This window comes from Levilactobacillus yonginensis (genome assembly GCF_964065165.1).
GTDB lineage: Bacteria > Bacillota > Bacilli > Lactobacillales > Lactobacillaceae > Levilactobacillus > Levilactobacillus yonginensis_A.
Map to the genome: position 1 here is coordinate 1844677 of NZ_OZ061549.1, position 57671 is coordinate 1902347.

General features: G+C 47.0%; 49 protein-coding genes (2 of these 49 only partly in view). 29 read left to right on the top strand and 20 right to left on the bottom strand.

Translation table 11 applies throughout. The features are described 5' to 3' along the window. From AB3Y94_RS08725 to AB3Y94_RS08735, 3 genes are all read right to left on the bottom strand, one after another. Positions 1 to 1795 carry the 5' portion of a heavy metal translocating P-type ATPase gene (locus tag AB3Y94_RS08725; RefSeq protein WP_367295876.1) on the bottom strand. Its footprint begins 107 nt before the window's first position, so the window shows 1795 of its 1902 coding nt (coding positions 1–1795); its start codon is at positions 1793 to 1795; its stop codon lies off the left edge, out of view. A gap of 471 nt (positions 1796 to 2266) precedes the next feature. Next, positions 2267 to 2821: a DNA starvation/stationary phase protection protein gene (locus AB3Y94_RS08730; protein WP_367295877.1), complete on the bottom strand. Its 555-nt coding sequence runs from the start codon at positions 2819 to 2821 to the stop codon at positions 2267 to 2269. A 30-nt stretch (positions 2822 to 2851) separates the two neighbouring features. Continuing rightward, a complete protein-coding gene (locus AB3Y94_RS08735; protein ID WP_125690977.1) occupies positions 2852 to 3079 on the bottom strand; it encodes a heavy-metal-associated domain-containing protein in 228 nt (75 codons plus the stop codon). A gap of 212 nt (positions 3080 to 3291) precedes the next feature. Between AB3Y94_RS08735 and AB3Y94_RS08740 the strand changes: the two genes are divergently transcribed. The 6 genes from AB3Y94_RS08740 (at position 3292) to AB3Y94_RS08765 (ending at position 11563) form a co-directional block, all read left to right on the top strand. Continuing rightward, positions 3292 to 4452 (top strand): MDR family MFS transporter, encoded by a 1161-nt coding sequence (locus tag AB3Y94_RS08740; protein ID WP_367295878.1) that lies wholly within the window; start codon positions 3292 to 3294, stop codon positions 4450 to 4452. A gap of 672 nt (positions 4453 to 5124) precedes the next feature. Beyond that, entirely contained in the window at positions 5125 to 6237 is a 1113-nt protein-coding gene (gene ald, locus AB3Y94_RS08745; protein WP_367295879.1) for an alanine dehydrogenase, read from the top strand. 71 nt (positions 6238 to 6308) lie between these two features. Beyond that, on the top strand, positions 6309 to 7346 hold the full coding sequence (gene tdcB / locus AB3Y94_RS08750) for a bifunctional threonine ammonia-lyase/L-serine ammonia-lyase TdcB (RefSeq protein ID WP_125682351.1): 1038 nt from the start codon (positions 6309 to 6311) through the stop codon (positions 7344 to 7346). 116 nt (positions 7347 to 7462) lie between these two features. Further along, positions 7463 to 8818 carry an amino acid permease gene (locus AB3Y94_RS08755; RefSeq protein ID WP_367295880.1) on the top strand — a complete coding sequence of 452 codons (1356 nt, stop codon included), beginning with the start codon at positions 7463 to 7465 and terminating at the stop codon, positions 8816 to 8818. Positions 8819 to 8820: 2 nt separating this feature from the next. Continuing rightward, positions 8821 to 10176, top strand: coding sequence for an APC family permease (locus AB3Y94_RS08760; protein WP_367295881.1), 1356 nt, complete (start codon positions 8821 to 8823; stop codon positions 10174 to 10176). Positions 10177 to 10399: 223 nt separating this feature from the next. Next, the gene (locus AB3Y94_RS08765) at positions 10400 to 11563 is read left to right on the top strand and encodes an ATP/GTP-binding protein (RefSeq protein ID WP_367295882.1); all 1164 of its coding nucleotides are present in this window, start codon (positions 10400 to 10402) and stop codon (positions 11561 to 11563) included. A gap of 194 nt (positions 11564 to 11757) precedes the next feature. On the opposite strand, the gene AB3Y94_RS08770 is transcribed toward AB3Y94_RS08765, so the two are convergent. Beyond that, on the bottom strand, positions 11758 to 12504 hold the full coding sequence (locus AB3Y94_RS08770) for a nitroreductase family protein (RefSeq protein WP_367295883.1): 747 nt from the start codon (positions 12502 to 12504) through the stop codon (positions 11758 to 11760). Further along, positions 12497 to 12970, bottom strand: a complete 474-nt coding sequence (nrdI, locus tag AB3Y94_RS08775) for a class Ib ribonucleoside-diphosphate reductase assembly flavoprotein NrdI (protein ID WP_367295884.1) — start codon at positions 12968 to 12970, stop codon at positions 12497 to 12499. Before nrdI ends, AB3Y94_RS08770 begins: the two co-directional genes overlap by 8 nt. Before the next feature lie 333 nt (positions 12971 to 13303). Between nrdI and AB3Y94_RS08780 the strand changes: the two genes are divergently transcribed. Together AB3Y94_RS08780 and AB3Y94_RS08785 are read left to right on the top strand one after the other, a co-directional pair. Further along, complete coding sequence (locus AB3Y94_RS08780) at positions 13304 to 14818, top strand: ABC-F family ATP-binding cassette domain-containing protein (RefSeq protein WP_367295885.1); 1515 nt, start codon at positions 13304 to 13306, stop codon at positions 14816 to 14818. Positions 14819 to 14950: 132 nt separating this feature from the next. Next, positions 14951 to 16390 (top strand): DHA2 family efflux MFS transporter permease subunit, encoded by a 1440-nt coding sequence (locus tag AB3Y94_RS08785; RefSeq protein ID WP_367295886.1) that lies wholly within the window; start codon positions 14951 to 14953, stop codon positions 16388 to 16390. A 50-nt stretch (positions 16391 to 16440) separates the two neighbouring features. On the opposite strand, the gene AB3Y94_RS08790 is transcribed toward AB3Y94_RS08785, so the two are convergent. Beyond that, complete coding sequence (locus tag AB3Y94_RS08790) at positions 16441 to 17370, bottom strand: AEC family transporter (protein ID WP_367295887.1); 930 nt, start codon at positions 17368 to 17370, stop codon at positions 16441 to 16443. A 183-nt stretch (positions 17371 to 17553) separates the two neighbouring features. Between AB3Y94_RS08790 and AB3Y94_RS08795 the strand changes: the two genes are divergently transcribed. After that, positions 17554 to 17757 carry a hypothetical protein gene (locus AB3Y94_RS08795; RefSeq protein ID WP_367295888.1) on the top strand — a complete coding sequence of 68 codons (204 nt, stop codon included), beginning with the start codon at positions 17554 to 17556 and terminating at the stop codon, positions 17755 to 17757. A 328-nt stretch (positions 17758 to 18085) separates the two neighbouring features. Here the strand turns inward: AB3Y94_RS08795 and AB3Y94_RS08800 are convergent, their stop codons facing one another. Beyond that, positions 18086 to 19453, bottom strand: a complete 1368-nt coding sequence (locus tag AB3Y94_RS08800; protein ID WP_367295889.1) for a hemolysin family protein — start codon at positions 19451 to 19453, stop codon at positions 18086 to 18088. A 208-nt stretch (positions 19454 to 19661) separates the two neighbouring features. On the opposite strand from AB3Y94_RS08800, the gene AB3Y94_RS08805 reads away from it, so the two are divergent. From AB3Y94_RS08805 to AB3Y94_RS08815, 3 genes are all read left to right on the top strand, one after another. Beyond that, entirely contained in the window at positions 19662 to 20027 is a 366-nt protein-coding gene (locus tag AB3Y94_RS08805) for a hypothetical protein (protein ID WP_367295890.1), read from the top strand. Positions 20028 to 20561: 534 nt separating this feature from the next. Continuing rightward, positions 20562 to 21227, top strand: a complete 666-nt coding sequence (locus AB3Y94_RS08810; protein WP_367295891.1) for a chitosanase — start codon at positions 20562 to 20564, stop codon at positions 21225 to 21227. A gap of 264 nt (positions 21228 to 21491) precedes the next feature. Further along, entirely contained in the window at positions 21492 to 21917 is a 426-nt protein-coding gene (locus AB3Y94_RS08815; RefSeq protein WP_367295892.1) for an Hsp20/alpha crystallin family protein, read from the top strand. A gap of 191 nt (positions 21918 to 22108) precedes the next feature. Here AB3Y94_RS08815 and AB3Y94_RS08820 read toward each other — a convergent pair whose 3' ends face one another. After that, on the bottom strand, positions 22109 to 22957 hold the full coding sequence (locus AB3Y94_RS08820) for an aldo/keto reductase (RefSeq protein ID WP_367295893.1): 849 nt from the start codon (positions 22955 to 22957) through the stop codon (positions 22109 to 22111). Positions 22958 to 23022: 65 nt separating this feature from the next. Then, positions 23023 to 23184 (bottom strand): hypothetical protein, encoded by a 162-nt coding sequence (locus AB3Y94_RS08825; protein WP_367295894.1) that lies wholly within the window; start codon positions 23182 to 23184, stop codon positions 23023 to 23025. Positions 23185 to 23348: 164 nt separating this feature from the next. Between AB3Y94_RS08825 and AB3Y94_RS08830 the strand changes: the two genes are divergently transcribed. Continuing rightward, positions 23349 to 25694, top strand: a complete 2346-nt coding sequence (locus tag AB3Y94_RS08830; RefSeq protein ID WP_367295895.1) for a cation-translocating P-type ATPase — start codon at positions 23349 to 23351, stop codon at positions 25692 to 25694. Between the two features lie 90 nt (positions 25695 to 25784). Continuing rightward, positions 25785 to 26309, top strand: a complete 525-nt coding sequence (locus AB3Y94_RS08835) for a DUF1836 domain-containing protein (RefSeq protein WP_125682386.1) — start codon at positions 25785 to 25787, stop codon at positions 26307 to 26309. 204 nt (positions 26310 to 26513) lie between these two features. Here the strand turns inward: AB3Y94_RS08835 and AB3Y94_RS08840 are convergent, their stop codons facing one another. Continuing rightward, positions 26514 to 28307, bottom strand: a complete 1794-nt coding sequence (locus AB3Y94_RS08840; protein WP_367295896.1) for a glycerophosphoryl diester phosphodiesterase membrane domain-containing protein — start codon at positions 28305 to 28307, stop codon at positions 26514 to 26516. A gap of 417 nt (positions 28308 to 28724) precedes the next feature. Between AB3Y94_RS08840 and adhE the strand changes: the two genes are divergently transcribed. The 4 genes from adhE to AB3Y94_RS08860 all read left to right on the top strand — a co-directional run bounded on the left by adhE (position 28725) and on the right by AB3Y94_RS08860 (position 34485). After that, a complete protein-coding gene (gene adhE / locus AB3Y94_RS08845) occupies positions 28725 to 31343 on the top strand; it encodes a bifunctional acetaldehyde-CoA/alcohol dehydrogenase (RefSeq protein ID WP_367295897.1) in 2619 nt (872 codons plus the stop codon). 531 nt (positions 31344 to 31874) lie between these two features. Further along, positions 31875 to 32480 carry a LysM peptidoglycan-binding domain-containing protein gene (locus tag AB3Y94_RS08850; protein WP_367295898.1) on the top strand — a complete coding sequence of 202 codons (606 nt, stop codon included), beginning with the start codon at positions 31875 to 31877 and terminating at the stop codon, positions 32478 to 32480. A gap of 782 nt (positions 32481 to 33262) precedes the next feature. Next, positions 33263 to 33901: a LysM peptidoglycan-binding domain-containing protein gene (locus tag AB3Y94_RS08855; protein WP_367295899.1), complete on the top strand. Its 639-nt coding sequence runs from the start codon at positions 33263 to 33265 to the stop codon at positions 33899 to 33901. Between the two features lie 233 nt (positions 33902 to 34134). Then, positions 34135 to 34485, top strand: a complete 351-nt coding sequence (locus AB3Y94_RS08860) for an aggregation promoting factor surface protein (RefSeq protein ID WP_367295900.1) — start codon at positions 34135 to 34137, stop codon at positions 34483 to 34485. Positions 34486 to 34566: 81 nt separating this feature from the next. Here AB3Y94_RS08860 and AB3Y94_RS08865 read toward each other — a convergent pair whose 3' ends face one another. After that, entirely contained in the window at positions 34567 to 35961 is a 1395-nt protein-coding gene (locus tag AB3Y94_RS08865; RefSeq protein WP_367295901.1) for a YhgE/Pip domain-containing protein, read from the bottom strand. 260 nt (positions 35962 to 36221) lie between these two features. Between AB3Y94_RS08865 and AB3Y94_RS08870 the strand changes: the two genes are divergently transcribed. The 6 genes from AB3Y94_RS08870 to AB3Y94_RS08895 all read left to right on the top strand — a co-directional run bounded on the left by AB3Y94_RS08870 (position 36222) and on the right by AB3Y94_RS08895 (position 41830). Next, the gene (locus AB3Y94_RS08870; RefSeq protein ID WP_125682401.1) at positions 36222 to 36782 is read left to right on the top strand and encodes a TetR/AcrR family transcriptional regulator; all 561 of its coding nucleotides are present in this window, start codon (positions 36222 to 36224) and stop codon (positions 36780 to 36782) included. 111 nt (positions 36783 to 36893) lie between these two features. Beyond that, positions 36894 to 38081, top strand: a complete 1188-nt coding sequence (locus tag AB3Y94_RS08875) for an acetate/propionate family kinase (protein ID WP_367295902.1) — start codon at positions 36894 to 36896, stop codon at positions 38079 to 38081. A 129-nt stretch (positions 38082 to 38210) separates the two neighbouring features. Further along, the gene (locus AB3Y94_RS08880; RefSeq protein ID WP_367295903.1) at positions 38211 to 38876 is read left to right on the top strand and encodes a helix-turn-helix domain-containing protein; all 666 of its coding nucleotides are present in this window, start codon (positions 38211 to 38213) and stop codon (positions 38874 to 38876) included. An 83-nt stretch (positions 38877 to 38959) separates the two neighbouring features. Continuing rightward, positions 38960 to 40012 (top strand): IS30 family transposase, encoded by a 1053-nt coding sequence (locus AB3Y94_RS08885; RefSeq protein ID WP_367294742.1) that lies wholly within the window; start codon positions 38960 to 38962, stop codon positions 40010 to 40012. A 118-nt stretch (positions 40013 to 40130) separates the two neighbouring features. Further along, positions 40131 to 41024 carry an IS3 family transposase gene (locus AB3Y94_RS08890; protein WP_367294846.1) on the top strand — a complete coding sequence of 298 codons (894 nt, stop codon included), beginning with the start codon at positions 40131 to 40133 and terminating at the stop codon, positions 41022 to 41024. Between the two features lie 314 nt (positions 41025 to 41338). Further along, the gene (locus AB3Y94_RS08895; RefSeq protein WP_367295904.1) at positions 41339 to 41830 is read left to right on the top strand and encodes a hypothetical protein; all 492 of its coding nucleotides are present in this window, start codon (positions 41339 to 41341) and stop codon (positions 41828 to 41830) included. Between the two features lie 737 nt (positions 41831 to 42567). On the opposite strand, the gene AB3Y94_RS08900 is transcribed toward AB3Y94_RS08895, so the two are convergent. The 3 genes from AB3Y94_RS08900 to AB3Y94_RS08910 all read right to left on the bottom strand — a co-directional run bounded on the left by AB3Y94_RS08900 (position 42568) and on the right by AB3Y94_RS08910 (position 46248). Then, complete coding sequence (locus AB3Y94_RS08900) at positions 42568 to 43308, bottom strand: hypothetical protein (RefSeq protein WP_367295905.1); 741 nt, start codon at positions 43306 to 43308, stop codon at positions 42568 to 42570. 412 nt (positions 43309 to 43720) lie between these two features. Next, positions 43721 to 45346: an ABC transporter permease gene (locus AB3Y94_RS08905; RefSeq protein WP_367295906.1), complete on the bottom strand. Its 1626-nt coding sequence runs from the start codon at positions 45344 to 45346 to the stop codon at positions 43721 to 43723. 5 nt (positions 45347 to 45351) lie between these two features. Further along, entirely contained in the window at positions 45352 to 46248 is an 897-nt protein-coding gene (locus AB3Y94_RS08910) for an ATP-binding cassette domain-containing protein (protein WP_367295907.1), read from the bottom strand. A gap of 173 nt (positions 46249 to 46421) precedes the next feature. Here AB3Y94_RS08910 and AB3Y94_RS08915 point away from each other — a divergent pair, with 173 nt between their 5' ends. The 3 genes from AB3Y94_RS08915 (at position 46422) to AB3Y94_RS08925 (ending at position 49226) form a co-directional block, all read left to right on the top strand. Beyond that, the gene (locus tag AB3Y94_RS08915; protein ID WP_367295908.1) at positions 46422 to 47042 is read left to right on the top strand and encodes a TetR/AcrR family transcriptional regulator; all 621 of its coding nucleotides are present in this window, start codon (positions 46422 to 46424) and stop codon (positions 47040 to 47042) included. Positions 47043 to 47053: 11 nt separating this feature from the next. Beyond that, on the top strand, positions 47054 to 47713 hold the full coding sequence (locus tag AB3Y94_RS08920) for an HD domain-containing protein (RefSeq protein ID WP_367295909.1): 660 nt from the start codon (positions 47054 to 47056) through the stop codon (positions 47711 to 47713). A 109-nt stretch (positions 47714 to 47822) separates the two neighbouring features. After that, entirely contained in the window at positions 47823 to 49226 is a 1404-nt protein-coding gene (locus AB3Y94_RS08925; RefSeq protein WP_367295910.1) for an MFS transporter, read from the top strand. Between the two features lie 316 nt (positions 49227 to 49542). On the opposite strand, the gene AB3Y94_RS08930 is transcribed toward AB3Y94_RS08925, so the two are convergent. The 3 genes from AB3Y94_RS08930 to AB3Y94_RS08940 all read right to left on the bottom strand — a co-directional run bounded on the left by AB3Y94_RS08930 (position 49543) and on the right by AB3Y94_RS08940 (position 51778). Further along, positions 49543 to 50070, bottom strand: a complete 528-nt coding sequence (locus tag AB3Y94_RS08930) for a DUF3278 domain-containing protein (RefSeq protein WP_367295911.1) — start codon at positions 50068 to 50070, stop codon at positions 49543 to 49545. A gap of 396 nt (positions 50071 to 50466) precedes the next feature. Next, complete coding sequence (locus tag AB3Y94_RS08935; protein ID WP_367295912.1) at positions 50467 to 51270, bottom strand: hypothetical protein; 804 nt, start codon at positions 51268 to 51270, stop codon at positions 50467 to 50469. Between the two features lie 4 nt (positions 51271 to 51274). Further along, positions 51275 to 51778 carry an aminoacyl-tRNA deacylase gene (locus tag AB3Y94_RS08940; protein WP_367295913.1) on the bottom strand — a complete coding sequence of 168 codons (504 nt, stop codon included), beginning with the start codon at positions 51776 to 51778 and terminating at the stop codon, positions 51275 to 51277. A gap of 153 nt (positions 51779 to 51931) precedes the next feature. Here AB3Y94_RS08940 and AB3Y94_RS08945 point away from each other — a divergent pair, with 153 nt between their 5' ends. Continuing rightward, the gene (locus tag AB3Y94_RS08945) at positions 51932 to 52657 is read left to right on the top strand and encodes a GntR family transcriptional regulator (RefSeq protein WP_125682425.1); all 726 of its coding nucleotides are present in this window, start codon (positions 51932 to 51934) and stop codon (positions 52655 to 52657) included. Between the two features lie 312 nt (positions 52658 to 52969). Beyond that, positions 52970 to 55354 (top strand): phosphoketolase, encoded by a 2385-nt coding sequence (locus AB3Y94_RS08950; protein ID WP_367295914.1) that lies wholly within the window; start codon positions 52970 to 52972, stop codon positions 55352 to 55354. Between the two features lie 742 nt (positions 55355 to 56096). On the opposite strand, the gene AB3Y94_RS08955 is transcribed toward AB3Y94_RS08950, so the two are convergent. The 3 genes in view from AB3Y94_RS08955 to AB3Y94_RS08965 are tightly spaced (at most 2 nt apart) and all read right to left on the bottom strand, a layout consistent with a single transcriptional unit that may run on beyond the window. Then, a complete protein-coding gene (locus AB3Y94_RS08955; RefSeq protein ID WP_367295915.1) occupies positions 56097 to 56720 on the bottom strand; it encodes a CBS domain-containing protein in 624 nt (207 codons plus the stop codon). Positions 56721 to 56722: 2 nt separating this feature from the next. Continuing rightward, a complete protein-coding gene (locus AB3Y94_RS08960; protein WP_367295916.1) occupies positions 56723 to 57427 on the bottom strand; it encodes an ABC transporter ATP-binding protein in 705 nt (234 codons plus the stop codon). Further along, a protein-coding gene (locus tag AB3Y94_RS08965) for an ABC transporter ATP-binding protein (protein WP_367295917.1) crosses the window boundary here: on the bottom strand, positions 57427 to 57671 show its end. It continues 538 nt past the right edge of the window; the window shows 245 of its 783 coding nt (coding positions 539–783); the start codon falls outside the window, past its right edge; its stop codon occupies positions 57427 to 57429. Before AB3Y94_RS08965 ends, AB3Y94_RS08960 begins: the two co-directional genes overlap by 1 nt.

The following is a 57671-nucleotide window of genomic DNA, read 5'->3' on the forward strand; positions in this document are numbered from 1 at the left end:
CGTGGACGAACATTCCACTGGCCATGTAGATGTAGCCGTAGACCAAGCCAATCAGCAGGAAGGCAACTGTTAAGATGGCAATCGTAATGTTTTCTTTGGTGTTGGCAGAAGTCTTTTTAGCTAAGCCAACAGCGTGGTTCAAAGCAGTGAAGCTTGATTGCATCAAGACGACGTCGGCCGTTTCGATAGCCACGTCAGTCCCACCGCCCATCGCGATACCCACACTAGCAGTGGCAAGGGAAGGACTATCGTTGATGCCATCACCAACGAAGGCAACGTTACGTCCCATATCTTGGAACTTCTTGACGAAGGTGACCTTGTCAGCTGGGAGTAAATCAGCGTGAACTTCGTCGATACTCAGAGATTCAGCAACGGCTTGAGCGGTGGCCTGGTTGTCACCAGTTAGCATTACCAGGTGCTTGATTCCTTGACGCTTGAGAGCAGCTAAGGCACCAGGAACTTCAGGACGAACGGTGTCAGCGACGCCTAAGATAAAGGCTAATTTTCCTTGGTAGCCAACCAGAACAGTGGATTGGCCATCATCTTGCATGTTGTGAAGATCGTTCAGTTGGTCTGCTGTCAAATCGATACCGTTATCGGTTAACAGGGCAGCGTTACCAACGAACAGCTGGTTGTCATGCCAGTTACCGACCATACCACGTCCCTTGATGGTTTCAGTTTCTAAGGTAGCAGCGTCGTCTTGTAAGTGAGCAGATAAGTGGGCCACAATTGCTTGAGCCAAGGGGTGGTCAGAGGTCTTTTCAATTTGAGCGACACCGGCTAAGACGGTTTTGTCATCGGTGTAGGTTTTCGTATCAGCCACCGTCATTTTACCAGTGGTTAAGGTTCCGGTCTTATCGAAGACGATAGTGTCAACTTTGGCTAAGCTCTCAACTACGTCCCCACCTTTGATGAGAATGCCATTCTTGGCACCGTTACCGATACCAGCCACATTGGAGACTGGTGCACCGATAACTAAGGCCCCAGGGCAGCCAAGTACCAGGACGGTGATGGCCAAACGAAGGTCACGGGAGAAGACGAAGACCAGGATAGCGATGATTAAAACAGCTGGTGTGTAGTATTGGGCGAATTTATCAATAAACTTTTCAGCGGGAGACTTGGTATCTTGTGCCTCTTCAACCAGTTCAATGATTTTAGAGAAGGTCGTTTCGTCACCGACCTGGGTGGCTTCGATCGTTAAGGTCCCACTCTCGACCATGGCGCCAGAGAAAACACCGTCGCCATCAGCCTTGTTGATCGGCCGAGATTCACCAGTGATGGAGGCTTCGTTAACGTAACCGGAGCCACTGACTACTTTACCGTCGACGGGAACCTGTCCACCGGCTTTGACGAGAACAACGTTACCTTCTTCTAGGTCATCGACGTCGACTTCTTCCAGGGAGCCGTCGTCTTGAACCAGTTCGGCAGTGGTGGGTGCCATTTCCGTCAGGGATTGAATGGCTCCACGGGTCTTTGCCAGCGTCTTCTGTTCTAGGTAGGAACCAAAGAGGAACAGGAAGGTGACAATGGCAGATTCTTCAAATTCACCAATCGCGAATGCCCCAATAACGGCGATTCCGACTAGCAGTTCGATACTGAAAACCTTGGCTTTCAGAGCGCTGATTGCTCGTAAGACAATTGGTGCTGCGGCAATCACGGAAGCAATGATCCAGGCAACATCAGTAATGTAGGGAACATGAGTGAACCAAGTGTTCAGAAAGCCGAGAATAATCAAGCCGGCTGACCAGAAGGTAATGGGATTAGTATGTGCGTAGATAAACCGTTGAAATTTCATGGGGAAGCATCCTTTCTTGGTGTCTGTTTAAGTTGTTCTATCCTTGTTGATGTCTTTATTATGCCGCGGAACCGGTGACATTAACTTGATGTGAATCAAGTTGGCGGAATTCTTTTAGTAAACGTGCGGATATACCAACTAGATTTGAATCATTGATTTAAATTATGCGTACTTCGGCGGCCGGAAAGGAGCTGGCTGCTCGATTCGAAGGATATCTTCAAAGTTACCCATGGCCGGTCTCACCAAGACTATCTGGTTATTTCAGCTAATAGTGATGAAGTGTAAATTGAATTCGTGGCTGCGTTATAAGTGTTGTAAGGTAGTAGCCTTTTTAACGTTTTCTTCAATAAATAGGTGGTTACTTTGATTTAAGAACGATTAAAAAAGGGCAACCAATCTGGCTGGTTCAGGCCGACGACAAAAAAATAGTGTTAGCACCTCGCAGTGTGCTAACATTATTTTTAAAGCGGATTAATCATCGTCGTCATCATCGTCTTCTTCATCCAGACCATCACGAGCATCGTTACCTAGCAAAGCTTGGAGTTCGCGAATAATGTGGTTGTTTGTCCCACGTAAGTCAGTTAAGAAGCTGGCCAAAGCGGGACGTTCTTCCTTCTCGGCCAACTTGATGGCCCGGTCAATGAATAAGTTATGGGTGTCGGCATCGTGGACTAACTCACCAATTTGTTCTTCAGCGGGCAAATACTTCTTGTCGCCGCCTTCTTGCAGCATGTTATAGTCATGAAATTCCTTAGTCGTGGTTGAGACGATTTCGCCTTCGTCTAAAAGCAATTCACCCAGTGCGTCGAACTGTTGACGGTAGGTGGCGATGTAGCCATTAAGGAGTTGGCGGACACTCACGGCCAGCGGCCCCTTAACAGACCAACGAACCTGATGGAACTTTACGATGGAAATATGCAGGTTGGCGAGAATGTGGTTGGTCATGGCACCAGCGGTGGGAACGTGGTGGTCGTGTTCAGTTTGGGCTTGTTCGGCAGCGTAACGGTCTTCAATAGTAGTAGTCATTGGGTGAACTTCCTTTCGGTGAGTGAGGGATTAGAGAGCTTTAACTTTGGAACTTTGAACAGCGTAGCCTAGGTCGGTGACGGTGTTTTCGAGGTCATCGGCAGATACGGCTGCGTCATCGAACTCGGCTTTAACCTTGCTAGCGTTGAACAGGACCTTGACGTTCTTCACGCCATCCTTTTTACTCAAAGCGCCTTCAATCTTAGTCATGCAAGATGGGCAGGTCAGCGCGTCTAATTTCATGGTTACTTTACTCATAATGAATACCTCCTAGGTTTTCGTTTGTCTTGATTACGTAAGTTAGTATACGGTCATCGGCGATAAAAGAACTTGACTCAAATCAAGTTCACCAATTTATTTGAGAAAATCGAAAATTGACGGCGACATCGGCAGCTAAGTCTTTGTGTTTCGCAATAAAGCTAAGTATGCGACAATGGGTGCAGAGTGAAAATTAAGTGAGGGACTTATAAATGGGAAAAACAAAAAAAGAAGTGAGTATGGCCGGTATCGTGTCGGCAACCCTTCTATTAAATGCTGCGGCGGCGTGTATGTGGCCGTTAACGACGGTCTATATGCATAATCAACTCCATCAAAGTCTGACGCTGGCGGGGATTGCTTTGCTGGGGATGTCGTTGTGCATGATTCTTGGTAATTGGCTGGGGGGGCGGATGTTTGATCGCTGGTCGCCATTTTGGTCGGCCATTGTGGGAACCCTCTGTTCCTTCGTACCAATGGTGACGTTGATCTTTGCCCATGGCTGGCCGGTCTTCGGAATCATGTTACTTTTTATTGGGTTGGGTGACGGTATTGTGATGACCGTGGTCAACTCATTTGCGGCGACTGTGAAGTCAGTTGAAAGTCGGAAGGTTTTCAATTACCTCTACATTGGAATGAACTTAGGGGTCGTTGTTGGTACCCTGATGGTAGGGGTCCTGATGGCCCATGGGGTCACGCTAGTCTTTATCGTGGCGGGGCTGAGTTATCTGGCGCTCTTGCTAATCTTCTTATTTGATTTCCGGGCGGACATTGAGCAGAGGAGCTTCGAACATAGCCGCGGTCCAGCTAAGCCAGCACAACTGAATTTAATTTGGCTAATTGCCTTTCTAGTCTTCTGTCTCTATATGAGCTACTCCTTGTGGGAAAGCGTGATTTCAGTTCATATGACGGGGCTAGGAATTTCATTTGAAAAGTACAGTCTCCTCTGGACGTTGAACGGGCTAATGATCGTCTTTGGTCAACCCATCGTCAATCGGTTGGCGGCGCGCTTCCAGTTGAGCTCGCAGATTTGGGTAGGGACGTTGATTTTTATTTTGTCTTTCCTACTATTGGTGTTTGCTAAGAGTTATGCCATGTTTGTCTTGACCATGGTGATCCTAACGTTCGGTGAGATGACCGGGTTCCCAGGAATTCCTGCGTGGATCGATGGCCTAGCTGGCGATAACGATAAGGGTAAATTTCAGGGTATCTACAACATGGCCATTTCGTTTGGTCGGGCAGTGGGTCCTTTGTACGGTGGTTTGATTATTGAATATGGTAGCTATCAATCTCTGTTCTGGTCAGTAACGGGTTTGATGTTGCTAGCATTGGCTGGCGTGATGGGCCGCAACCGACTGAATCGTAGGAGAGGGTAACACCTTTAAATAGCAGTGTGATTGGCTTTTGCTGAACCTTTAGGGGGACAGTAAAAGCCTTTTTTGGTGGTGTAAGCTCGGCATAAACCGTTGTGGGCCGGGAAGTGCGGACTTAAAACAATTTTCTTTGGCATCCAGAAGAATAATTTGGCTAGTGAGAAGGTCGACTTTGTGAATTGGTATACCTATAACGGGGAACACGGGTATACCACTTTCTCGAAATGAAAACGGGGCCTTCATAATTGCGTGATAATGAGAAAACTCTAATGATATTCCGCCCGGTTACAGTTTAAATGGGTAAATTCAACCGTGTACAATTGAACGACATCCCTTAATATTTTATTTGGTTACTTTACAAACGAGCTAATGGCCCTTCACAAAGGGGTTTGGCAGGCCTAGTCTTATGCGAAAACCCATAATGAAGTTTGTGTATTATGTAATTAATACGAGCGGTTCATTAAAAAATCTTTTGTAAAAATGTTCGCATGCAACGTTTTCAGGAAAAACGACCAAATCCAGTGTCACTAAAGGGGAAAGCGCTTCCAATCACGTGATAATTGACTTCCTTTTTTGAAAAAAATTCGACGAAATTCCATGAAAGCCTTGCCAATTTCATGTGAAAGGTATAGCATAATAGTCGTAGTTAAATAACTTACAAGGAAGTGTTTTTACATGCAAATTGCCGTTATTAAAGAGCAAAAGGAAGGCGAAGGCCGTGTGGCCGCAACACCTGAAAATGTTCGCAAGATGGTAGAAGCAGGTAATGAAGTACTGGTTGAAAAAGACGCTGGTATCGGTGCTGGTTTCAGTAACGATGAATTCGTCGAAGCCGGTGGGAAACTCGTTAGCCATGCTGAGGGTTGGAAAGCTGACCTGATCATCAAGGTTAAGGAACCAGATCCAGAAGAATACCAATACTTCTCCAAGGGCAAGATTGTTTGGGGCTTTCAACATTTAGCTTCATCTAAGCCTACTGTAGAAGCAATGATGAAGGCTGGTACGACCGCAATTGGTGGCGAAACTATCGTTGAAGATGGCAAGCTGGCATTGCTTTCCCCTATGAGTCAAATCGCAGGGCGTCGTTCAGTTATCATGGGTGCTTACTACTTGGAAGCACAACACCAAGGTGAAGGTATCTTACTTCCAGGTATCCCTGTTCCTGGTATCCATGCTGGTAACGTTGTAATCTTTGGTGGTGGTAACGCTGCTATTGGTGCCGCAGATATGGCTTTAGGTTTGGGTTGCTCCGTTGTTATCATTGAATTGAATGATGACCGGATCAAGGAACTCGAAACGAAGTTTGCTGGCAAGAACGTGCGTGTTGTTAAGTCCAACGAAGAAAACTTGGCTAAGGAAATCAAGGATGCTGATATCTTTGTATCAACTATTCTTATTCCTGGTTCTCGTCCACCGAAGTTGGTCAAGGAATACATGGTTAAGTCAATGAAGAAGGGCTCCGTTATCGCCGATGTTGCCATCGACCAAGGTGGGACCGTTGAAACGATTGACAAGCCTACGACTATTGACGACCCTGTATTCATCAAAGACGGCGTTATTCACTATGCTGTTCCTAACCAACCAGGTGCTGTTCCACGTACCGCTACGATGGCACTTGCTGCAGGGAACTTGAAGTACTTATTGGAAATCGCTGACAAGGGCATCGATGATGCTATCAAGTCCGATCCAGCCTTAGCTTCAGGGGTTAACCTGTACGAAGGTAAAGTTACTAATGAAGGTTTGGCTAAGTCACTCGACTTACCATACACTGAATTACAAAACGCTTAATAATCGCTTATCTTACTTAGGTTTCAAAACTTAAAAGTTTGAGTTTCAAACACAATTGAGGAGTGAAAATAATGGCTGCAAATGATGTAGTATTAAAGACGAACGATCTGCTCAACATTCAAGATATTGAAGAAGCAAGAAGTATTGTTTCGAAGTATGCTCGGAGAACCCCATTGGTTAAGTCCATGTTCCTGAGTAACAACGTTGTTGGTGGGGATGTTTACCTCAAATTGGAAAACATGCAATTAACCGGTTCTTTCAAGTTCCGTGGTGCTAACAACAAGATCAACCACTTGACCGACGCTGAAAAGGCTCGTGGTGTTATCACTGCTTCTGCTGGTAACCATGCTCAAGGTGTTGCCTTGACCAGTAAGTTACTTGGCATTGACGCAACTGTTGTTATGCCTGACGAAGCTCCACAAATGAAGCGTGACGCAACTGCCGGCTACGGTGCCGAAGTTGATATTCACGGTGCATTGTTCGACGATGCTCACAAGTGGATGGCAGAACGTGGTAAAAAAGAAGGCAAGACCATTGTCGACCCATTCAACGACAAGTACGTTATGGCTGGACAAGGGACTATCGGCCTTGAAATCCTTGATGACCTATGGGATGTTGACACTGTCATCGTACCATGTGGTGGTGGGGGCTTAATCGGTGGTGTTGCTACCGCTTTGAAGTCATTCAACCCATCAATCCACGTTGTCGGTGTACAATCCGAAAACGTTCATGGTATGAAGGCATCTATTGACGCTGGTAAGATCGTTACCCACCATAAAGACTTAACTCTTGCTGATGGTACCGATGTTTCCACCCCTGGTGACATTACGTTCCCAGTTGTTTCAAACTTGGTTGACGAAATTGTCTTAGTTTCTGAAGAAGACATTGCTAAGGCTATGAAGGACTTACTGCAACGGACCAAAGTTGTTGCTGAAGGTGCTGGTGCCTTACCAACTGCTGCCCTCGAAGCTCACAAGATCGACGACAAGTGGTTAAAGGACAAGAAGGTTGTTGCCATGGTATCTGGTGGTAACGTTGACCTTGAACGTGTATCAAACATCATCGACCACTTCTTCTCACCAGTTAAAACTGAAGGCGGAATTGGCTAAAGATTAAATAAATAAGCATTAATGTAACGTATGTTGAACATCAGGGATGTTACAGTTGACTATGTAACAGTTGACTATGTAACATCCCTTTTGTTCCGAAGAGGATTGAGTTAAGTATGAATGATGATCAACAATTATCGCGATCGCTAAAGAATAGACATATTCAATTAATCGCCATTGGAGGAGCAATTGGGACCGGACTGTTCTTAGGCTCAGGGACTGCAATCCATGAAGCCGGACCGTCCATTATCCTGTCATATCTGATTACTGGTATCATTTGCTTCTTTTTGATGCGCAGTGTCGGGGAATTGTTGCTTTCGGATACGCGTCTCCACTCGTTTATCGACTTCGTGGGACGTTACTTAGGAAACAGGTTTGAGTTTGTCTTAGGTTGGACGTATTGGTTCTGTTGGATCAGTATCGCCATGGCTGACTTAACGGCGTCTGGAATTTATATCCGGTTTTGGTTCCCACACTTTCCACAGTGGGCGACCCCCTTACTTATCATCGTGTTGTTATTATTGGTCAACTTGGCCAACGTCGATTTGTTTGGGGAAATGGAATCTTGGTTCTCAATGATCAAGGTTGTTGCCATACTATTGTTAATTGTGATTGGGCTTTACCTTATCGGTACGAATTTTACAACGCCGAACACAGTTGCTAGTTTTAGTAACTTGTACAGTCACGGTGGGGTCTTCCCAACTGGTATTAAAGGATTCATGGCCTCATTCCAGATGATTGTGTTTGCCTTCGTCGGGATTGAAATGGTCGGAATTACTGCCGGTGAAACGGAAAGTCCCGAGAAGAACTTGCCTAAAGCGGTGAACAGTTTGCCGCTACGGATTGGGTTGTTCTACATTGGTTCAATGATCATTATCATGTCCGTTTATCCTTGGAACAAATTAGCTCAAACGCAAAGTCCATTTGTCCAAATGTTTGCTGATATTGGTATCAATGCAGCCGCTGGCGTCGTTAACTTTGTTGTGTTGACTGCGGCCTTGTCTGCCTGCAACTCTGCCATTTTCACCACTAGTCGTACGCTATGGTCATTAGCAAAGGGTCACAACGCTTCACAACGGTTCAAGCACGTGAATAAAAATCACGTCCCACAAAACGCGCTACTACTGTCCTCAGCAGCCTTGCTGATTGTGGTTGTGCTGAACTATGTGATGCCGAAGGATGTCTTTAGTTTAATTTCCGGTGTGGCCACGGTTAGTTTCCTATTCGTTTGGTCCGTCTTGATCATCACCCACTTAGTTTATAGGAGTAAGAATAAAGAGAGTGCTGAACATAATATTTTCCCAGCACCGTTCTATCCTTACGCCGACTACATTGCGCTTGCATTTTATGCGATTATCTTTGTCATCCTGTTTTTCAGCTCTAGCATGCGTCTTTCACTGTACGTTTCTGTATTGTGGATCATATGCCTGTTCCTTATTTATGAGGTTGTTAAAAAAGTTAGGAGGACTTGATCATGGCTGATAAAGCAAATTCTGGGGGAATGAAGAAGTCAATTGGTTTCTTCGCCGCCTTATCAACTGTTATGGGTACGGTTATTGGTACCGGGGTGTTCTTTAAAGCCGCCGCTGTTACCGACTCAACTGGAACCATCAGTTTAGCATTACTTGTTTGGTTCTTAGGTGGGGTTATTACCATCTGTGCCGGGTTAACGGGGGCCGAACTGGCTGCCGCTTGGCCTGAAACCGGTGGGTTAACCAAGTACATCGAACACTCATACGGTGGTTTCTGGGGTTTCTTAGCCGGCTGGGCACAAGCAATTATTTATTTCCCGGCTAACGTTGCCGCCATTGCCATCGCCTTCGGGACGCAATTTGCGAACCTGTTTGGCTTAGCACAAAGCTGGATTGTTCCAGTTGGGTTAATCACTGCCTTCTCCTTAGTTCTGATCAACTGGATCAGTGCTAAGGCCGGTGGTTGGGTAACTTCTGTTGCCTTGGTTGTTAAGTTGATTCCATTGGCAGTTATCGTGCTACTTGGTTTCTTCCACTCAACCAGCGTTGATTTCTCTCTGTTCCCAGTTGTTGCCGGACCACACCGTGAATTCTGGTCTGCTTTAGGTAACGGGCTGCTTGCCACTATGTTCGCATACGATGGTTGGCTGCACGTTGGGAACATTGCCGGTGAAATGAAGAATCCTAAGAAGGACTTACCAAAGGCTATTGCTTTAGGTATCGCCCTCATCATGGTTGTTTACTTACTGGTCAACGCTGTGTTCCTGTACATAGAACCAGTTGACCACGTTGCTGGTAACTTGAACGTTGCCTCTGATGTTGCCAAGGTATTGTTCGGTGGTGTTGGTGGTAAGTTCATTACGATTGGTATCTTGATTTCCGTATTCGGTGGGTTGAACGGTTATACCATGACTGGTATGCGGATTCCTTATGCGATGGGTAAAGAACACAAATTGCCATTTGGTGATGTCTTTGCTAAGTTGAACAAAGCTGGTGTCCCTTGGGCTGCTGGTTTGATTCAATACATCATTGCCTTCATCATGATCTTATCTGGTCAATTCGATGCGATTACCAACATGTTAATCTTCGTTATCTGGGTATTCTACTGCATGGCCTTCGCTGCTGTTATCTTCTTGCGGAAGACGCAGCCTAACTTGAACCGTCCATACAAGGTTCCACTATTCCCAGTTATTCCATTGATTGCTTTAGTCGGTGGGGTCTTTATCCTGATTTCCACGATTATTCAACAATTTGTGACGACGATGATTGGTGTTGTTGCTACGGCAATTGGTATTCCAATCTACCTGTACTTGAAGAAGAAGTGGAAGTACGACGAACCTAAAACCAAGGAAGACTAAGTATTAGGTCCGTTAAAGTCTTAAAAATAAAGAGTTACGTGTCAATTCGATTGTGAATTGATGCGCAACTCTTTTTTGTTTTGATTAATTTAATTATGAAATCGTTCGCTGTCAAATTTGGAAGGGATATTAATATTATAATAGGGGATTTCGTCATTTGCAGGGTCGATGATTGTATCTAAGTTGGAGAAGCGTAAGATGCAAAGAAAAGGGAGGTTACACCATGTTAATTGATTTTACGCTGACGAATTTTCGTTCGTTTAAGGATCCAGTGACTTTGTCATTGGTGGCCACTAATGCTGGCGGAGCGGAACGCTCGTTGCCGTTAACCGGTACAAAGCGCGGACTGAAGTGTGCAGCCTTGTGTGGTACGAATGGTGTTGGTAAGAGTAACGTTTTAGCAGGCCTATTGCGAATGCAACAGATGGTCGTAACCCCAACTGAAGAAATTACGGACGATTTACCCTTTGAGCCGTTTCAACTGGATGCTGGTTCCAGCCAACGGACCACTACTTTTGCGGTGACGTTCAAACGGGCGGGAATCGCCTACCGATACGCATTTAGTTACAATGCAACTCGGGTGTTGGATGAATCGCTTCAAGCGACAATTCCTGGTGGGAATTCCGAGGTCCTATTCTCACGGGAAGGTGGCCAGATCGTTCAAGTACCGGTTGGCCAGCATGTGGCGATCGATAATACACGGCCGAATGCATTGCTGTTGTTCGCGCTACAGAACTGGAATTATGCACCTGCGATTGAGGTATTTCGCTGGTTTAGTGATGATCTGGTTAGTTTGGATGGTCAACCACGGGTTGTTGGTCAGTTGAATGAAGACGTTGTGGCTCAGTTGACCCAATTCTTACATGCTGTGGGGTGTGAGGTGGCTGGTGTTACGCAGCATCAAGTAGCCGTTCAATTTTTAGATGGTTCACGTTACGATCGACCGGATCTCTACTTGCGTTATGAAAAATATGATGCTGCTGGTGAGGTTGTAGACGTTGTTGAGCTGCCTCTGTCGCGTGTTTCAGTTGGGACCCAGCAATTGGTTGCGGTTGGTCTCGCCTTGATTCAGGCACAATCCGCGGCGCACTCACAAACGTTACTAGCGGACGAGTTTGCTAGTGCCTTACACCCAGAGGTGGTCCTAGCTTTACTTGCCTTAGTGAATTCAACGGCCATGCACAGTCAGTTTATACTTGTGACGCCGCAGTTTGGTCTATTAGGCGGTCAGCTGCGTCCCGATCAGTTGTACCTGGTCACTAAGAACTATCGTGGGGAGAGTCACCTGACTCAGCAATTGGCTCCTGAGATGGCCGCGCGACAGGTGGCGATGCAAGCACAACCCAACGTGGATATGAGTATCTTGCGGGCGACCTTTACCAGATGACACAAAAAGAGTTTGAGACAAAAGTCTCAAACCCTGGTTGTGCTTCCGGGCGTAAATAGTCGAAACGTGCGACAACAGGCAGTCAACTCCGCTTAACCTTGATAGACAAACAATCCAAGACCAAGATTAGTTGTCTATCGACGTTAATGCTTTTGACTAACCGTCTGTTGTCCCACTTGCTACAGGTAATCCAATTAATGTAACCAGCCCTGTTGATGAATACCGATTAAGATGCCGGCACGTTGTTGCGGATCTCGGGATAGTTCAGTGGCAATGTGGTGCGTAAAGGTTTCATCGCGTTGGTGAGTTTCACGCTGATGGTAATAATCAGCGACAAGTTGGTCATAGGCTTGTAAAGCTCTATCAGTTGATGACAGAGTGTGGTAACCGTTAGTGAAGTGCATTAGCTGTTGAGGCAGACGAGGTTTCTGTTCCGGTTGTTCAGCTGGATGGCCAATGGCGATTCCGAGGACCGGTAAGGTTAGTTTCGGTAAATCTAGGAGATTAATTAAACGCGGGACATCGTTTAAAATACTACCCATGATGGTACTCCCTAGGCCCAGACTTTCGCCAGCAGTCACAATGGCTTCAGTGGCAATGCTGGCGTCAAAGATACCAGCGAGTAGCTTATCCAGACTGTGTAGATTAGCCTGGGTGGTGTCATCGTTAAGTGATAGGCACTGATTTCGATACTGATCGGCAACCATTACAAAGTAGTGCCCCGCTTTTTCTAACCAGTGGTGGCCGGTTATTTCGGCTAACGCGGCCAACTTGGCGGGGTCAGTGACACTGATGATACTATATTGCTGCGAAAATGTACTGGTTGCTGCATGTTGTGCGGCGTCAATTAGAGTTGTAACTTCGGCTTCTGAGAGTGGCTCAGACGTAAATTTACGAATGCTCCGGTGGCTTTGTAAGGTTGTTAGGGTTGGGTTAGCCATGAGCGGTCACCTCCCGTGAGCGGGCTACGAGAGCATCGTAGACACGGACCTCATCCCGGGGAACGCCACGTAATTCATAGTTGGCGACAAATGGGACGGCATACTTTTGAGCGTAACGTTTAGCAGTTAGGCAGTATTGTTCATTGAAATTGCGGTTCCCACTACCAACGACACCTAGTAGCATTTTAGCGTTATCCTGGTAATCAATGTATTCACCCAAAACATTGGTCATGAGCTCTTTGACACCATTATCAATGCCGTTACCGCCATCCAGATAGGTGGGAACGAAGCAGAAGTAAGGGGTCGCTTCGGATTTGAAATCGGTCATTTCATCCACTTCAGTTGAGTCAATTTCTGGGCACTCGGGGTCTGCTGCATGTCGTTTAGCAGCATACGCCGTGAGATTCTTAACGAAATTACGGGTGTTACCTTCGATAGAAATAAATAAAATACGTAAAGGTTGCATGGTTTTCCCTCCGGGTTTTCTGAGTTACTGTTAGTCTTAGTGTACACGGTTTTGGACTGAAATGCTGTTGATAAGGGGGACTTGTCAAACGAAAATCAATATGCTATCCTTTTGGTAATCTAAGAGAGAACGAGGTATTCAGCCGATGCGTAACTAATCAATCCACAAATGTCAGTCAACTTTCGCCATTCGACGGGTGGAGTGGGCTTGTAATTTGGGGTTGATGGTTACGCCGACTGAGTGGCTAAAGGCATTCAGTGGGCGCCATTTCCAAACGGGAAGCGGCCACTTTTTTAGTACCATCAATCCCTGCTATTAAAGGGGGACGAATTTTTGACACAAATAAATTTAACGAATATTGAAAAAACAATTGCTGGTACAAAGCTGTTTACAGTCCAAAGATTGTCAGCTACAGATGGCGCTCGAGTTGGAATTATCGGGGCAAATGGTACCGGGAAGACGACCCTAGCTAAGATTATTGCCGGAGTCGATACGCAATTTAACGGTGAGCGGCACGTTACGGCGCCGGTGACATTGGTCCCACAGATTGCACCGACGGTGGGGCAATCGGGTGGCCAAAGTATGTTGGCACGAGTTCGGGTAGCGTTGGCTCAGCGACCAGCGATTTTGATTTTAGACGAACCTTCCGCCAACTTGGATGATGAGCATCAGCATTGGTTACAGGAGCAGTTATTACGGTTTAAAGGGATTCTAATTGTTATTTCGCATGACCGGTCGCTCCTGACGGCAATCACCACGCAAATCTGGTCGTTAGAAGAACAGGTGTACACACCATACAATGGTAATTTTGCAAAATTCACCACGTACCGTAAACAACGACGGGAGAATGCTTTGACGCGATATCGCCATGAACAACGTGAACAGCGTGACTTGCGTGAAGCTGTTCAAGCGCGGCATGAGAAGGCTGCGCGCATCCGCAAGGGCAGTCGGCGCATGAGTGCTGCCGAACGTTCAAATTCGCAGTCGGTTCGGGAACAGAATGCCGGCAAGATGGAACGTGGTGCCCGGGCATTAAAGGAACGGGCCAATCGGCAGACAGTGACGGTTAAGCCACACGAGGCGGCGTCCTTGAAGTTAGTTGCCACTGACTTACCGCCAGTTCATGGTAAGTTCTTAGTGACCGTCAATGAGCTTAATTTGGAGCGCGACGGGCGGACACTCTTACATCGGGCGAGTTTGCGGGTGGCACCTGGTGAGCGGGTTGCTTTGGCTGGACCAAACGGCAGTGGTAAGTCAACGTTGATTGAAACAATTTTAGCGCACCGGGCGAAGACCCGATTAGCTCCTAGTGCCCGGGTTGGTTATTTCCATCAAGATATGACCGTGTTGCCACAAGATCAAACGGTCTGGCAGTTTATGAGTCAGGCCACGGCACTTGATGGAAATCGTACTCGGCAGGTTATGGGGGCGTTTGGGTTAACGGCTATCTTCTACGATCGGCTCATTGGTGAGTTGAGTGGTGGGGAACAGGTTAAGCTTCAGCTGCTGGCAATTTTGGTCAGTGCTAGCAATTTGTTGATTTTGGATGAACCGACCAATTATTTGGACTTACCTGCGTTGCAAGCGTTGGCGGAATATCTAGTTAATTATCCAGGCACTATTATCTTTGTGGCACATGATCAGGATTTTCGGCGGCAGGTCGCCACTCGGACCATGGTCTTCAAGAATCAAAAGCTACTTGATCCCACCAAGACGGCCCAGGGAACACCGGCTTCAGATTTGCCACGGTTACAGTTTGAATATGACCAACTGATGATGGCGCCTGAGCTTGATACCCAACGTTTGCGAGAATTACGTGAGCAAATCGCAGCGTTAACAGCCAAGTAAACTAAGAGTTCGATAAGAAAATGCTACTGGAACCGCTTTCTACTAATTTTTTCTAAAATAATGCTTACGAAAACGTGCTTTTTCTGCTAGAGTAATCCATTGTGTTCGAAATGAAAGTGAGTGTGAAAACAAATGGATTCTGTACAAAGTAGCCATCCAGAAATGGCGAAAAAAGCACGTGTACAAGTTGCTCACCCGATGCTTGCCATGATGGGGATGCTAATCGGGGGCTTTGTCGGGATGTTTTCAGAAACGTCCTTAAACATTGCGTTGCCACAACTAATGGCGCAGTTGGGCGTCACAACTGCCACGATTCAGTGGCTAGTTACGGGTTATATGTTAATGGTTGGGGTTGTTTTACCTCTATCAAGTATTATTACAAAATGGTTTACTACGCGACAAGTTATTCTGTTCGCGCTGATTGATTTCGCAGTTGGTGCCGTGATTTCGGCATCTGCACCAGGATTTGGCGTTCTCTTGTTTGGCCGGATGATTCAGGGGATTGCAACTGGTTTGATTTTACCGCTGATGTTTACGGTGGCTATGCAAATCTTTCCACCCTACAAGTTAGGCGCTGCAATGGGAATGGTTGGTTTAGTGATTATGTTTGCGCCGGCCGTTGGTCCAACCTTAGCGGGAATTGTCTTGGGAGTTGCCTCTTGGCGATGGATTTTCTGGTTATTTGTGCCTTTCTTGGTGATTGCCTTTATCTTCGCGGTAATGTCTTTGACTAACATCGCCGAAGTTACTCGGCCTAAAGTGGACTTTTTATCAATTATCTTATCAACGGTTGGTTTTGGAAGCTTGGTCCTGGGAGTTAGCCTGGCTAGTGACCGTGGTTGGGGTTCAGGTGTCGTCATTGGTGCCCTGATTCTAGGACTCGTTGTCTTGGCTTGGTATACGCACCGTCAGTTAAATACGGACAAGCCAGTTTTGAATTTGCGGGCCTTTGCCATTCCTGGTTTCAGGATGGGAGCCATCTTGGTCATGATTAATTTTGGAATTATTTTATCTGCCATGTACCTGTTACCAATGGTTATCCAGAAAGGGTTATTGATTCCAGTAGCATTGACGGGGGTCATTATGTTCCCCGGTGGTATTATGAATGCTCTGGTGTCAGCCGGTGCTGGTCGCTTGTATGACCGAGTTGGTGCTCGGATGCCAGCGCGATTAGGCTTTGTTATTTCGATGGTGGGGGCATTAATGTTGGTCTTCACATCGACATCATCCGCGATTTGGTATATTATTTTGGCCCACGTGATTCTAATGATTGGTGCACCACTAGCAATGTCACCATCGCAGACTCATGGACTAAATGCCCTAACGGGTCCAATTGCTGCCGACGGGAGTGCTATCATGAATACGTTCCAGCAAATCGTTGGGGCCATCTCAACGGCAATTGCTACTAGTCTGTTAGGAATTGGTCAAGCGGCATACATCGCTACGAGTGGTGTGAACCACAACGCCGGTGCTTTCGTAAATGGGGCCCACTATGGCTTCTACTTTACATTTATTTTAGCGTTAGTTGGTTTCTTGTTGGCCTTACGTTTATCTAAAACTGAAAGTAAGTAGTAAAAAGACCGAGCAACTGCGCTCGGTCTTTTTTTATGGCATCAGGATGATTACAGCCAATTGCTTAAGGTGAAGACTAACGGAATGGTGGCAACGCAGAGAATGGTCGACAGACTCATCAGTGTAACGGCGGGCGTGGTATCTCCGTGATCCTTAAGGGTGAAGAGCACGACGTTACCTGCAACGGGGCAAGCCGCCATGAGAACAGTCGTATACAGGGGGATACCAGTAACGCCGAATATGGTCAGGATTAGTAGACAGACGACTGGGAAAATTAAATTCCGTAGTAGTAATGGCACCCACAGTCGGGTGTCTAGCGTATGTCGGTTGAGTGTAACGGCGGCTAAGCTATTGCCGATGACAATCATGGATAATGGTGTGTTAATCGAGCTGATGTAAGTAATGGTCTGGTTTAAGAGGCTTGGTAGCTGAGTAGCACTCATAAAGATTAGAAGCCCAATAATAATGGCGATGATGTTGGGATTGAGAATAATTTGGCGCCAATTGATGTGAGCGTTTTGATCGTTGTGGGGAGTAAAAAGCGCAATGCCGTGGGTCCAACAAAAGACGTTAAAACCGGCTAGGGAAGCAACGGCGAAGAAAACGCCAGTACTGCCAAATAAGGCGCTAGCAAGGGGGACTCCCATGAAACCGGCATTTGAATAAACCGCGCCAAACTGCATGATACGTTTTAGATTAGGATCTGCAATGCGCTTAAAGACGAGGTTCGTGACCAGGACCATAATGAAGTAAGTGAGGATGATGCCTAACATGACGATGCCCAGTGCACGTAGCCGACTGGTGGAGAAGTGTTGCTCAAATGCATTAATAATTAAGCACGGCGAAACGATGTATAAAAGGATGTTGGTTAAGTCGGTAGCGGTCTGGCCGTGCATAAATCCTAATTTATTGGTAAGTAGGCCAATGGCCATTAGAATGAACATTAAAATAATTTGATTTGCGAGCTGGGAGATATCCATAGGGTGTGCGTTGCTTCCTCTCATAACTGATGTGAAAATAACACTAAGTTTTATTATGTAATCAATTTTTGGGCGATGTCAATGATGACACGCCTTTTCTCGCGTCCGTATAAGTAATACAATGAATAGTGAAAACCATCAAGGGAGTCATTTGCTGGTTTTCGGGGTAGGGGGTAGTAACGGATGCATTTAAATAAAAATTTTTATCGGTCAATGAACTTTTGGGGTGGAATTTCTGCTGAGGTCTTGGGGTTCGGGGGCTTCTCGCCCTTAACAACCACGAGTATTCTGGATTTGGTTTTTTCACTTGCACTCATTGTCTTGGGAATTTACGAATTGTTTTGTGGCTTAGTAGTCGTTAGCATGGGCCAAGATGATTCTAAGTAATCGCTGACTGGCGGGGGGGCTAGTTCGTGATTAAAAGTAGGAGGGACAGTATGACTTTCAACCGGCGCTTTGTGCATTCATTGGATTTTTGGAGTGGTCTCTTAATCATGTTTCTGATGATTTGGAATATTTTGCCATTCCGAATAACCAGTATTTTTTGGTGGGTATGTTTCCTACTATTCTTAGGTGGCGTGTTTTATTTTATTAAGGGGTTAGTTAAGAGTCGTCACTAGCTAAAGCAGTCTACATAAGTTGTTTGCGGCCAAGTGGCCGCTTTTTTTTACAAAAAAAGCGCGACAATTGAGTCGCGCTTTTCAAATAATTAATTTTAGTTTTCTTTGCCATCGTCAGGAGCTTCCGTCGTAATCTGTTTCTGTGGCGGATTGACTGTGACCTCTAGCCAATTGATAAAGGAATTTTCGTAGTCCAGGACCTTCAAATCGAAGTTCTTCAATTGAATGACGTCATTGACCTTTACATCTGGGTAGTTATCAATGATAAACCCAGCCATCGTAACCGTATCAGAGGCTTCAAATCCTTTAATGTCTGTATTGAAGTAGCGCTCGAAGTCGTAGGTTGTCATCTTCCCATTTACTTGGAAGGTGCCATTTGGTTGCTTGAAAATGTATTGGTCGTTGGCATCGTCAATTTCATCACGGACGGTTCCGAACAGTTCTTCGTAAATATCCTTATCCGTAATGATTCCAGAAGTTCCCCCATACTCGTCAACGACAACAACGATAGGGGTCCGTTTCTTGATCATTTGCTGTAGGACTTGGGTAATTGGCGTAGTTTCAGGCGTGGTTGAAATATCTCGGATCAACTTGTCCACGCGAATAGAGGAATCTACTTGCGTTTGGCGAATTAAATCGTAGTTATAAACGTAGCCTAAAATCTTATCTTTATCATTGTCAGCAACTACAGGAAGGCGGCTAAACCGTTCCTGGAGGTACACCGTCAAGGCTTCCTTGACCGTCGATGTGATGTCGATAACCTCGAGCTGTGTCCGGTCGATCATGATGTCCTTGGCGACCTTGTCGTTTAACTCGAAGGCCCGTTGCATGTAGACCAAATCGTTCTTTTCAAGCTCCCCGCCCTCCACGGCGCTCCGTGAGAGGTTCAAGATTTCAGCTTGGGAGAAAACTTCGTCACTTTCGTTGGCAACTTTGAGACCCATCAAGCGAACAACACCGGAAGCGCTGGAGTTGAGCAACCAAACGAATGGGTAGAATAGAACATGGCAATAATGCAGGGGTGTGACCACTAACATTAAGACCTTCATTGGCATATCGATGGAAATGTTCTTAGGGACAATTTCAGTGAAGACCACTTCTAGGTAAGTCAGGAGTAAAACCCCGAAAATGACCGCGATAGTGTGAGCCGTCGCGCCATTTAGGTGGGCAGGCGCAATGCCGTCTAGTAAGAGGTCAACGAAGAACGTTTCCCCGATCCACCCTAAGATAATACCGGCAAGGGAAACCCCTACCTGAGTTGTTGATAAATATTCATTTAAATTGGTGACCATTTTCATGGCCCGATTAAGCTTGGTTGACGGCTTGTCGCTCTCGGCGATTTTTTCTTCAAGAGCGCTAGGCCGAGTCTGAACCAAAGCAAACTCGCAGGCAACAAAGAAAGCTGCAAAAAAGAAGGTAATTAAAATAATAATTAGATTCACAACTATCTGACCGCTATCCACACATCATTCCTCATTTCATTAGTTCTATCCCTTTATTATAGCGCGTCTCAGCACCATTTCACAGGGGGTGAATTGAAGCAAATTGTACCCTTTATAGGTTCGCTTAGCAACCGAACATCGCCAAAAAAAGCCAGATAGAATGGAATACTTAACGTTTGGCAAAAAAAGGACTAGACTTAAATTAGTAACATCAAAGGAGATTTTGATTATGGCAGATACACCAAAGGAAGAACAAGCAGAAACACCGAAGATCGACATTCCAGCTGAAGACGTGGAAAAGGCTTCGAAGTTGGTTCTGGATCCGGGGTATGTGACGAAAAAGGATCTACCAAAGATGGCAGATTTAGCCTGGGCAACCGCGCTATCTGATGCTGTAACTAAGCATTTCTTAAACGACGACGATGACCACGACCCTTACGTCTACTTCGAGCAATTTGATTTTGCTGGTGGGGACATTGATTCTATCATCTTTAACATGGATCTCGTTAAGACCCGTGAAGACGCTTTGCATGACTTAGCCGATGCACTGGGTGAAAAGATTGTTGATCATGATGTTCAACAAACCACTTACTAAAATTGGTGATAAAGGATTCAGTGAACAGCACTGAATCCTTTTTTTGACAGTGATTTTTCAGAAAAAGTGCTATACTACAAGCACTTGGCAGGGGCACGACCGCTTGAGTATGATGGTCGTGTTTTCGGAGGGGCGCGCAGAAATTTTCTGTACGCCCCTTTTTTTACCTCCAGATCGGTGACGGCTGAATTTGGCGTGAAGCTAAGTATAGCATGGATGAGTGGCTGATGGGTCTTTCAGAAAAGTTTTTTAGTTTACCCAGTTAGTGACTTGTTTGTATGCGAATTGATGGGGTTAAGAATCTGACTAACTTGTGCGTTAAAAATTGAAACTTAGTGGCGAACTTGTAGGCAAATTGGTAAGCTGAAAGAAAAATGACTTTTGGGGGAGTTTTAAGTGATACGGATGAGAAAGATTATTTAGGGGTTACTGTTACTGGCCTTAGTCTTTGGTCTAGCAGGATGTACCGCCGCGCCAGGGTATCGAGCGCAGCACACGATTCGGACGGGAAAATTACGCGCGACAACGTTTTCCTTGGTAGCCAGTGCAGAGAATTCGACGACCAACTATCGCCAACAGTATGGTTATATTGAAGACATCGGGGATGGCCGTGGCTATACGGCGGGCATCATTGGGTTTACCAGTGCGACAGGGGACTTACGGCAGGTGGTCCGGCGGTATGTTCGGCTAAAATTGAATCACAACGGGCTAAGGCGTTATTTGCCAGCCCTACGTAGAGTCAACGGATCGGCAGCACACACAGGATTGGGTCCGGGGTTTGTTAAGGCGTGGCATCAAGCTGCCAAAGATCCGCAGATGATTCGCGCACAGGATACTATCCTGAACCGCCAGTACTTACGGCCGGTTTTGAAGGCTGCTAAACAGGATAATTTGAGTCCACTGGGCCAGTATATCTATTACGATGCCATTGTCGTTCACGGCCCCGGTGAAGATAGTCAGAGTTTTGGGGGGATTCGCCGTCAGGCTAAGCGGCTTGCTAAAACGCCACGACAGGGTGGTAATCAGGCAGACTACCTGCGGGCATTTTTACAAGCACGGGCTAAGGTCATGAAACGGGAGCGAGCCCATAAGGATTTGTCACGGTTGAACGTTCAGCGTCAATTTATTAAGAATAAAAATTATCAACTTAAGCGGCCACTTAGCTGGCGAATGTACGGGGATGCCTATCGGTTGAAGTGAGCCTGAGATGGTCCGTTGAGGACGGGTGAAATCTGGTCCGCCTTAGGCCGGTTTGATTTTACTAACTATCTTTGACCTTAGACAACTAATTCGTCTTTTATATTTTAAAAGTACAAGATTAAATCTCCATAATTAGCTATAAATCAGCGACTCAAAGCCTAAATTTAGCACTCTAGGTGACCGAGTGCTAAATGCTTGCATTACTGACCAACGCTGACTATTATAGATAATGTAATCAAGCAAAGCAGAAAGGGGTTATTGATTATGACTAACGATGTTATGAACCGGAACTATGATTTCTTTGATCCAATGAATTTCTTCAATGAAGTGGGCAACTTGGGCCGCGATATGTTTAATGGCGAAGATACTATGAAGACCGACGTCGTTGAACACGCGAAGGATTACGTTGTAACTGCCGAGATGCCAGGATTCAAGAAGGATGACATTCACGTTGATTACCATGACGAAACGTTACGGATTACTGGTAAGTCAGAAGTTAAGCAAGCAACTAAGGATAACGATGGTCGGGTCTTGCGGCAAGAACGTCACAGTCAAAACGTAGCCCGTTCCTTCTATCTACCAGACATTGATCTCGAGAATGTTCAAGCTAACTATAAGGAAGGTATCTTGACGTTAACGCTGCCTAAGCAGACTAAGGTCGAAGATAATCATAAAATCAGTATCGACTAATTAAGCGTTGTTGCACATTTCAACCATATACGGTCACAACGCAAAAAGGGTCAAGGATTTTTGTCCTTGACCCTTTTTAATTGTCAATTTCATTTTGCTAAAATGTGCGCTAGAAGTCAGCTAACTTCGCTTAACCCCGAATGTTGCTGCTCACTAGCTAATCGTCTTTTGCGCCATTCTCTTTTTACGGATTAGTATTGCTTACCCGTCTCGTAAACAATTTCGGGCTCATTCCCGGTCCGTTGGTTCTTATTCAGTAGATCAATCATGGTCATTTCATCTTCGGCGAGTGTGAAATCAAACACCTGGGCGTTCTCTTGAATTCGTTCAGCGTGTTGTGACTTTGGAATTGGTAAAATACCGTGTTGTAACTCCCAACGTAAAATAATCTGGGCGACCGACTTCTGATGGTGTTGGGCCATCTTGGCAATCATGGGATCGCCAAGAACAGCTCGCCGACCCAGTGGACTCCAGGCTTCGGTAACGATGTTTTGTTCCTTATCATAGGCCAGTAAACCCTGTTGATTTAAGTAGGGGTGAAACTCAACTTGGTTCACGACGGGCATTTCTTTAGCCTGCGTTGCCAATAATTCCAGGTGGGCCACGGTGTAGTTGGAGACCCCGATGGATTTGACCTGACCGTTAGCTTTTAATTGTTCGAGCGCCTTCCAGGTTTCAAAGAAGTGTTCCCGGACGGGCCAATGAATCAAGAGCAAATCTAAGTAGTCGGTCTGTAGTCGCTTTAACGAGCCTTCTACGGCCTTCATGGTCCGGTCGTAACCCTGGACAGCTTCAGCAACTTTACTGGTTAGGAAAAGTGCTTCACGGGGAAGCCCCAGCTGATGCAGAGCGGGTCCCAGAATGTCTTCATTTCGATAAAGCATAGCGGTATCAAAGAGCCGGTAGCCAGCGTCCCACGCGGTTTGAATTGTTTTATTCATTGTTGCTTGGTCGCTAATTAAGTAAGTGCCGAAACCCATTGCGGGCATCTTCTTACCATCAGCGAGGGTGATGGTATCTGAAATACTGGTAAGTGCCATTGTCATTCTCCTTCAAGTTAGTCGATAAGTACTATCTTAGGCTAAAACGCCAAAAATGACAACGCTTACCGTGGCCGTTTGAACTGATCATATAGGTTGATACTAGCTTCAATCAACATCCCAGCGGTCATTAACCACATGGCCAACATGTCTTGGTGGGCAAGCATGCAACCGAGTAACACAATATAGAGGACAAATAAGATAAGCGCAGATGATTTATGATTCATAGTAATTCCTCCCTTGGATGATTAAGCACCACCTTCATTATAATCATTTATCTGAGTAGTTGCGATTCGGTAAAGGATTCGAAAAAGCTGAATGAATTTTGGACGTCAGGGGGTCTTTATCTAGTACAATGGGGGTAAAGAACCAGTGAAGGAGGCTTGGTGTGATGACGACACAGGAGCATTACTTACCACCACTGGACTGTGGCTTGACTGCGGAAAAAGTGAGTGATCGGGTGGCCGCGGGTCAGAAGAATGATCCGCTACCACCGTTGACCCGAAGCGTGAAACAAATATTTCGGGATAATTTATTAACTCTCTTCAACTTAATCAACATTATCTTAGGCGCCCTGGTCTTTTTTACGGGGAGTTATAAAAATTTACTCTTTCTGGGCGTGGTCGTGGTCAACACGGGTATTGGAATTTTTCAGGAAATTCGTTCCAAACGCCAAGTGGACAAGCTTGCTCTTCTGTCGGAGGGAACCATTAATGTGCTCCGTGACGGTCAGCTGACAGCCCATCACCAAGATGACATTGTGTTGGATGATATCTTGTCACTGGGTCGCGGGGATCAGTTACCCGTCGATGGTTTAATTCGTGACACGGCTGGTTTAGAGGTTGACGAATCCCAGATCACCGGTGAGTCGACGCCTATAGAGAAACATACCGGCGACACACTGGTGTCTGGCAGCGTTATCTTAGGCGGTCGAGCCATGGTTCAAGCAACGATGGTGGGTAGCGGTAGCTTTGTGAAACAACTGGCTCACTCTGCCAAACAAAAGCGCCGGAATTCCAGTGAACTGCTCACGATTATTAATCGTATTATTAAAATTTTGACCTTCGCCATTGTGCCATTGGGGGCCGCGCTCTTTATTTCGTCCATGATGCGGGGGCAAAGCCAAAATCGAGCCATTCTGGGAACCGTCGCCTCAATGGTGGGAATGATTCCGGAGGGGTTAGTTTTGCTAACTTCTGTAGCATTGGCAGCGGGCGCCTTTACTTTAGGCCGTCGGAACGTTTTGGTACGGGAATTACCCGCCATCGAAGCGTTAGCACGAGTTGACGTCCTGTGTTTAGATAAGACGGGAACCATTACCAACGGCCAACTTCAGTTGGAGCGGGTGGAGCCGATTGGTTCAGTGCCAGTTCCCCAGCTAGAAACGATCCTGGCCCAGTTAGTGGCGGCCACGGGGGATGATAACGAGACGGCTCAGGCCGTGCAAAACGCCTTGGGTGCGCCAGTTGTTGCCGCTCAAAATGTGTTGCCTTTCTCCTCCGGTAGAAAGTGGAGTGGGGCCGAGTTGGCTGACCACGCGTACCTCATGGGCGCACCAGAGTTCATTTTTGATACGGTGCCTGCTAGCGTGAAACAACGGATTGAGGCCTTGGCAAAGCAGGGCTTTCGGGTGCTCCTATTAGCGCAGGCTGACCGATTGACCACGCCCAAGCCAATGAATCCTCAGGCGTTGGGATTGATTCTGATTACGGATGAATTGCGGCCACGGGCTAAAGATACGTTTAGCTTTTTTGCCAATCAGGACGTTGCCTTGAAAGTTATTTCAGGAGATAATCCAGTCACGGTCGCCAGTATTGCTGAACGTGCGGAGATTGCCGGGGCCCAGCAATTGATTGACATGAGTACGGTGGGCGCCACCCCCGATTACGGAAAATTGGTCCAAGACTATAACGTCTTCGGGCGGGTCACGCCACAGCAAAAGGAACAGTTGATTAAGTCCTATCAAGCAGCTGGTCATACGGTTGCTATGACTGGCGATGGGGTCAATGACTTACTGGCGCTGCGCCAAGCCGATTGTAGTATTGCCATGGCTTCGGGGAGTGAGGCTACCAAGAGTCTGGCTGATTTTGTCTTGGTTGACTCAAACTTTGATGCGATGATCAATGTTTTAAATGAAGGTCGGCGGGTGATCAATAACATTGAGCGGGTCGCCTCGTTATTCTTGATCAAAACGATGTACTCCGTGGCACTGACGTTGATTTTTATCTTCATGAATCACAGTTATCCGTTTGAACCGATTCAGTTGACGCCTATCTCGTCGTTGATGGTGGGGATTCCGACATTCTTCCTGGCCTTACAACCTAATTACGCCCGGATTGCGGGGCGGTTTATGAAGCAAGTTATGGAAATTGCGGCACCCGCAGCGGTCTGTGTCATTGGTTATATCCTAGTGATCATGGCACTTGGCACGCAGTTTAAACTAGCCTTCGCGACAACCTCCACGTTGAGTGTGTTGTTGACGGGGATGATCAGTCTCAACGCCTTGCTGATGGTGGCCCGGCCGCTGAACCGGTTTAAAATCGGGCTGGTTATGTTGATGGCGGGACTATTTGCTATCGTCTTTCTATTCCTAGGACCGATTTTTTCACTGGTTAATTTGCTCAACTGGCGCTTAGCCTTAATCTACTTGCCACTGATGGCTAGCGTGATTCCCGTGTTCATCGTTGTTCAAGACATTTTAGGTCACCGAATACTTAGTCGAATACGTTGGCGCTAGGATAAAATGTCGATTCTAGTCGTTATCTAGTCATTGGGACTAGATACTATGTTATAATCGAGACTAGATACGGAAGGGCAGGGAAGAAACATGGCTGATTTTAATCAATATACGCGGTGGGAACACCAGATGCACGGTGTAAAGTTACCACGTTGGGATGACTTACCTAAATTTGATCTCTACATGGACCAGGTGACGGCATTAGTCAACGATGCGTTAGGACCATTGGGCATTGATATGGTGACGCCGGCAATGATTAATAATTACGTGAAGCACAATGTGATTTTGGCACCAGTGAAAAAGAAGTACCAAACCATGCAGTTGACGGATATCTTAATGATCAGCCTGTTAAAGCCCATGTTCCAGACGGATACGGTTCGGACTGGTATCGATCAGATTACGGCTGGGGATTACCCTAAGCAAGCTTACGATAATTTTATTGAGCAGTTAGAGAATCGCTTGCATCACTTAGGCGAAGATCAGATTCAGCCAGCTACTAAGAACTTAAACGAGAAATTAATGCAGGTTGCAGTGGATGCTGTGGTCGCACGGTTGCAGTCTGAGAAGCTGTTAAAGCTGATCAAACGACCATTACGTAAAATCGAAAAGAAATAGTGCAATCAAAAAGCTCGGACAAAATGTCCGAGCTTTTTGATTGCACTATTTGCCGCCTTACCGGCCACAGCAGATGGCCTCACGACTGTAATTGATTCAGCCAGCTGGTTACGGGTCATTTTTTTAGCAGAGCTGGATTGGTAATCTCACCGTCTGTGTGACCTTAAAACTAGCCATTGCAATACTTAAAAATCACCTATGCCGTTACTGCGTCTGCGTTTCTAACGTTAAATCGTTCATGAACGTCAACAGGAGGTTCGCGTAACTTGGGTGGCCGGTGTTGTCCTTAATTTCCTGCTGAATTAGGCTAAGATTGTTGGTAATGACACCGTTAGCGCCCATGAACATCATCTGGTCCATGGTGGTAATATCGTCGATATCCCAGGCGTAGACCTTCTTGTGCTCTCGGTTGGCTTGATCAATGAAGGTATCATTCAAGGTAGTAGCTTCCATGGTATAAGCGTTGGCCCGAGTGTGAGGGAAGGTTAGGTTGTACGGCAAAATGTAACTGACGAAGAGCTGCGGATGGGCCTTTTTCAACCGATTCATGATGCCGTAACTCAGCGTGTGAACCTGTTCATGGTGCGCCATGATTCGTGCGCCAAATTGCCGGTAGAAACGGTCAGGTAAATCCTTGGTGTCACCAGAGCTGGTTTTGATTTCAATCAGTAGCTTCTGATGGTGTTGGATGGCGGTGTTTAAATAATGATTAAAGCTAGGAATTTTAGCCTGATAGCCGTTTTCAGTAACGGTGACCTTGGTTAGCTGGGCTAGCGTCATCTTAGAGACTGACCGTTTCAAGTTGGCTAGGTTTTTCAGGTTAGCATCGTGCATCACCACGAATTGGTGATCCTTGGTCTCTCGAATGTCCATTTCCACGTAGTCTGGTTTTTCTTTGCTGGTCTTAACCATGGCTGGAATCGTGTTCTGCACCCCATTACCATTGTCCACGCCGCGATGGGCAATGGTGAGCGGTTTACTCATTGCCAAGCCGTTTAAATAGACTAAGTTGAAGGCCACCATGAGGGCACTGATAACGGTTAGACCACTGATGATCAATAGACGAGTCCGCAACTTGGTCTTTGCCGGTTCGCGGAAGCTAAAGAGTGAGAGGGGGGTCCGACGATGAGCGTCGTGGCTGCTCAGGATGACCATCATAAAGAGGACAGTTGAGTAGCACACGATGAATTCTGTGATAACTTCCATTAAAAAGAGATTGAGTGTAGCAATTGTCAGGGCAATGCCGGTTTTATCAAAGATCAGCTGCCCCAGATAAATGATGACGTAGATAATAGTTACGGTAACGCTAACCATAATCAGAGTCAGCACAATTTTGCTGAGGTAGTTCCAAAATTTGCCGCGTGTTCGCTGCCAGCTGAGGCGGATGGCCGCGTGGCTGTGATAGTGGTCAATCATCATCAAGGGGAGCACCGCAATCAGACGAATCCCTAGGTAGGCAGCCACCACGTAAAATAGACCCAATAACACGGCCCACAGTGGGTTGTTCATGAGATAGCTGACGATGAATGAAGGAATCTTGGCCTTGTTGAGCAGGGGCGTGGTAAATAACTCGCTCCCAAACGGCATGATGACAATAAAATAGCCAATAAAGAATAAAAAGGTACTGGGTGAAGCGCCCGCAATACTGCGGAACGTTTCATTCAAAACAGTTTTAGAGGAATCTGGTCGACCACTGCGAATGTTGATAATTCCCAGTAACAGGTAAGCGAATTGCCAGTAGATCAGTGTGATGATCGCGAGGAGAATCAGTATCAGACCAGCGATAGCCAGTGGGTGTTGAAGCGTGATGGCAACGATGTTGGTATAGGAAACATAAGGAACGCGTTGCCATTTCATAAGTGCTGCGGTCAACCAAGTGAACGCAGGGACTGCTAAGTAGCTAATGACTAAGTTGGTTACGAAGACTAGGGTCACATAACTCCCCCAGTGTTGGAAAAAGTGGTGGGTTGCTTCCCGCCAGAACCGCCAAGCTTGCACAGTTCTCAGCTCCTCTCAAGTGGGCTCGGTGCAATTCTAGCGTGAAAGACGAACTAGGTGGACACCATAGCCTGGTTAATACCTCTACTTTAGCATATCCCATCGCCGTCCTCAGAGAAAATTAAGATGTTTCGTAGGTGATGAGACCAAACGGGGAAATGCCAGCAGTTATAATGAAAACGTTTACAATTAATGGTGATTTAATTCACATATGTTTTCAGCCTAGGCTTTCTGAATAGTATATGGTACATCCTGCACAGACAGTGTGATGGGAAGCTTGACGGAGCACCGGTTAAGTAATCAAATAAATTAATTGTGATATTTTTAACAAAAAGGTCTTGCAGATTTTCAGAAACATGGTAAGATTATATTCGTGAAGAAGTTAACAAAGATGTTTTCAAAAACGGAGGCATGGATATGTTAAAAGACGTGAAAGAGAATTCTAAATTAAATGTAAAAGAAAGCGAAGAAACTGTCGATCAAATGATCGATCGGCTCACGCAAAAAGCCCACGACGCCCTGTGCGGCATGGATGATTTCACCCAAGAACAAGTTGACCACATTGTTCATCAAATGGCCATCGCTGGCTTGGACCACCACATGGCGTTAGCTAAAGCGGCCTATGAAGAAACTGGTCGTGGTGTGATGGAAGACAAAGCGGTTAAAAACATGTTTGCCACTGAAGAAATTTGGCACGCAATTAAAAACGACAAGACGGTCGGAATTATTAAAGATGATCGTGAACGACAATTGATTACGGTGGCTGAACCCCTAGGAATCTTAGCCGGGGTTACACCAGTTACGAACCCGACTTCAACCACACTGTTTAAGAGCTTGATTGCCGTAAAGACTCGGAACCCAATCATCTTTGCGTTCCACCCACAAGCCCAAAAATCTTCCGTCATGGCTGCCAAGGTCGTTCGGGACGCCGCGATTGCTGCCGGGGCACCTGAAGGCGTTATTCAGTGGATCGACAAGCCTAGTTTGGAAGCCACGACGGCACTGATGAATCACCCAATGGTCGCCAGTGTTCTGGCTACCGGTGGTCCTGGGATGGTTAAGGCAGCTTACTCAACTGGTAAGCCCGCCTTAGGGGTTGGGCCTGGTAACGGACCTGCCTACATTGAAAAGACGGCTGATATCAAACGGGCCGTTTATGACATCGTGTTATCCAAGACGTTTGATAACGGGATGGTCTGTGCTTCTGAAAACAGTGCTGTCATCGACGCTGAGATTTACAACGATGTGAAGCAAGAAATGCAAGACCGGGGTGTTTACTTCATTAAAAAAGCTGACGAGAAGGCGTTGGCCGATGCAATGTTTGTACCAAATGGTGGGGTCAAGGGACCAATTGCCGGTATGTCAGCACGCAAGATTGCCGATCTGGCCGGCATCAAGGTGCCAGATACCACCAAGGTCTTAGCAGCTGAAATCACCGGAGTTGGTGAAAAGTACCCACTTTCTCGTGAAAAACTCAGTCCGGTTATTTCCGTATATAAGGCCAGCAGCCAAGAAAAAGCCTTTGACCTCTGCAATCAGTTGCTGCATTTCGGTGGGCTAGGGCATACGGCAGCTATCCACACGAAGGACGATGACTTGGCCACTAAATACGGCATCGTCATGAAAGCCAGTCGGGTGTTGGTTAACACGCCATCCGCTATTGGTGGGATTGGGAACCTGTACAACGAAATGGTGCCTTCCTTAACGTTAGGGACTGGTTCCTGGGGTAAGAATTCCGTTTCCCACAACGTTTCCTCATTTGACCTGTTGAACATCAAAACGATTGCAAAGCGGCGAAATAATATGCAATGGATTAAATTACCTCGAGTTTACTTTGAAAAGACGTCTGTCCGTTACCTGAACGATATGCCTGGTGTTAAGCGGGTCTTCTTGGTAACCGACCCAGCCATGGTTGAGCTAGGGTACATCGATACGGTTTTAAATGAATTAAAGCGGCAACCCAACGGGATTGAATATTCCCTGTTCTCTGACGTTGAACCAGATCCAACGACTGACACCGTGAACCGTGGGGTCGCTCAGATGCGGATGTTCAAGCCAGACACCATTGTGGCTTTAGGTGGGGGATCTGCTATGGATGCTGCCAAGAACATGTGGCTCTTCTATGAAGACCCTAATGCTAGCTTCTTTGGGGCTAAGCAGAAGTTTATGGACATTCGGAAGCGGACTTACAGCTTTAACAAGCCACACAAGGCACAATTTGTGGCTATTCCAACGACTTCCGGAACTGGCTCAGAGGTTACGCCATTCTCCGTAATCACTGATTCTAAGACTCACGTGAAGTACCCGTTGGCCGACTATGCTTTGACACCAGACGTTGCCATCGTAGACTCGCAGTTTATTGAAACGGTACCTAAGAAGACGGTCGCTTACTCTGGCCTAGATGTATTGACGCATGCGATTGAATCTTACGTATCTAATATGGCCTCCGATTACACGCGGCCATGGTCCTTACAAGCCATGAAGCTGGTTATGGAAAATCTGACGGACTCCTACAATGGTGATATTCACGCCCGTGAAGAAATGCATAACGCATCAACGTTGGCGGGGATGGCCTTTGCGAACGCCTTCTTAGGGGTCGACCACTCGATTGCCCATAAGCTTGGTGGGGAGTTCGGGTTACCACACGGTTTGGCGATTGCTATTACGTTGCCTCACGTGATCCGGTACAACTTCAAGGAACCAACGAAACTCTCCATGTGGCCAAAGTACGATCACTTCAGAGCTGACGAAGACTATGCCCAGATTGCCCGTTACCTGGGACTATCCGGTAACAGTAAGGAAGAGCTGAAAGAGTCTCTGGTTAAGCGAATCATTGACTTGGCCCATTCAGTTGGTGTAACCCTTAGCTTGAAGGCTAACGGCGTTGATAAGGCTCACTTCAATCAGTCTGTAGACAAGCTGGCTGAATTAGCCTTCGAGGATCAATGTACGACGGCTAACCCAAAGGAACCTTTGATTTCTGAATTGAAGCAAATCATGATTGACGAATACGACGGCAAGAACGTCGAGAAGTAAAAGTCACTGTTAATAAGATGGTAAAAGGTCAGGAGCTGAGGCGCCTGGCCTTTTTGGTTGCATTTGAATCCGTGTTAAGTGACTGGGCGTATAGGCATTTCAGCTAATATGTATTCGGTGGTTGAACGAGTTTCTACTATATTATATGAATAAAAGTAATCGGTGAATTGTGGGACCGGACCTCAATTTGATCAAATTCAACGGTTTTGACCAAGCTACAAGGTATGAAAATGGCGAGGAATGATGAAAATATTGATAAAGAAAGGCGTTTATCATCAAATTTTCATGAAAGTGACCAAGTTTTTTCGATTATTTGGTGCAAAACACACTCAAAAATTGCCCTCTTTTTGGCTAAAATGGGCAAATAAGGGGTCAAAAAAGCGGTTTATATGACAAAGAGGTTACAAATATTACGGAATGTCATACAGTAATATTTTTCTTAACACTGGCGTAACACAACGCCAACCTGGCTGACACAACCATCGGTTATTCTAATACCCGTTAAGCAAACAAAGGAGGACATTCATTCTTATGAATATCAAAAAAGCTTTAGTTAATACTTTGGGTACGGTTGCCGTTGTCGGTGCCGGTATCTTCGCCACTAACGTCACGGCCAACGCCGATACTAATGTTACGGTCAAGCAGGGGGATTCTGTTTGGTCATTAGCTAACAAGTATGATTCATCCGTTAGTGCTATCGAAAAGGCTAACAGCCTGAGCAACTCCAACCTGATCTTCGTGGGTCAAAAGTTAAACGTGCCAAGCAGCACGCAAAATGCCACGACTTCAGCTAACGTTTCCACTAAAAATTACAGTAGCCAAGCAACGACTACGCCAGCTAGCCAATCCACGACTAGCCAAGCAACCACTAACAACCACACAAGCACAACTTCTGCTTCTACTGGTGTTTCTGGTTCAGAAGCCAGTGCTAAGGCTTGGATCGCTAACAAGGAATCTGGCGGTTCATACTCAGCTACCAATGGCCAATACATCGGTAAGTACCAATTGAGCTCTTCCTACTTGAACGGTGACTACTCAGCCGCCAACCAAGAAAAGGTTGCTAACTCATACGTTACTTCCCGTTACGGTTCATGGTCAGCTGCCCAATCTTTCTGGCAAGCAAACGGCTGGTACTAAACCTAGTTTAGTAACGCCAACCAACTTACGTTTAAATTCAAGTAACGCCCCTCGGATGCAGGTCCGATGGGCGTTTTTTGTTGTCTAACTAAAGGTTAAAAGATATATTAGTTGCACTTCGGCGGCCAGGGATTCCGCCTGCTGTGGAGGACGCTTCAGCCAAAGGGCGGGCCTCCCGCTCGCTTTGAAGTCACGAAGAACCCGTGTCTCCAAAGTCGCCCGTGCTGTGAGTTGGAAAAAATCACCAACTAACACCACCTTCACAGCTGGCTACATCCCTGACCGCCTCCGCCCCTGATTGTGGTGTAACGTGATAACTGGCGCGCATGGTTGATTTACGAGCTAATTGATAGTAGAGGACGACCAAGCTTGTAGACTCGGAACTTTCGAGGCTTCAAGTTGTGGCCGCACCGTTCCAGCCCATATCTGGTGGTCAGTAAGGCGGAAGAACACACTGAGTTGCCTAACTTTACGCGTTGAATTTGCTTGGAAATTACGGTTTAACTCTAAAAAAGATGGTAAATTCACAATTTTTGATCGATTATTTTAGGAGCAAAACTGTGTCAAACCATTGATTTCGTCATACCAACGCAAAATAAAGATCGAAAACCCGGTTAATGTTGCAACCTTATTAACCACATTACGCTTTGTCATTTAAGCTGTTTTTTCTTAATGTGGGTGTAACTCAGGAACAATCGCGGTGTAACCTCCACAGGTTATGATATATCTCGTTAAGTAATTGATAGACAGATTCACTAATCAAAAGGAGGACATTCATTTTTATGAATATCAAAAAAGTTTTAGTATCTACATTGGGAACTGCAGCCGTTTTAGGCGCTGGCTTCTTCGCTAGCACCACTTCCGCAAATGCCGACGTCCGGGTTTCGGTTAAATCGGGAGACACGGTTGCCAAGATTGCTAACCAATACAACTCCAGCGTTTCATCAATCGAACAAGCAAATAATTTAAAGAACGTTAACTTGATTTACGTGGGTGAATCATTAGTGATTCCTAGCATTGGTTCAACGACCACAACTACGGCAGCTACGACGGGTTCAACGACTACGACGCCTAGCCAATCCACGACGAACGCCAACACTAATTCAGCAAACTACAGTGGGACTTCTAACTATAGCCATAACACGGCTTCAACTGGGACGACCAATTCAGCATCCACGACTTCCACGACCACATCTGGTTCAGGCTCTTCAGCCAAAGCTTGGATTGCAAATAAGGAATCTGGTGGTTCATACTCTGCCACGAATGGAAACTATTACGGGAAGTACCAATTGAGCAAGTCTTACTTGCATGGTGACTACTCAGCCGCTAACCAAGAAAAGGTAGCCAACTCTTACGTATCCTCTCGCTACGGTTCATGGTCTGCAGCCAAGTCATTCTGGCAAGCAAACGGCTGGTACTAAACCGGCTTAGACCAGTGAAATAATTAATTGCAAAATAAACGACGGAAAAGTCCTAGCGGCTGACCGTCGTTTTTTCGTGTCCAAATCCCGTTATTTAGGCATTTTGGCGACTAATGTTACACCAAACTGCAAAAAATGGGGTCGGCCGTTACGGTTTTGTAACATTCGGACAATCTAGCTGTAATGTTTAAACGTTATGCTAAACTTAACAAATTCGCTAGGAGGGAAAATTTTTGAAGTTAAAATCATTTTTCATGGTCATCGTGACGGTGCTTACGTTGGCCGTTCCTAGCGTCACATCCGTTGTGACTCCAGCAACGACAGCAGCAGCCAGTACAACCTATGTTTCTCGGTTATCTAAGAAAGAAAAGAAGGCTAAGGCCTGGATTGCTATGAAGGAGTCTGGCGGTAACTACCGTGCTCGTAATGGTCGTTACTACGGGAAGTATCAATTAACGATCTCCATGTTACGTGGAGACTACAGCAAGTCGAACCAAGAAAAGACCGCTGATAAGTACGCGCACAGTCGTTACGGTACGTGGACAAAGGCCAAACGTCACTGGTTAGGCTACGGCTGGTTCTAACTTAAAACTTAAATGAAACAAAAACCTCACTAGTCGGTTGGCTGTGAGGTTTTTTGTGTTTGGGCGGGAGCGGCCGCGTGGTCAATCAGCAAGCTGATTCCGTTTTAAGTCTAAATGAAAGCGAAGGATGATCAATAAGTTGAAACCCACAGTCATGGCAATCATCATCAGCCAAGCCCCGGGAAGACTTACATTGGTGGAGATTGCCGAACGGAGAACTTGAATCAAGTAGGTCATGGGTAGCCAAGGATTCACTAGTCTGGCCAAAGGGCTAACTAGCGGCAGGGGGTAGAGGCCACCGGAGCTGGCTAACTGGAAGACGAGCACGATGGAGATGAGCCAAGTGCCAAAACCGCCTAGTAAGAGTCGCAGGCAGAAGATGAGGGAGAGAAATAGCAGTGACCCGAGAAAAATCGCTGCCAGTAATTCAACCTGCGAACGGGCGGCAAGGTGATTCGCAAGAGCCAACGTGCTGGCGAGAATACCACTCTGAAGAATAGCAACCCCGCCGATTAGCAAGGCTTTGCTGCCCCACCAGTTCAGGGCCGACTGGGGTCGTTCATAAGTTCGGTGACCGTCGTACATGGTCCCTAGGGCAATCCCACCAACGTAGAGGCCAATGGCAATAGCAAAGGGGGCCATGCCGGTCCCATTGTTTGGAACGCTGGCCACGTCATGTGTCTGCGCGACGATTGGTTGGGTAATGGCAGTCGCGTTGGCCGGTCCAGTTTGAATACCGGCCAGTCGACCACTGCCGGTAGTGAGAGCGTCACTCAGCTCTGCATTGCCTTGCTCTAGGCGCAGTAGGCCGGTCATTGAGGCAGTGAGTCCTGCAGATAGTGCTGGATCGTGAGTCGGCGTTGTAGCAGTTTGCAGTTGTTGATTGCCATTTAAGAGTCGCTGAGTGCCACTGGTTAACTGGGTGTTACCAGCAGCGGCACGGCTCATGCCGGCCGTACTTCCCCGTAGCGCTTGTAGAAGGGTAGTTGATTCCAGTTGAGTGACGCTGTGGCTGACCTTAGCTGTAATTGTGTTCGCCACACCGGTCGTCATTTTAGAGACGATGAAGTTAGCACCGGAATTGATCTGATAGTGAAGGCGTAGTCTTTGAGGAGTTTTAGTCAGAAGAGTTGTCGCATTCTGTGAGAAGTTATGAGGGATGGTGACAATTAGATAGATTTTCCCTTGACGTAACTGATGATTGGCAGTGGTATCGCTCAGTTGATGAAAGTCTAGGGAAGTGGAGGTTTTCAAGTTATGCGTCAGGGATTGGCCAATGGCAATGCGATGGTTGTGGAAGGTAACGGGATGGTTGTGGTTAACGACGGCAACGGGGAGGTCGTCTGTGTGGCCATACGTGTTCCACATGGAGGAGAGGTACAGGAAACAATAGATTGCGGGAATCAAGGCAATCATAAACAGGACGACGTACATTTCCTTATGTTGACAAAGAAATTGCCATTCACTTTTGAACATCAAATCACACCTTTCAAATAAACACTTGGTTGATTGACCGTCTACAGAATACGCATTGAAACTGAGGGAAGCAATCAACAATTTAGTGAGAGATGTTTGGTGTTAGGGCAAGATAAATAGCCTAGATTCTGGTTTCATCGCATATGATTAGTGACATAACTAGCAACAGAAATGATCACGTTGTTGATTGCTTGGTGGTAGGAAAAGATGATTTAATTGGGGCAGAAAGTTCAGTGACCGATTATTTGGGGGGGATGGGTATGGAAAGTAATACGCAGGTATTGATGACGGAAGCTAGATTGCAACGCGCTTTTATTAAATTAATGGCGCAAGAGGGCTTTGACCGGTTGACGGTTCAGAAACTTACTCGGATTGCCGGTATTAATCGCGGAACGTTTTATTTACACTACTTGGATAAGTTTGATCTGTTGGCACACTATGAGGGGGAACTAGTTCAGCAGGTTACTGAGATCTTTCAGCGTTACACCAAGCCAGTACGGGTAACGGATACGTCACCAACGCGGGATGCCTTCTGGCAATTCTTTCAGTACGCCTATCGGCAGCGTGCGCTATTGATCACCCTGCTTCAAAGCCCCGCTTCTAGCCTCATGACTCAGACAAAAGCGGTTATCAATCAGGTCGTTGGGGTCCCACTGACTAAGGAGATGCCCACTGACTTTGCTCAGGAACTCATATCGCAGGGAATCTTGGATTTCATTATTTTTTGGTTAACACGACCAGAAGTATTAGCTCCACGGGCCGCTTACACAATCTTTGTGCAGTCGCGGACCCTTTCACCGCAGCAATTATTGACCGAGTAAGTGCAAAGAATGGACCAGTTTTTCACTAAAACGCGAATTCTTTCTTGAAAACGGTTACAAAATTCTTTAGACTAGGAGGTAACCGAGAAAAAAACGATTGGGAGGAGTATCATGGCAAAAACATTAGCAATTAACGCAGGTAGTTCAACACTGAAGTGGAAACTCTTTTCCATGCCCGAAGAAAAGGTCATCGCATCGGGCTTGGTTGACCGTTTGAACTTACCCGGTTCCATTTTTAAAGTGAAATTAGCGGACGGTAAAAAGATTACCGATACGCAGGATAACATTACGAATGAACTCGCAGCAGCAATGGTGCTGACGCGGTTGAAGTCCTACGGTATCGTAAAACATCTTAGCGAAATTACTGGGGTGGGTCACCGAATCGTTGCTGGTGGTGAAGTCTTCAAAGACTCTGCTGTCATTACGCCAATCGTGCTCAAGCAGATTAAGGAACTGAAAGATTACGCGCCACTTCACAACCCTGTGCAAGCGTACTACGTGGAAGTCTTCCAGAAGTTACTGCCAGATGCCAAGCAGGTCGCTGTCTTTGACACGTCGTTGTACGCTGACATGCCCGCAGTTAACTATATGTACAGTATTCCTTACGAATACTATGAAAAATTTGGTGCCAGAAAGTATGGCGCTCATGGAACCAGTCACCGGTATGTGGCTCATCGGACGGCTGAATTGTTGGGCAAACCGCTAGAGGAACTCAAGCTGATCACGCTGCATTTAGGCTCTGGTTCGTCCGTCACGGCTTTTGACCATGGTCACGCTATCGATACCTCAATGGGCTTCACGCCGCTCGCAGGGGTCATGATGGGGACCCGTTCCGGGGACATTGACGCTTCACTGGTTGCCTTTCTGGCTGAAAAGCTCCACAAGACCATGCCAGAGATGATCGACGTCTTAAATAACAAGTCTGGTTTACTTGGTATTTCAGAACTCTCACCCGACCAGCGGGATTTGGAACAGACGCAGGATGAACGGCCGAAGTCGAAGCTGGCCCTGCAGATGTTTGTTGACCGCGTTGTTCGTTACGTGGGGAGTTACATCGCTGAATTAGGTGGCTTAGATGCCATCGTCTTCACGGCGGGTTCTGGTGAAAATGGTGTTGAAATGCGCCAGGCGGTTGCTGACAAGCTGAGCTATTTTGGTATTGCCATTGATCCAGTTAAGAACGATTTTCGCGGGGAAGAACACATTGTGAGTCCTGATGGCAGTCGCATTAAGACGCTAGTTGTACCCACGAATGAAGAATTGATGATCGTGCGCGACGTTGAACGTCTGGCTAAATAGGGCACGGATTTAGGTTTGTATGATTATTGCTAGTTAAAAAGTAGTCCGACCAGGTTAGTGTTATGATCCCTCTGTGGTTGTCAGATGAAATAATATAATTCATCTGACAATGACGGAGGGATTTTTTGTATGCCAAGAGCCAAGTTTAGTGCCATGGAGAAGCTGGCATTGATTAACGAATTTGAGGCTTCGGGACTATCAAGTACAGCCTTTGGAAAAGCAAATGGTTTAGGTGAGCATACGGTGGCTCAGTGGCTAGATCGATACCACCGTGATGGCCTTGATGGACTGAGGGAAGCCAAGAAAAATCATCACTACAGTAGTGCCTTCAAACTACAGGTTATCTATGCCTTTTTGAACGGTGAAGGTTCCGCACAGGAACTAGCTATGAAGTATGGTTTACGTTCATTTTCCCAAGTAATGACTTGGGTTTCCAAGTATAATAGGGACAAAACTGTGACGGCGTCGCCGTCAAGAAAGCAGGTCCCGAAAATGAGTCGAAAAACCACGTGGGAAGAGCGTATTGAAGTCGTTGAATTCATTACCAAACACAAGCACTCATATAGCGAAGCGGCCGAACATTATCAAGTCTCCTATCAGCAGGCTCGTTCATGGGTTATGAAGGCTAAAGATGGCGGATATGAGGTTCTAAGAGACAACCGTGGGCGCCGTAAGGCACAAAAAGAAGTGACCGACCTAGACAAAGCGAATCTACGGATTCGACAATTGGAAGGTCAGGTCGCCGACATGAAACTACTGGAAGAATTTGTAAAAAAATATCGGCGAATTTTATAATCAAGTTAGCCACTTGAAATTTAGGACAAAATAAATACACCAAGACGTAAATCTCAGGTATCATTGGAGTTCTCACACAAACAATGAAAGAGGTCTTCGTCTTGATGCAAGAACAGCTTACCATGAATCGTCCCAAGGGTCACCATCTAACTTTGAAAGAGCGTGGAAACATTGAGGTCTACTTTAACCACGACAAGCTTTCTCGGCGGAAGATTGCTGAGTTACTTGGCGTTAGCCCGCAAACCATAAACAACGAAATCAAGCGAGGCTTGGTAACCAATAAGAAAATCGTTAACGGTAACGTAGTCTTCTATGAGGTCTACGTGGCGGAACTAGCCGACCAGCGGTACCACGAGAACCGCAAGGCCTGCCACAGGCCTTGTAAGTTCTTCCAGGCGGCTGACTTTATAGCCTTCTTTGTAGAACACTTTAAGACTGATGGCTGGGCTCCAGATGCTGCTGTAGGCCGCGCCAAGGTGTTAAACCTTTTTCGGCCTGACGAGATGGTCTGTACCCAAACGTTGTACAAGTACATCGACGAACAACTTTTAGAGGTCTGTAACTTAGATCTTACCGAGAAAATGCGGCGGCGACTACCCAAGCACGTTAATCACAAAAATAAGCGTGTAATGGGACGGAGTATTGAAGAACGTCCGGCTGAAGTTGACTCTCGCAAGACGTTTGGTCATTTCGAGATTGATACTATCGTTGGTAAACGTGATGGCCATGAGAGTGTGATTATGACCCTGATTGAGCGTCAAACTCGCTTCCAATTTATCCGTCTGATTGACGGGCGTGACGCCGATTCGGTTGAGTACGCCCTGCGAGAAATCCTCGCAGAGTATGGACCAGTTATCAAGTCGATCACCGCTGATAACGGACCTGAGTTTGCCTTGCTGAGCGAGGCATTGCGTTCAGTGGCACCAGTCTTTCATACGCACCCGTTCACCTCTAGTGAACGGGGAACCAATGAGGTCCATAACCGGATGGTCCGCTATGACTTTCCCAAAGGCATGTCCTTAGACGCCGTAAGTCCTCGGGCTGTTGCTAGAACAGCGGACAAGTTGAATAACACACCTCGTCGTCTGCTAGGCTTCCAGACTCCCGCCGAACTCTTCGCCGCCGCCTGCGGCTAGGCTCCTCGCGCCACCAACTTCAACCCCTGAGAATCCCTTGGTATCAGTATTTGGTCCTAGTGACTAACTTGTTCTTGCAATTTGCGGTAAAAAAATATCAGGAACTTCAGCGCAAGGGGTGAAACAACAACATCGACTGGCATATCGGGCAATCAGCGAGGTCAGTCAAGGGAAACACGGTGCCATCACAAAATTATTGTCATACGTCGGCGTGAGCCGGCAAGCCTACAATAAGTTCCTCCACCGTCAAGAAACGGTCTGGGGCGCTCAAGAAAAGCTACTAGAAGAACGCATCACATATTGGTTTAAACAACATCATCAAGCAATCGGTGCTGGTAAGATTTTATCAAACCTGAACCGAGACGAGCAGATCACCTTTGACGTTACCATTAAGCGAGTCAAACGCATTATGGGTAACCTAGGGATTCGATGCCAGATTCGGGTCAAGAAGCATCATAGAATCAAGGAACAAGAACAGTACATGCAAGATAATCTTTTGAACCAAAATTTTACGGCCACCGCCCCTAATCAGGTTTGGCTGTCCGATTCAACTGAATTATCTTACGGCGTTAATGGGCAGTTCAAAATGCGGTTGAGCGGCGTTTTGGACCTTTACGGACGGGTCTTGATTGCCTCTAACTTAAGTAAAACAGAAACAGCAGATGCCGAAATCGAAGTATTTCGGCGGGCTTTTGAGTACGCTGGTGACGTCAATCCGGTAGTTCATACTGACCGCGGATCGGCTTATACGTCCAAACAATTCAATAACTTTCTGGTCCCCTACGAAGTCACACGCAGTATGTCACGACCGGGTACGCCTTGCGATAACGCGCCAATGGAACGTTGGTGGAATGAGTTCAAGACGCATTGGATGGATCGTCATCCAATGCCCAAAACCTACGAAGAATTTGAAGCGCTGGTAAAGGAAGGAATCCACTACTTCAATCACCTAGATCGCTCACCAGCAAGAAACGACCTCACCCCGGTAGAATACCGGAGTGAGGCCGCTTAGAGACAACATAAAATTATATTATTTCATATGACAACTTGACAGGGACTAGTACATAGCTTGGCTGGGCTGTTTTTTTCGTTTAGTGAACAACGGGATGACGATGTACAAACCTCCCAATAATACCGTACCATAACGGTATTAAGGGCAACTCAAGTGGACCATTAACCCATTCTTGAACACTATGTCATTTCGGTAAAGACCGTGACAAATTGTCATGAAATTTACGTTCGTTTAATCAATCGGTAACGCAGTAATCACAGGTTTGAGATGTTGCGGCAGTAAGCTATGGGTAATCGAAAGGGAGGAACAGATTGATGATTAAGAAAGTAATTATCACTACATTAAGTACCGCCGCCGTTCTAGCCGCAGGTATCGGCGCCTCCAGCGTGACCGCTAATGCCAGCACCCTTCATTCACAGGCACCACGGAGCGCACAACGTTATCACTATCAACCACAGACTTCAACCTATGGGGTGAACCCTCCGGCTACTACGAGTAACACCAAGACGACCACTACTGGTGCCACGACGATCCAGGCAAGCGGAGCCACCATTACAGTTGCCCAATTTGAAAGTCAGGGCGTCGTTTACCTCAACGGAAACAAGTGGACGTACTATTCTGGAAGCCTGACTGCTGACGGTACGAAAATTAGTGCCAACGGTCTGGATCCTAATGGTTACCGGGTCGTGGCCGCACCGGCCAATGTGGCCTTTGGGACGAAGATTATGACGCCATTAGGGATGGGTGTCGTGCATGATCGTGGGACGGCCATCACTGGCAACCACTACGACGTTGTTATCCAGTAGTCGTCGCCTTACCGGTCACAGCAGATGGGCTGGAACGGTGCCGACACAATTTTAAGCCTCACCAAGCCCGTGAGTCTTAAAACTTGGTCTTATTCTAACTGCCAGAAAACCACTGGCACTAAGAATAACGAGGCGCCTGAGCCCATCTGCTGCGACCTCTCGGCTTTGATTGCTGACCACAAATTAAAGTGAGTAGATTTTGTATGGTATGATAGCCCCTTGCTCGAATACCAAACCATAAATTAACCGCGTCATCTCCTGGTTCTAGCCGGGGATGACGCGGTTTTTAGGTGCTTTTTAGAAAGCTGGGGGAGCCAACATAAAATAGCATACTGGAAGCTTGGAGAAATTGCGAGGATTATCACGCCGTACTAATTGGACCGTCACTGGTCTGAGGTGGTAATCGGGTGGTTATTGAAATGGTTAAAATGTGTGACTAGTTCAGTAATCTTGATGATAGATTAGCGCGCTAATTGTTACTTGCCAAATAGTACTGAAATGAGGCACGGCATCAAAAAGTAGAGCAGAAATGCGGAAATAATGATGCTTGTGCAACCACAACCGTCCGTGTCGTACTTTTCACACATGTCTTTTACCTCCCAACATCAGGCTTTTTCAAGAATTAACGGAGGGGGGAGCGTTACGAAAGTTATGCGGCCGAGCTATTTTGCCTGGGGTTATTCCTAAGAGTGAATACGTTGTACACACATTAGTTGCGAGCAACTTTTTAAGACAGCTTACCGCTGTGGTGCTAAGTAGATGGCTACGTCACCAAAGTTGACGCCCTCCCCAAATTCTTGGTCGGTTTGGGTGGCGACCCCAATGTGCCAGTCCTTAAATGTGGCCAACTTGGCGGCAGGGTAGCCAGCAGTGATTAGGGCCTCACGGTAACTCTGGGCGGTTGGGTGTGCCACTTGGTTGTAGAGGCGAATGTAGATTTGTCCTGCTGGTACTCTGGGAGAGCGTTCCCCGTCGGAGGGGTTGATGGCAGCACTGGCCTGGCTTCTCAATTCGTCGTCGTTCACGGTTCCAGGGAAAAGACTCCGAACAGTATTGTCGAATCGTTGCCCCTGTTCCTGGCCAGAATCGACGGACGGATTATTGATGGGGCTCGGTTTAACGGTGGCACCACCAGGGGTTAAATACCCGCGCCAGATCCAGCCGCCGTGGCGACCATCAAAACTGTTCACGTGGTAGTAAATGGCAGCCTTGTGGGTGCGTTTGTCGTAAAGCTTTTCATGGGCGTTTGTGAGCCACGTGATGTCCTCTGTGTTGCGAGCGTAACGGATGCCCAAATGCTTAGAGTAGCGGGAGCCGCGGTGAGTATGGTAGAGGTGTTGGTGCATAGAATGGCGCCAGACCAAGCGGACTGAATTGGCGCGAGCAGCAGAGTATTCTGATGCCTGAACACTAGTAGGGACCAGAAATGTGGTGGTCAGGGTAGTGCCGATGAGTAGTAAGATGGCTGATGGTTTCATGAAGGAACCTCCTTTTGCTCTTGATGTTACGACTAATTTGACAGATTACTAGGCTAAATTCGGTCGGATAGTCTCTATATAAATGTTGATATAACAGTATTTGTAAGGGACTGTAGTTCGGTAGCGGAACGAACAGAAGAGGTTTGGAGAGTTATATAAAATCGGCAAATTTTCTATGTGCAAGAGTGTGTTCAGCGTAATAAATATTGCTATTATCTAATTCATTAATGGCTATGTAGATTTGGAGTTAAATAAAAAGTGATGGTATGGCCAGTTTGAAGGCAATACCACCACTTTCGTTTATGATTCACTAATTGGTTAATCCACCAGAAAATTTGCACTGATTACAGTGTAGCCGCAGGTAGTCAGGGGACGGGACCGTAGGCGGACAGTTTGAGCCGTGTTTGGACAATTAGCTCATGTGTAGGTCACGTCGCCGGTAGCCAAGCCAACCGATTAAAACCAGCACCAGAGCCAACGCAACCATCCAGCTAAATGTGGCCCAGTTAACGTCGTGAATCGGGACTCGTGGCATCCAGCCAGCCGGTGTTAGATTTTTGACCCAGCCCGGGAGCTTCAGGAGACTGCCCATGTAGACACTCACGAAGCCCAGCGCAAGGTACGCCCAGCTCAGTGATTTCATCCGTGGCCAGCAACCAACAAGTAATACGCTCAACGCGAGAAATACCCAGATTTCAGGAAGTTGGGCGGCTACGGCCTGCCAAAATTCTGAAGCACTAATACCATCTTTAACGTGCGTTAGACTGGCGTCACCCATAACGACAATACCCGCTAAGCCGCCAATGTAAGCCAACGTGCTGGTGATAAATGCCGTACCTACGTAACTGAATAATAGGCGGGTGCGGCTCAAAGGCCGGGCGTAGAGGGCTTCCAACCAACCACGGGTCTCATCGGTGTGTAGCTTTAAAATCAACTGCATCCCGGGAATAACGGAAACGGCAGCCATTACTACGGCTAACAGGGCAGTAAAACTCACTAGAATGCTGTGGTTGGCCTCGTGGACCATGGTGGCGCCGAAGACCTGCTGCATGGTCGGATTGGTCTTTAGGATGTCGCCAATGGTGTTGAAGACCGTCCCGTAGGCGGTGCCAAAGATGATGATACCGACCAACCAGCCAATTAGCACGTTACGTTGCCGTCGCCAAATCAGAGAGACGGGGCCGCGTAAGAAAATGGAAGCTTGTTTGCGGCCAGGTCGGGTCGTGATGGCGCCAGCACCTAGGTCCCGGTGATTATTGGCCCAAAAGGCAATGGCTAAGAAGATGAGCGCTAGACCTAAACTCAACCAGACCGGCAGCCAGGCAGGTTGTTGGTTGTAGGGTGCCAACTTTTCCACCCAGCCCAGTGGTGACCACCACGTTAGCTTGGGATGCTGAACGTCGGTGACCATCCGGGCCAGGTAACTCAAGCCAAACAACGTGTAAGCCAGGCCAGTGGCACTTGATGAGTGATCGGCGACCTGGGCGGTCAGGAGCCCCAGCATGCCGAATAACAGACCCGCGGCTGCTAAGCCGATGCCAATCAACCAATTACCTTGGGTGGTAGCGCCGGGCATGTTTGCAGCGGTCAGTCCAGCACCATAGAGAAGTCCCAACAAACCGTTGACTAAGACAAGCTCAATCGCCGCGGCTGAAAGTGGGGCTAACGTTCCCACGGCGTGTGCCCGCACGAGCTCAGTAATACCTAAATCTTCTTCAGCCCGCGTTGCGTGTACACTCAGGGCCAGGTTCATCACAACCTGAATTAGCCCCATGAACAGGAGCATTTCGTTAGCAAAAATCTCGGCTGTGGTGACTTTGCCACTAAAGGAAAAGGCGCCAAACATGGCAACAATGCCGGGGCTGGCTAACGTTCCTTTGATAGCGTTGATTTCAGTAGGGGTGCCGTAGATTCCTTCAAATTTCCAGGCAACGCTGGCCATTAGCGCGGCCAGAATAAGAATCCACATGAGAATGCGAAACCGGTCCCGGCGTAAGTTTAACCGAACCAGTTGGCCAGTACGTCCATAACGAGACATCTTGGTCACTCCTTTCCCGTGTAGTAGTGCATGAAGAGGTCTTCCAGCGTGGGTGGCGTGCTTTGCAAAGCCACGATGTCGTGCTGCGCTAGTGTGGCCATAACGGCTTTTAGCTGGGCATCTTCTACCGCGAATTGCCATTCTTGAGGCTGGTGGCCAGTAGTTACGCCATGCACGCCTGCTAACGTTGTGACGTCAAAACTATCGCCTAACGTGACGGTGATCATGGTGCGCGTCAGGTGACGCATCTCGGCTAAACTACCGGTCTCAATAATTTGGCCTTCACGGATGATACCAATCCGATCACACATGCGTTCAACCTCTGACAGAATGTGACTGGATAAAAGGACGGCTTTGCCGCGCGCCTTTAAATCCAGAACGGCTTCTTGAAAGATTCGCTCGTTCAGGGGATCGAGACCAGAAGTGGGTTCGTCAAAGATGTAGAAATCTGCGTCCTGGGAAAAGGCCGCAATGAGCGCAACCTTTTGGCGGTTTCCCTTTGAATAGGTGCGGGCCTTCTTGGTGGGGTCGAGGCCGAAACGTTTAATGAGTTCGTCGGTTTTTTCGGAGTGGGCCGTCCCGTTCATCTTGAGCAGGAGGTCGATGATTTCACCACCAGTCAGATTTGGCCACAGGTAAACGTCGCCGGGAACGTAGGCCAGGCGCTGATGAATCTTGACGCTGTCGTGCCAAACGTTTTGACCGAAGATACTGGCACTTCCACCGCTGGCCCGGATGATTCCCAGTAGGACGCGAATTGTGGTGGATTTACCAGCGCCGTTGGGGCCAATAAAGCCGAAGACTTCGCCGGGGTGGACGTCAAACGTGATATCTTTTAGAGCCTGAAAATGGCCGAAACTTTTTTGTAAATGGGTGATTTGCAGTACAGGATTAGTTGTCATAAAAAATCCCCTCCTCGCAGTTTTTAAATCGCTATCATCGTAAGCCCGGGGGTACGCAAAGTCAATGAAAAAGTGAACTATTTTAACAAAATAGTTCACTAAAATTAAAAACGCTGGGTGAATGCGTTATGATAAAATAAACGAAGAGAGCTTAGCGAAGGTGGCGACGGAATATGGCGACAAATCGGGAAAGAAAGCAACGCCAACGCCAGAGTATTCTGGCCGCGGGAATGAAATTATTTATGCGGGATGGCTACAAGCCGACCCACATTAAAGCGGTGGCGGCCGAGGCGGGCGTTTCCCAAGTCACGTTGTACAAGTATTTTGATAGTAAGCTGGAGCTCGGACATCAGGTTGTCATCGATTTAATTAATCAGGGGTACGCGAGTTTTCAGGAAACTGTCGACAATCAGCAGATGTCTTTTACCGAAGTTGTTAAGTGGATGATGACGACTAAGGTCGCGATGAGTGACGGTCTGAACCCCGATTTTTACAGCTTTGTGATTGATGAAATGCAGGGTAATTTAGGAAGTCATGCAGTTAAGGACGCTTATGAAGCGGGTAAAAAGGAATTTTGGGGCGCCATGGTAGCTCGTGGTCGCGCCGCCGGAAGTATTAACCCGGCAATTTCCAATGAAGCCTTAATGCTATTTCTAGATATGTACGTCGACTTCTTTAGTCGCGCTAAAGTGGGACCAGCTGAGTATCAACACTTGGTTGATCAGTTGATGCATCTCTTTTTCTACGGGCTCGTTGGGGGCCCTGTGCCACCCAAGCCAGAACAGCCATCTTAGGAGGATCAAGCATGACAGTAGCAACAGTATTAACAGCAGTTCATGAATTTTCGCAAGCTAAAATGGGGGATGATGAAACGGGCCACGGGTTCGATCACATTCAGCGGGTGGTGGGGTTGGCCGACCGCTTAATTCAGTCATATCCCGAGGCTGACCGTGTGGTGACGGTGACTGCCGCCTACCTACATGACGTCATTGACGAAAAATTAGTAACGGACACTGAAGCAGCGAGTGCCGAGGTCGAGCAATTTCTAACGGCGCAAGGATTTTCCACCGCGCAAATTTCCACAATTTTTTTGATTATGGATAACATGTCTTATCACAAAACCTTGGATGGGACCGCTAAGCCGTTACCCTTGGAAGGTCAAATCGTGCAGGACGCTGATCGCTTAGACGCTATTGGGGCCATTGGTATTTCGCGGGCTATTTATTTTGGCGGTCACTTCGGTGAAAAGATTTATGATCCAGCGGTGAAGCCCAGAACGACCATGACTCACGCTGAATACCGCAATTTGGACAACGAAACCATCATCAATCATTTTTACGAAAAACTCCTTACATTGAAGGAGTTGATGAACACGGCGGCGGCAAAGCAGTTGGCTGAACACCGTCAGCAAGTTATGTTAGATTTTCTAGCTGAATACAAGGCAGAATGGAATGCGGAAGCTTAGGCGACCGTGTTTTTTGTTTTGGAACCGGTTTAAGTGAAATTAACCCATGCATTTTAATCAAAATGTGCGTATGATTGGTAGTAATGCTAATTTGAGAGAAGAGATTAAAATGCAAACAACGACTCAACCGGAGAAGGTGCCACGGGAGAACCTGGTTGCCATCTTTGCGATTGCACTAATGGCTTTCCTGGGGATATTAGTAGAAACGTCAATGAACGTGGCGTTCCCGGCCCTGATGAAACAGATGCACGTGTCCCTGAACACCGTGCAGTGGATCACCACCGGGTATTTACTAATGGTGGCGTTACTGATGATTACCTCGGCATTTTTAAAACAACGTTTTACGAATAAACAATTATTTGTGACTGCCGCGCTGGCGTTTATTTTAGGCGATTTAATTTGTGCGCTCGCAATTAATTTCCCCATTCTATTGCTGGGTCGTTTGATTCAAGCGGGATGTGCTGGCTTGGCCATTCCGCTGATGTTTAACATCGTGGTTGAAAGTGTTCCGCGGTCCCGACTTGGATTTTACATGGGAATGGCTGGTTTAATTTTGATGATTGCACCAGCTAGTGGGCCGACGTTTGGTGGTGTGATGGTTTATTTGGCCAACTGGCGGTTGATTTTTTGGTCAACGATGCCAGTGGAAATCATTCTCTTGTTACTCGGAATGGGGGCCATCAAACAGTACGCACCTACTCAAAAGATTCGGTTCAATTGGGGTCAATTTTTCTTGTTGGCCGTTGCTTTTGTGAGCTTTACGTTAGGCATTAATAGTCTGTCATCAGCTGGATTGGTGAGTTGGCAGTTTTTAGGTGGTATCTTACTGGCCGTGGTAGCGCTCCTGGGGTATATCAGGATTTCTAAACGCAGTGAGCGGCAGCTTTTGAAGTTAGAAATTTTTAAGAATCCGGTCTTCACGTACAGCTTTTTTGCCTACGTAATTCTGCAGTTCTGTAATATTGGAATCAACTTTGCGTTGCCGAATTACGCGCAAATCGTGGTGGGTGCTACTTCACTGATTGGGGGCATGATGCTCCTACCTGGGAGCCTGATTACAGCGATTTTGCAGCCATGGTTCGGCCATTTGCTTGACGAGCACGGTGCCCGGTTACCGATTTTACTGGGGAGTAGTTTATTCCTGATTGCCGCGTTGCTGTTTACCTTATTTGGTCAGGGACTTAGCGTGGTTATGATTGCCATTCTTTACATTATCTTCAGTATTGGTCGGTCGATGGCCTTCAGCAACACACTAACGAATGGTTTAAAGGAAGTCGACATGAGTCAGCGCGCAGATGCCAACGCCATTTATAATACCGGGCAACAGTTTGCCGGATCACTGGGGACCACGATTCTGGCGGCATTGATGTCATCGGTTAAGGTATCGGGCATGCCTTATGCGCATGAAACGGCGATTGGGAGCCAGTTGGCGTTTGGTCTGATCTTTATCCTCAGCGTGGTTAACTTTGGGTTCTACTTTATTGTGTTCCGGTATCAACGGACGGATAAGTAGTTAGGAAGTGGCATTGCTAAGTTTGCACTTCGGCGGCCAGAGATTTCGCCTGCTGTGGGGATGCTTCAGCTAAAGGGCGGAAACTCCGTGTCTTCAAAGTTGTTTGTGTTGTAAGTTGTTAACTTTCAGATGACCAATTCAAAAAGGGTGTGGGACCAACGTCTCACATCCTTTGTGTTCTGAACGTATATGGTTGAAACGTGCGTCAGAAGGCAGTCAACTCCGCTTAACCCCGATAGACAAACAATCCAAGACCGGGATTATTCGTCTATCGACGTTAATGCTCATTGACTAACCGCCTTCTGGCCCACTCTTGTTAATGAATCTTGCGAATCCGCCACAGATCAACGAGTCCCATCACCGATCCAAAGAAAATGGTTCGCCAAATTAGGCCGGTGAGGCTCGTCCATTTGAGCAATTCCCGTAGCGCACTTACCTTATCAGTCGTGGCGTCGGTGATGGCAAACAGAAAATAAGTGGCCATTCCATAGAGGATCCCGCTAACGATGGCTGCCCGTAAAACGAGCTTTAGCGCGCTAACCTTATCTGGAGCATCAACCGGATCCGGCGAGCGAATTTCTATGCTCCGACCAGCGAAACGCAAGTAGAACAGAAGATAGAAAATAAATATAATGTCAGCGTAAATGAAGACTAGCAGTGCCGTGGCCGGTTGGGCAATCCAAATGCTCACGACGACCGGGACTACCAATAAAAAACCAATACACATTAATAACGCATTGAAGATAATCTGGTGGAGGGCCTGACGTTGCTCAGCACTCAGGTCCCAGTCAATGCCGTAGAATCGTTTGATGAGGCGCTCACGAAAATCTCCTTGCTTTTGCATAGCATGAATTCCTCCCTTGAAACGACCCGTGAGTTGGGCGAACGAAGTCGCTGATTAGCCCTAGTCTGCGAGGTGACTGATTGCCAGTCAAGGCGGATCCCTTAGCTAGTTCGCTGACTGTTCGAGAAAATGTTTCATGTGAAACAGGTGGGCGGTCAGAGGTGGAGCCAGCTGTGTCGCAGGACCGCTTTTCAGACCGTAGGCGTTCCTCGCAGCAGGCGGAATCTCTGACAGCCGTAGGTGGATGGGTAAGACTAGTTTTAAATCTATAACGCCTTACTAGTCTTGGTTTGATAACGTTTTTCGAACTTTCAACTTTTAGTTAGTAACCAAGAAGCGGTATGACTGTTGTCATACCGCTTCTTATGAAGCAAGCTTAAATTTATCCGGTGGCTGCTAGTGATCCTTGATTTGCAAACCCAAGCGGACCAATAGATTAGTCAGGAAGGAAACCAATAGGGAATAGCCCAGAACCAGTGCCAACAAGGTAATCGCTGCCGCAACGACCTTTAAAAAGCCGTCTGCTAGATTCAACATGGTAAGAATCACGGTTACGGACGTGATGATGCCCACGAAGCCAATCAGCCCGATACGGGAGTTGGCAAAGTCTGCTGCACTGAGGTCGAACCCACCAATACTAATGTTGAGTGACAGTAAAATCATAATTGTCCAACGAATGAACGGGTGGGTGTCACCGCCCAATACCTGCGAGAAGCCTTGCCAATTCAGGTTGAAAGGGTCGGCTACTAACACTAACATGCCGTTAAAAATGCTGGGAATCAATAGCGCCGTCAAGCCTAACAATACCGCAGCACAGCCGAAAATTGGGGCAATGCCAATGAACAGATTACCGATGGTTTGGTACCAATTGCGTTGATTCCAGGTGTGATTGACGTAGCCTAATGCTAAGTCGGGCTGCCCATCGGCACGAACCCGATCTGGATGGGGGCGCTTTAATAAACGAACCCGATCGATGCGGTGACCAAACAGGATGGCCGTTAGCAGGTGACTGAGTTCGTGGAAGAAGATCCCAATGAATCCCAGGTAGAGCTCGCTGTTTACGCCGAAGCCGTTGGCTAAGAATTTTTTCGTATCGCGGTTGAGGTAGGTGAGTAACGTGACGAAGATGAAGGGAATCACTAGAAGGTTTAGGCCCACGATGCCGAGATTTTTAAAAATCACGGTTAGATCCGTATTCATTCCCTTACTCCAGCAAGTCGGTGAACGTGCCATGAACCAGGGTTGCTAGTTCTGTGACATCGAGTTCCACCGACCGGCCAATCTGACCAGAGGAAACTAGAATTTGTCCCTGAGTTTGCGCCGTGTTGTCAAAGTAGATGGGGAAATGGTTCTTTTCCCAAATTCCAACGGGCGTGTTGGCACCGTGTTCGTAGCCGGTAGTCTTAACCAAATCTTTTAAAGGCACCATGTCGACTTTTTTGTTACCGGAAGCTTTGGCCAGCTTCTTTTCGTCGAGGTGTTCATCAATTGGTAAAACGCCAACTACGGGACCGGTGGTGGGACCACTCAGGACCAAAGTTTTGTAAATATGGTGTTCATCAACGTTATCATGATCAACGTCTAACTGCGCCACGTCCCCCTTGGTGTGGGTCGCGAATTCAAACTGCTTGTAAGTGATCTTATTCTTATCTAATATCTGTTCGACAAGTGTCTTATGGAGACGCTTGCCCTTTTTCTTTTTAGCCATGGGACTCACCTTTCAAAAGTAATCTTTATAATTGGACCGCACTTTAAAAATAAATGGAACGGTTGTTTTTGAAGAAAAGAAGACACCGCCACTAAAACCTGTTATACTCTAACACAGAGAATTGTCTAGTTGAAGAGTTTATGAGGAGATATCATGGCAGATTTAGTCTATCGACAAGTAATGCGCGACTTGAAGCAACGCATTCATCAAAATGAATTTCCCAACAAACGGCTCCCGGATGAACGGAGTCTGAGCGAGGCCTATGGGGTCAGCCGCAGCTCCGTTAAGCGGGCCCTAAGCGTTTTGGCCAACCAGGGGATCATCTTTAAGAAGCGGGGATCAGGAACCTTCATTAACCCATTATATATGAAAAACCAATCGATTTTTCAATATGAGGGGTCTAATTTAGGAATTACTGACAGTATGAAGTCAGCGGGAAACACGCCAGGGATTCGGTTATTAAAATTTGACGTGGTGCCTGCTAGTAAGGAAATCCAACAAGATTTATTTTTGGATGCTGGGGACTTTGTCTACGAAATCAAACGACTGCGGTTATTTGATGACAAACCCTTTATGATTGAAACGGGCTACATTCCTATCAAAATTGCCCCTAATCTATCCCAGAAAACGGTGGGGGACTCCATCTTTAACTACCTTGAAAGCCAGGGTAAGGTGGTTACCAAGTCCTTCATGTCGATTCAAGCCCAGCCCTCAACGGCGGAAGATCAAGAACTCCTGAATCTGAAGCCGGTGGAACCTGTTGGTATTATGGAGGGTGTGTTCTTCCTGGATGATGGCACGCCGTTTGAATTTTCTAACATGCGGTTGCATTACCAGTATTTGAACTATAACACCTTTGTTTCACTAGAAGAAGAATAAAGCGGCCGTAAGACTGTGAAAGTGGTTCGTCAGCGAAACAGGTTGCTGACCCAGGCGCGTTATCAGTATGAATAGAAGTTACCTAAATGGGAGAGCCAGTCTGTGCTCTGCCATTTTTTTGTGGGCCAATCGCTGTGGTCCGTGTTTTTATAAATTGATACGGCCCAATTTTCTAAAAGGTTGACTTTTTTAAAAAAGAAGCTATGATAGAGGCTGTAAAAAACATCCCGGTATTCAATACGAGATAAATTTTACACATTTTCTATCAACTAGATTATGCAGTTACGAATTCAAAGAAGGAGTGTTAATTACATGGCAAATACAGACTTCGACTCCAAGGCATACTTGGAAGGCGTAGACAAGTACTGGCGTGCAGCGAACTACCTGTCAGTCGGTCAATTATTTTTGCGTGACAACCCATTATTGAAGCGTGACTTAACCTCTGATGATGTAAAGATTAAGCCAATTGGTCACTGGGGAACGATCGTTTCTCAAAACTTTATTTATGCTCACTTAAACCGGGCAATCTTAAAGTACAACTTGAACATGTTCTATATTGAAGGTTCAGGTCATGGTGGCCAAGTTATGGTTTCTAACTCATATCTTGATGGAAGCTACAGTGAAATTTATCCAAACATTTCCCAAGATGAAGAAGGCTTGGAGCGCTTATTCAAGCAGTTCTCCTTCCCAGGTGGTGTTGCATCCCATGCCGCACCTGAAACACCAGGTTCTATCCATGAAGGTGGGGAACTTGGTTACAGTCTTTCCCATGGGACTGGTGCTATCTTAGATAACCCAGACGTCATTGCCGCAGTTGAAATTGGTGATGGGGAATCTGAAACTGGCCCATTGGCCGCTTCATGGTTCTCAGACAAGTTCATCAACCCAATCAAAGACGGTGCTGTTTTACCAATCATTAACATGAACGGGTTCAAGATTTCTAACCCAACTATCCTGTCACGGATGTCTGACGAAGACTTAACGAAGTACTTCGAAGGAATGGGCTGGGATCCTCACTTTGTTGAAATTGACGAAAATGAAAAGGACTTCACGCGGGTTCATGAAGACATGGCTAAGACGATGGACGAAGTTATTCCTGAAATCAAGTCTATCCAAAAGCATGCTCGTGAAAACAACGATGATTCATTACCTAACTGGCCAATGATTATCTTCCGTTCACCAAAGGGCTGGACTGGTCCTAAGGCTGACTTGGATGGTAACCCAATTGAAGGCTCATTCCGTGCGCACCAAGTGCCAATTCCTGTTGCCGCTGGCGATATGGAACACGCTGACATGTTGGTCAACTGGATGAAGTCTTACAAGCCAGAAGAATTGTTTAACGAAGATGGTTCCGTTAAGGAAGAAGTTCGTGACATGGCCCCTAAGGGCGATCAACGAATGGCCATGAACCCTATCACTAATGGTGGGATCAAGCCAGAACCATTGAAGTTGCCAGACTACAAGAAGTACGCTTTGGACATCCCAGAACACGGGAAGACTATTGCGCAAGATATGTTAGTTTGGTCTGACTACCTGGCTGACGTCATGAAGTTGAACCCAGAAAGCTTCCGGGCTTTTGGTCCTGACGAATCTAAGTCTAACCGTCTTTACAGCATGTTGGACTATGGTAAGCGTCAATGGATGGAAAACATCAAGGAACCAAATGATGAAAACATGGCTCACGAAGGTCGGGTCATTGACTCACAACTTTCCGAACACCAAGCTGAAGGTTGGTTGGAAGGTTACGTTCTGACTGGTCGTCATGGTTTCTTCGCCACCTACGAATCATTTGGGCGGGTTGTTGATTCCATGTTGACGCAACACATGAAGTGGTTGCGTAAGGCTACGGAACAAGACTGGCGTCATGATTATCCATCATTGAACTTCGTGGATACCTCAACTGTCTTCCAGCAAGACCACAACGGGTACACTCACCAAGATCCTGGTATGTTGACCCACTTGGCTGAAAAGAAGCCAGAATTCATTCGTGAATACTTGCCAGCTGATGCTAACACCTTGTTAGCTGTTGGTGACGTGGCCTTCTCTAGCCGTCAAAAGATCAACTTGATCGTGACGTCTAAGCACCCACGTCCACAATGGTTCTCCATTGATGAAGCCACTAACCTGGTTCACAATGGGTTGGGCTACGTTGACTGGGCTTCTACTGACCAAGGTCAAGAACCTGATATCGTCTTTGCCGCAGCTGGTACTGAACCAACTTGGGAATCATTAGCCGCAATTTCATTATTGCATGACGAATTCCCTGAAATGAAGATTCGCTTCATCAACGTTGTTGATCTCCTGAAGCTTCGTTCACCTAAGTTGGACCCTCGTGGGATTTCCGATGATGAATTCGACCGCCTGTTTACGACAGACAAGCCTGTCATCTTCGCCTTCCACGGCTACGAAGACCTGGTTAAGGATCTCTTCTTTGACCGGACGAACCACAACCTTTACGTTCATGGTTACCGTGAAAATGGTGATATCACCACGCCATTTGATATGCGTGTCCTGAACCACTTGGACCGTTTCCACTTGGCTAAGGAAGCCGTTAACGCCATTGATTCATACGCTATCAAGGGTGCTTACTTCACCCAGCGGATGGACGACATGGTTGCTAAGCACAATGCTTACATCCGTGAGGTTGGGACTGATTTGCCAGAGGTCAACGACTGGCAATGGAAGCCACTTAAGTAATCTACGGATTACGGCGGCTTAAAAACCAAACTTAAATGAGACGCGCAAGAATCGCTCGAAGGGGCTGTTCTTGCGCGTCTTTTGTTGTCACTGGGTCAACCGGTAGTCAGGGACTACGTCTGCTGTGGGGACCGCCTGCGGCCAAAGAGCGGTCCTCCGGCTCGACTTGAAGCCCTGTTCAGAGTGCGAACAGAGCTTCAAGCTCGTCCCACGCTGTAGGCTGGCTTAAAAAACGCCAGCCAACACCGTCGACACAGCTGACTCAGTCCCTGACCACCGGTGACAATGTTGGTTTCGGGCGGCAGGGTTAATGGATCTTTTAGCGTTGTCTATTTTTAGTGGTACCGTACAAAATATTGACGATTACTGAGACTACACAGGTGATGATAGATCGCGCTGGAACGGCAATCTCAGGAATGGTTCCTAGCGAAAAATCTACCGGTAACTTATTAAAGAGTTGTCGGTAGATTTTTGTTATCAATTTTTTGAAGATAGTGGATGTTGCGGTTAGGTGGTTAGAGGTAGTTTGTCCAGAAAGCCCAGTGTAGCCGGAGAACGTCAGGGGTGCCACCGGCTGTGTCGGTGGCGTTAACTCGGTGGTTTTCCGAGTCTACGCCACGGGACGAGCTTTCAGACTTGGTGAACTGCCAAGGCTGAAAGTCGAGGGCCAAGACCGACCTGCGGCTTGGCCCGGTCCCCACAGCGGGTGACACCCCTGACGATTGGAGGCGGAAACGGTCATTTAAACCACGTCAAACCCAGCTTCCGCTAAAATTTGATTGACGTTGGCGGTCTGGTCGTTAGCGATGTGGAGTTCAATGACCCGTTTCTGGTTTTCACGGACCACCATTAACGTTTGAATGCTGAGGTCGTGGTCGGCTAAGACCTGACCGACCTTGAAGATGACTCCCGTGTGGTCGTGCGCCACGCGAATGCGGCTGACGATACCGGGTTCGCCGTAACCAGAAATGTTAAGGAAGGCGTCCAAAATATCGTTATTGGTAATGATGCCAACGATGCGGTCATTCGCCATTACTGGCAGAACGCTGATCTTATGCGCCCGCATTTGGTAAATGGCATCTTCTAGCTGGGCACTAGCTGGGATGGTTTGGACGTCCTTTTCCATGATACTGGCAACGGTGGTCTTGGTTAGTAGGTAGTTGGTCTCGTAAACGGAAAGACTAGTCGCCTGAGAAGGTAGTGCTCGTGAAATGATCCCCTGAGTAATTAGGCCGACCATGGTTTCTCCGTCCATGACGGGAAGTCGGTGAATCTGATTTTGTTTCATTAATTCAACTGCGCCGCTGACGGTCGTTTGGGGACGGACGACGACTAATTGTTGGGTCATGTAATCTGCTACGCTCATGATTAACCTCCTAAGTAAGCCTTTTGGACAGCGGGATTGGTGAGAAGTTCCTGACCAGTTCCGTGGAGTTTCACTTCACCAGCGGCTAAAACATAGCCGCGGTTGGCGATGGATAGGGCTTTTTTGGCATTCTGTTCAATCAGTAAAACGGTAGTGCCGGCTTGATTGATAGCCTGAATAATCTCAAAAATTTCGTTAATAAATAGTGGGGCCAGGCCCATGGAAGGCTCATCTAGCAACATCAGTTTGGGCTGCGCCATCAATGCCCGACCCATGGCGAGCATCTGCTGTTCTCCACCGGAAAGGGTGGCGGCGTCTTGATTAAGGCGCTGTTTAAGCACGGGAAAGTATTGGTAGACGTCTTCATAGGATTGGTTGAGGTGGGCGCGATCTTTCCTGAGAAAAGCGCCCATTTGGAGATTTTCCTGAACGGAAAGACCTGGAAAAATATGGCGCCCCTCTGGAACCTGAGAAATGCCAGCCTGGACAATTTTGGGAGCAGCGGTCTTTTGAATCGGGTGGTTGAGGTAGGTGATTTCGCCACTAGCTGGCCGCATGATACCTGAAATGGTGTGAAGAATCGTTGATTTACCAGCACCGTTAGCGCCAATCAGGGTCACGATTTCACCCCGTTGGATGTTGAAGCTGACTTTTTTAACGGCTTGAATGGCCCCGTAGTTGACGACGAGATCTTTGACGTTGAGCATTAAGCTTCACCTCCCAAGTAAGCTTTGATGACGGCGGGATTTTGTTGGATTTCACTGGGGGTTCCTTCGGCCAATAAAGCCCCGTGTTCCAGAACGTAGAGGCGTTCCACCACGCTCATAACCAGTGACATATCGTGTTCAATCAAGACGATGGTGATGTGAAAATCATGTTGAATCTGACGAATCAATCGGGTCAAATCCGCCGTTTCCTCGGGATTCATACCAGCGGCTGGCTCATCTAAGA

Bases quoted from the DNA above. Each gene is read 5' to 3' on its own strand.
- AB3Y94_RS08785 (WP_367295886.1), top strand. From the start codon at position 14,951: ATGGATTCTGTACAAAGTAGCCATCCAGAAATGGCGAAAAAAGCACGT.
- AB3Y94_RS08915 (WP_367295908.1), top strand. From the start codon at position 46,422: ATGGCGACAAATCGGGAAAGAAAGCAACGCCAACGCCAGAGTATTCTG.
- AB3Y94_RS08940 (WP_367295913.1), bottom strand. From the start codon at position 51,778: ATGGCTAAAAAGAAAAAGGGCAAGCGTCTCCATAAGACACTTGTCGAA.
- AB3Y94_RS08950 (WP_367295914.1), top strand. From the start codon at position 52,970: ATGGCAAATACAGACTTCGACTCCAAGGCATACTTGGAAGGCGTAGAC.
- AB3Y94_RS08790 (WP_367295887.1), bottom strand. From the start codon at position 17,370: ATGGATATCTCCCAGCTCGCAAATCAAATTATTTTAATGTTCATTCTA.
- AB3Y94_RS08925 (WP_367295910.1), top strand. From the start codon at position 47,823: ATGCAAACAACGACTCAACCGGAGAAGGTGCCACGGGAGAACCTGGTT.
- AB3Y94_RS08850 (WP_367295898.1), top strand. From the start codon at position 31,875: ATGAATATCAAAAAAGCTTTAGTTAATACTTTGGGTACGGTTGCCGTT.
- AB3Y94_RS08870 (WP_125682401.1), top strand. From the start codon at position 36,222: ATGGAAAGTAATACGCAGGTATTGATGACGGAAGCTAGATTGCAACGC.
- AB3Y94_RS08910 (WP_367295907.1), bottom strand. From the start codon at position 46,248: ATGACAACTAATCCTGTACTGCAAATCACCCATTTACAAAAAAGTTTC.
- AB3Y94_RS08830 (WP_367295895.1), top strand. From the start codon at position 23,349: ATGACGACACAGGAGCATTACTTACCACCACTGGACTGTGGCTTGACT.
- AB3Y94_RS08735 (WP_125690977.1), bottom strand. From the start codon at position 3,079: ATGAGTAAAGTAACCATGAAATTAGACGCGCTGACCTGCCCATCTTGC.
- ald (WP_367295879.1), top strand. From the start codon at position 5,125: ATGCAAATTGCCGTTATTAAAGAGCAAAAGGAAGGCGAAGGCCGTGTG.
- AB3Y94_RS08740 (WP_367295878.1), top strand. From the start codon at position 3,292: ATGGGAAAAACAAAAAAAGAAGTGAGTATGGCCGGTATCGTGTCGGCA.
- AB3Y94_RS08930 (WP_367295911.1), bottom strand. From the start codon at position 50,070: ATGCAAAAGCAAGGAGATTTTCGTGAGCGCCTCATCAAACGATTCTAC.
- AB3Y94_RS08805 (WP_367295890.1), top strand. From the start codon at position 19,662: ATGGCAGATACACCAAAGGAAGAACAAGCAGAAACACCGAAGATCGAC.
- AB3Y94_RS08855 (WP_367295899.1), top strand. From the start codon at position 33,263: ATGAATATCAAAAAAGTTTTAGTATCTACATTGGGAACTGCAGCCGTT.
- AB3Y94_RS08730 (WP_367295877.1), bottom strand. From the start codon at position 2,821: ATGACTACTACTATTGAAGACCGTTACGCTGCCGAACAAGCCCAAACT.
- nrdI (WP_367295884.1), bottom strand. From the start codon at position 12,970: ATGCAACCTTTACGTATTTTATTTATTTCTATCGAAGGTAACACCCGT.
- adhE (WP_367295897.1), top strand. From the start codon at position 28,725: ATGTTAAAAGACGTGAAAGAGAATTCTAAATTAAATGTAAAAGAAAGC.
- AB3Y94_RS08760 (WP_367295881.1), top strand. From the start codon at position 8,821: ATGGCTGATAAAGCAAATTCTGGGGGAATGAAGAAGTCAATTGGTTTC.
- AB3Y94_RS08865 (WP_367295901.1), bottom strand. From the start codon at position 35,961: ATGTTCAAAAGTGAATGGCAATTTCTTTGTCAACATAAGGAAATGTAC.
- AB3Y94_RS08935 (WP_367295912.1), bottom strand. From the start codon at position 51,270: ATGAATACGGATCTAACCGTGATTTTTAAAAATCTCGGCATCGTGGGC.
- AB3Y94_RS08820 (WP_367295893.1), bottom strand. From the start codon at position 22,957: ATGGCACTTACCAGTATTTCAGATACCATCACCCTCGCTGATGGTAAG.
- AB3Y94_RS08755 (WP_367295880.1), top strand. From the start codon at position 7,463: ATGAATGATGATCAACAATTATCGCGATCGCTAAAGAATAGACATATT.
- AB3Y94_RS08945 (WP_125682425.1), top strand. From the start codon at position 51,932: ATGGCAGATTTAGTCTATCGACAAGTAATGCGCGACTTGAAGCAACGC.
- AB3Y94_RS08885 (WP_367294742.1), top strand. From the start codon at position 38,960: ATGAAAGAGGTCTTCGTCTTGATGCAAGAACAGCTTACCATGAATCGT.
- AB3Y94_RS08955 (WP_367295915.1), bottom strand. From the start codon at position 56,720: ATGAGCGTAGCAGATTACATGACCCAACAATTAGTCGTCGTCCGTCCC.
- AB3Y94_RS08835 (WP_125682386.1), top strand. From the start codon at position 25,785: ATGGCTGATTTTAATCAATATACGCGGTGGGAACACCAGATGCACGGT.
- AB3Y94_RS08960 (WP_367295916.1), bottom strand. From the start codon at position 57,427: ATGCTCAACGTCAAAGATCTCGTCGTCAACTACGGGGCCATTCAAGCC.
- AB3Y94_RS08765 (WP_367295882.1), top strand. From the start codon at position 10,400: ATGTTAATTGATTTTACGCTGACGAATTTTCGTTCGTTTAAGGATCCA.
- AB3Y94_RS08920 (WP_367295909.1), top strand. From the start codon at position 47,054: ATGACAGTAGCAACAGTATTAACAGCAGTTCATGAATTTTCGCAAGCT.
- AB3Y94_RS08815 (WP_367295892.1), top strand. From the start codon at position 21,492: ATGACTAACGATGTTATGAACCGGAACTATGATTTCTTTGATCCAATG.
- AB3Y94_RS08770 (WP_367295883.1), bottom strand. From the start codon at position 12,504: ATGGCTAACCCAACCCTAACAACCTTACAAAGCCACCGGAGCATTCGT.
- AB3Y94_RS08905 (WP_367295906.1), bottom strand. From the start codon at position 45,346: ATGTCTCGTTATGGACGTACTGGCCAACTGGTTCGGTTAAACTTACGC.
- AB3Y94_RS08895 (WP_367295904.1), top strand. From the start codon at position 41,339: ATGATTAAGAAAGTAATTATCACTACATTAAGTACCGCCGCCGTTCTA.
- tdcB (WP_125682351.1), top strand. From the start codon at position 6,309: ATGGCTGCAAATGATGTAGTATTAAAGACGAACGATCTGCTCAACATT.
- AB3Y94_RS08880 (WP_367295903.1), top strand. From the start codon at position 38,211: ATGCCAAGAGCCAAGTTTAGTGCCATGGAGAAGCTGGCATTGATTAAC.
- AB3Y94_RS08875 (WP_367295902.1), top strand. From the start codon at position 36,894: ATGGCAAAAACATTAGCAATTAACGCAGGTAGTTCAACACTGAAGTGG.
- AB3Y94_RS08795 (WP_367295888.1), top strand. From the start codon at position 17,554: ATGCATTTAAATAAAAATTTTTATCGGTCAATGAACTTTTGGGGTGGA.
- AB3Y94_RS08825 (WP_367295894.1), bottom strand. From the start codon at position 23,184: ATGAATCATAAATCATCTGCGCTTATCTTATTTGTCCTCTATATTGTG.
- AB3Y94_RS08900 (WP_367295905.1), bottom strand. From the start codon at position 43,308: ATGAAACCATCAGCCATCTTACTACTCATCGGCACTACCCTGACCACC.